Genomic DNA, 57,157 nt, shown 5'->3' with positions numbered 1-57,157 from the left:
CGCGGGACGGCGGCGTGGTGCTCCCCGTCGACCCCGCCAACCGCGAAGTCGTCTACTACGAGCCGGGGTCGGTGCCGAAGGCCCTCGGCGAGGTCGACGTCGTCTTCCCGGTCCTGCACGGCCCGTACGGCGAGGACGGCACCCTCCAGGGCCTGCTGGAGCTCTCCGGCGTCCCGTACGTGGGCGCGGGTGTGCTCGCCTCGGCCGTCGGCCAGGACAAGGAGTACATGAAGCGGGTGTTCACCTCCTTCGGGCTCAAGGTCGGCCCGTACGTGGTGATCCGGCCGCGCGAGTGGGCGCAGGACGAGCCGGCCGCGCGCAAGAAGATCGTCGACTTCGCCGGCGAGCACGGCTGGCCGCTCTTCGTGAAGCCCGCGCGCGCGGGTTCCTCCATCGGCATCACCAAGGTCGACGACCTGTCCGGGCTCGACGAGGCGATCGCCGAGGCCCAGCGGCACGACCCGAAGATCCTGGTCGAGGCGGCGCTGCGGGGCCGCGAGATCGAGTGCGGCGTCCTGGAGTTCGAGGACGGCCCCCGCGCCTCCGTCCCGGCCGAGATCCCGCCGCCGGACGCGCACGCGTACTACGACTTCGACGCCAAGTACCTCGACTCGACCCCGGGGATCGTCCCGGCGCCGCTGACGGACGAGGAGACGGCGGAGGTCCGCAGGCTCGCGGTGGACGCCTTCGACGCGGCGTCCTGCGAGGGACTGGTCCGGGCGGACTTCTTCCTCACGGACGAGGGCGAGTTCGTCATCAACGAGATCAACACGATGCCCGGCTTCACCCCGATCTCGATGTACCCCCAGATGTGGCAGGCGACCGGCATCGGCTACGCCGAGCTGGTGGACCGCCTGGTCCAGGCGGCGCTGCGCAGGTCGACGGGCCTGCGTTGATCGGGTTCGACCCGGCCTCGGGCCGGGGTTGATCTAGTCGGCGATCCCTTCGGGGATCGCCTTCTTGATGGCCGGGGCCAGATCGATCAGCACCGAGGAGTTGTCCGCGCTCTCCGGCACCGTCACCTCGACGTACGCGCTCCGGCTGGCGGTGGTGAACCGGTTCCCCCCGCCGTCCCGCTTCTCCATCAGCCAGTCGACGCCGTTCACCCCGCCGGCCACCGCGTCCGGGTCGGCCCCGTCGGCGACCTCGGGGTCGATCATCTTCGGCGGCCGCGTGACACCGCAGCGCAGTATGATCTCCGGGCCTCCCCAGCCCGCGGTCAGCGCGGAGGCGGGCTCGGGATCGTGGCGGCTCTCACCGTCCACCTTCGACGGCAGTACCTTGTCCAGACTTCGGCACAGTTGCGCGGCTTTCGCGCCGGGGCTGGGAACCGCCGCCGACGCGCTGTCGTCTGCCGAGGAGCAGCCCCCGGCCGTGATCAGCAGGACGAGGGCGGATACACCGAGCGGCCGGTGACGGAAAAGGTTCACCGGCCAAGGTTAGACGGGGGCTACAGATGCACGACCGGGCAGGTCAGGGTGCGGGTGATCCCGTCCACCTGCTGGACTTTGGCGACCACCATGCGGCCGAGGTCGTCCACGGTGTCGGCCTGGGCCCGCACGATCACGTCATAGGGTCCTGTCACGTCCTCGGCCTGGACGACGCCAGGGATTTTGCCGATCTCCTCGGCGACGGTCGACGCTTTGCCGACCTCCGTCTGGATCAGGATGTACGCCTGTACCACGGAACCTCCAGGGCGGCCACGAGGATCATGTGGGGAAAAGGAACGCCACGGTATCGCGTCGCCGCTCGTCACGGGGAGACCTGCGGGAAGCACGGCTCGCGCGCCGGGGTGGCGGCAGGACAGAAGTTGACGGCTGACTCGACCGTATCGAGGACACTGGTTACGCGCGACCGGGCACGGACAGGTATAGAAGGGGCGAAAGGGCAATGAAGGGCACTGTTGGTGAGCTCGGGGAGTTCGGGCTCATCAGGGAGCTCACCTCCCGTCTCACCACCACCCCCGCGGTCCGGGTCGGCCCCGGCGACGACGCCGCGGTGGTCGCCGCGCCCGACCGCCGGGTCGTGGCCAGCACCGACATCCTGCTGGAGGGCCGGCACTTCCGCCGCGACTGGTCCACGGCCTACGACGTCGGCCGCAAGGCCGCCGCGCAGAACCTCGCCGACATCGCCGCCATGGGCGCGGTGCCGACGGCCCTGCTGCTCGGCCTCGTCGTGCCCGCCGAACTGCCGGTCACCTGGCCGTCCGAGATGATGGACGGCCTGCGCGACGAGTGCCAGGTCGCCGGCGCCTCCGTGGTCGGCGGCGACGTCGTACGGGGCGACACGATCATGGTGTCGATCACCGCGCTCGGCGACCTGCGCAACCAGGAACCGGTCACCCGGGGCGGCGCCCAGCCCGGCGACCTCGTCGCGGTGACGGGCTGGCTGGGCTGGTCCGCCGCCGGGTACGCCGTCCTCTCCCGGGGCTTCCGCTCGCCGCGCGCCTTCGTCGAGGCCCACCGCCGCCCCGAGCCGCCGTACCACGCGGGTCCGGCCGCGGCCGGGCTCGGCGCGACGGCGATGTGCGACGTCAGCGACGGGCTCATCGCCGACCTCGGGCACATCGCCGAGGCCAGCAAGGTCCGGATCGACATCCGCTCCGGCGCCATCGACATCCCCACCCAGATGCACGACATCGGGCAGGCCGTCGGCGTCGACCCGATCCAGTGGGTGCTGACCGGGGGAGAGGACCACGCGATCGTGGCGACCTTCCCGCCGGACGTGAAGCTGCCCGCCCGCTGGAAGGTGATCGGAGAGGTGCTCAACCCGTCCGCCCTGCCCCAGGTGACGGTGGACGGGGCGCCCTGGACCAGCAAGGGCGGCTGGGACCACTTCGGGGACGGGGACATGGAGTCGTGAGCGCGCTCGGGACCCCTCCCCGGGTGCTGACCGTCGCCGGTTCCGACTCCGGCGGCGGGGCCGGGATCCAGGCCGACCTGAAGACGATGCTCGCGCTCGGCGTACACGGCATGAGCGTGATCACGGCGGTCACCGCGCAGAACTCCCTCGGCGTACAGGGGGCTTGGGAGCTGCCGGTGGAGGCCGTGCGGGCCCAGTTCCGCAGCGTCGTCGACGACATCGGCGTCCAGGCGGTGAAGACGGGCATGCTCGCCTCCGCCGAACTCGTCGAGACCGTCGCCGAGTTGCTCGCCGGCACCGGAGCTCCCGTCGTCGTCGACCCGGTCGGGGTCTCCAAGCACGGGGATCCGCTGCTGGCCGCCTCCGCGCTGGACTCCGTACGCGCGAAACTGCTGCCGGTCGCCACCGTCGCCACGCCGAACCTCGACGAGGTGGCCCAACTGACGGGCGTGCGGGTCGAGTCGGAGAAGCAGCTGAGGGACGCGGCGGCCGCCGTGCTGGCGTACGGGCCGCGCTGGGCGCTCATCAAGGGCGGCCATCTCCCCGGTGCCGCCGTCGACCTGCTCACCGACGGGCACGAGGAGCACTGGCTGCGGGCGCCGAGGTACGACAACCGGCACACGCACGGCACGGGCTGCACCCTCGCGTCCGCGATCGCGGCGCAGCTGGCGAAGGGCGTTCCCGTACCGGAGGCGGTGGCGGCGGCCAAGCGGTACGTCACCGGGGCGATCGCCGCCGGGTTCGCACTCGGCGCCGGCATCGGTCCCGTGGACCACGGATGGGATCTCACCCGGGGTACGGCCGGAGCCTGATGTCGGTCGCGGCCTTCTCGGTGAGCCGCTTGAAGACACCGGCCATCGGACGCGAGCCGAGCAGCCGGTACATCCGGTCCCGGTTGCGGATGCGCCGCTCGGTCGGCGGGGCGAAGAACGGGCCCGCGTTGCCGGAGATCTTCTGGCAGCCCCTGGCGAAGGACCGGACGCGGCTCTCGTACTCGGCGAACGCGGTCCGGTGGTCGCCGCCCGCGAGAGCCAGTTCACCGGCGAGGACGTACGCGCCGACGATGGCCGCGCCGGTCCCCATGCCGCCCATGGTCGCGCCGTACCCGGCGTCCCCCAGCAGGGCCACCCGGCCCTCGGCGAGGCGGTCGACGTGGATCTGCGCGATCGCGTCGAAGTACAGCCGGTCGGCGTCTCGCAGCGCCCCGAGCACCCTCGGCGCCTCCCAGCCCATCCCCGCGAACCGCTCGGCGAGGATCCGCTTCTGCGCGGCCGTGTCCCCGCGGTCGTAGGAGAGTTGCTCCGAGCGGAAGACCAGCAGCGCGCCGGCGCGGTCGGGATCACCGTCGTAGTTGCCCAGGGCGATCGCGCGGCCCGGCTCGCTGTACAGCCTGCCGGTGCGGTCCAGGCCCAGGTCGTTGGGGACGTCGAAGGCGGCCACGTAGTGATCGAAGAAGCGCAGGTAGCGGGACTCGTCGCCGAAGACCAGCCGGCGGGTGTTCGAGTGCAGGCCGTCGGCGCCGATCACGAGGTCGAAGCGGCGGGGGGCGTGCTCCTCGAAGGTCACGTCGACACCGGCACCGGTGTCGGTGAGGGTGGCGATCGAGTCGCCGAAGACGTAGTCGACGTGATCCCGGGTGCGCTCGTACATGATCCGAGCGAGGTCGCCGCGGAGGATCTCGACGTCACCGCTCATCATCTCGGCCGGCAGGTCCACGCGGGGCGAGCCGTCCTCGGCTACGACGATCTGGCGGCCCATGTGGGTCTGGCGGGCGTGGATCTCGTCCCAGATGCCCATGGCGGTGAGGACCTCGCGGTGGACATGCCCCCGGAAGTCGACGGCGAAGCCGCCCGCACGCAGATCCGGGGACCGTTCGACGACGGTGACGCGGGCGCCGTACCGGGCGAGGTGGAGCGCGAGTGCCGGACCGGCGACGCTCGCGCCGGAGATGAGGACGTCCAGGTGGCCGAGGGTGCTGTGGGTCTTCGTCATGCGCAGGAGCCTCGCGGCGGCCGCTGACCGTCCTCCTACCGTCTCCCTACCGACCGCCTACCGCCCACCCTCAGTCCCCTACGGCTGCGGGTCGCCTACCGCCCCCTGCGGGTCGGCGACCGCGGCCGATCTTCGCTCGTGGCCGTGCTCGAACGCCGTGGCGTACGCCTGCGGGGACAGCCGGGCGCGGACCTCGGTCACCGTGCGGACGACATCGGGGTCGCCGAGGAGGGCCGTGCCCCGCAGGCCCGCGGCGGCGCCCAGGAGCTCGGCCGCGCGTTCGGGCCGCGGCGCGACGGAGGCCAGGGCGTCGGCCAGATCGGCCAGCGCCAGGACGTCGAACGACTCCAGCGCCGGGGCACGGGCCTGCTCGAACCACTCGCGGGCCGCCTCGACCTGCGCCTCCGCCGCGGCCGTGCGTCCCAGCCCGACGAGGAGCCGTACCGTCTCGCTGGTGCTGAACCAGGTGGCGGTGCACAGCTCCAGGCCGCTCTCGTAGTGCACGCGCGCGCGTGCGGTGTCGCCGGACAGCCGGGCCACGTCCCCGAGGCCCCGCCGCGCGCCGGCCACCTTGTCGGGCACACCCGCCGTGCGGGCCAGCGCCGCGGAGCGGGTGAAGTGCGCGGCCGCCTCCTCGGTGTCACCCGCGTGCAGCAGCACGACCGCGCGGGAGCGCAGCAGGTCCGCGATCTCCTCAGGGGCTTCCAGTTCCCGTACGTACGCCAGCCCCTCGTCGAGCAGTTCCAGCGCGCGCGGGTACGCGCCACGCCCGTCGGCGGACCGGGCCAGCGGGTCGAGGCAGTTCGCCATGCCCCAGCGGTCGCCGGTGATCCGGAAGCCCTCCAGCGAACGGGCGAAGGAGGCCTCCGCGGCGGCCGCGCGGCCCGAGAAGAGCTCCTGGTAGGCCAGGCCGAGGTCGAACAGCGCGTGCCCCCACGGCTCCTCACCGACCTGGACGCGGACGTGTTCGTCCGTGGCGAGCAGGGGGCCGCCGGTGAGCGACCACACGATGACGGTGAACGGCAGCCGCAGCGGCCGGTCGAGGGACCGCATCACGGCCACCGCGCGCGCGACGCGTGCCGCCTCGCCGGGATCGTCGCCGCGCCCGGCGACGGTGTTCATCAGGCAGAGGGCGTACTCCTCGGCGAGCTCGCCGGGCGGCTCGTCGCCGATGGCCGTCAGCAGCGCGCGGGCCTGCGGCAACTGCTCGCCGTACAGCCCACGCAGCCGCCGGAACCAGGTGAGCGACGCCATGAGCCGCAGGGCGGCGGGGGGATCGGTGGCGGTCAGGAAGCCCATGGCCGCGTCCAGGTTGTCGTGCTCGGCGTCCAGCCGGGCCAGCCAGGGGAGCTGGTCCCGGCCACGCAGATACGGTTCCGCGCGCTCGGCCAGCCGCAGGAAGTACCGGGCGTGCGCGTCCCGCAGGGCCTGCTCACCGGTGCGGCCCTCCGCGGCGAACACCCGGATCGTCTCCAGCATGCGGTACCGGCCCTCGGCCGCCGTCGGGCTCTCGGTCACCTCCAGGAAGGACTTCTCCACCAGCGAGGCCAGCAGGTCCTCCGGATACGGCAGCCCGCACACCGTCTCCACCGCGTCCAGCGTGGCACCCCCGGAGAACACCGTGAAGCGGTGGGCCAGTTCCTGCTCCTCCTCGTCCAGCAGATCCCAGCTCCACTCGACGACGGCGCGCAGGGTGCGGTGCCGGGGCACCTTGGAACGGTCACCGCGGGACAGCAGCCGGAACTGGTCGTCCAGGCGGTCGGCCAGCTCGTCCGGGGTGAGCGTGCGCAGCCGTGCGGCCGCCAGCTCGATCGCCAGCGGCAGCCCGTCGAGGGCCGCGCAGACGCCGGGCACACGCGCGTGGCCCTCGAAACCGGGCCGCACGGCACGCGCGCGGTCCAGGAACAGCCGCACCGCGGGGTCCGGTGGCAGCGGCGGCACCGGGACGAGCGTCTCGCCGGTGATCCCGAGCGACTCCCGGCTGGTCGCCAGCACCCGCACCCCGCGGCAGGACGCGAGCAGCAGGGCCGTCAGCCGGGCCGCGTCCTCGACCAGGTGCTCGCAGTTGTCCAGCACCAGGAGCAGCTCCCGGTCCTCCAGCACCGCCGAAAGACGGTCCGCGCCGTCCCCCGCGGGCGTACGGAACCCTTCACGCACCCCGAGGGCCGTGAGCACGGCGTACGGGATCCGCGTCCCGTCGGCGAGCGGCGCGAGCTCGACGAAACACACGTCCTCGCGGGTCCCGGAGGGGGAGGGGCGGGGCCGCGCCTCGGTACGCGCGCGTGCCGCCTCGATCGCCAGCCGGGTCTTGCCGGCGCCGCCCGGCCCGGTGAGCGTGACGAGCCGCGCCTCGGACAGCGCCTCGGCGATACGGGCCAGTTCGCGCTCGCGGCCGATGAAGCGGGTGAGCTGCACGGGTACGGCGGGCCGCCCGGAGCCGCCGCCACGCAGGAGCTCCAGGTGGAGCGCGGTCAGCTCGGGCGACGGGTCGGCGCCCAGCTCGTCGGCGAGGGCACGCCGGGCCTCCTCGAACACCGTGAGCGCCTCGGCGGGCCGCCCACTCGCGTGCAGGGCTCTCATCAGCTGCCCGTACAGCCGTTCGCTCAGCGGGTGCGCGGTCAGCAGGCCCCGCAGCTCGGGCACCAGGTCGGGCCCGCCGCCGAGCCGCAGATCCGCTTCGACGCGGTCCTGCGCGACGCTCAGCCGCAGTTCGTCGAGCCGGGCCCGTTCGGCGTGCGCGTCGGGGAGGTCGGACAGGGCCGGGCCGCGCCAGAGGGCGAGGGCCTCGCGCAGCAGGGTGGCCGCCCGGGGATCGTCTCCGGCGGCGAGGGCGGCCCGCCCCTGCTCGGTCAGCCGCTCGAAGCGGTGCAGGTCGACGGCGTCGGGCGGGGCGGCCAGCCGGTAACCGACGGGAGTGGCCTCGATCTCCGCGTGCGGGGCCAGCCGGCGGCGCAGTCGGGAGACCTGGGACTGGAGCGCGTTGCCCGCCCCGGCGGGCGGCTCGGCGCCGTACAGGCCGTCGGTCAGGCGCTGCACGGAGACGCTACGGCCGGCCTCCAGCGCCAGCAGGCTGAGCAGGGCGCGGGGGCGGGGGCCGCCGGGTTCCACGGGAACGCCGTCGTCGGTGCGGAGATCGAGGGGGCCCAGGATGCCGAAGCGCATTCACCGGAGTCTGGCAGGCGCCGGGACCCCGGACACGGCGATCTTGGACATCACGCTCCCGAATTCCGCGACGTCGGGTGCGCGGTTCGTGGGTACCGGGACCTCTGGGAGCAGGGGTCCCGGATACCGGGTCGTGGGGACAGCAGAAAGCCGGTCCACCCAGGTGGACCGGCTCTATGCAGCGAACCAGCAGTGGCCGCGCGCGTTGGGGGTCCCCCCGGCTCGAGCGAAGTCGAGAGTGGGGGGATATGCGTCAGCGCGAGACCTTGCCGGCCTTGATGCACGAGGTGCAAGCGTTCACGCGCTTCGGCGTCCCGCTCACCACGGTACGGACGCGCTGGATGTTCGGGTTCCAGCGACGGGACGTACGGCGGTGCGAGTGCGAGATGTTGTTGCCGAAGCTCGGCCCCTTGCCACAGACGTCGCAGTTGGCAGCCACGGGTCACTCCAAGACTTCAGATGCACTTACGGATGATCCCGGCATGCCGGGATCAGGATCTAGGATCTGAGTGGCGCTGCCAGGGGGATGGCCCGATGCGGATCGGGCAACCGGAGCAGCATACAACGACTGCGCCGGTGCAACGAAACTACCATGGCTGCTCAGGGCCCTGCCCCCGGCCCCGGTCGGCCCCCCGCTCCCGCCCGGCCCGCTTTCCTGCGGACACCGGCCCGGGGTCTACGCTGCGTGCAGTCCAGCAGCTCAAGGAGGCGCAGGTGGCGCAGGTGCCGCAGACATTCTTCGATGCTCTCGCGGTGCGCACCTGGTGCGGCCTGGCGCTCACCGCGCTGGGCCGGGCCCGCGAGGAGATCGACGCGATCAACGTCTACCCGGTCGCGGACGGGGACACCGGCACCAACCTCTACCTGACCGTCGAGTCCGCGGCGACCGCCGTCGAGGCGGTCTTCGCCGGGTACGAGGCCGGTTCCGGCGCCGGCTCCGCGCCCGCCGGGAAGCCCTCCCTCGCCGACGCCGCGCGCGCGATGGCGCACGGCGCGCTCATCGGGGCCCGCGGGAATTCGGGGACGATCCTCGCGCAGCTGCTGCGCGGCATGGCCCAGGTGCTCACCGCCGAGGGCGAGACCCCGCACACCGACGGCAATGGGCTGCGGCTGGCCCTCCGGCACGCGGCCGACTCCGCCCGCCAGGCCGTCGCCCACCCCGTCGAGGGCACCGTGCTGTCGGTCGCCTCGGCCGCCGCCGACGCGGCGGAGGGAGCCGAGGGGGACTGCGGGACGGTCGCCCGGGCCGCCTACCGGGGGGCCTGCGTGGCGCTCGCCGCGACCCCGGGGCAGCTGGCCGTCCTGGAGCACGCCGGAGTGGTGGACGCGGGCGGGCGGGGGCTGGTCGCGGTCCTCGCCGCGCTGGTGGAGACGTTCACGGGGGAGGTGCCGGGGCTCTCCGGTGCCGTGTCCGCGGCGGCCGCCGCCGCAGCCGCGGCCCACGGGCGCGTGGAAGCCGTGCGGGTGGCGGACCGGGCCGACGCCGGCGCCGGAGCGGACGGCGCAGGCGGCCCCGCTTTCGAGGTGATCTATCTGCTGGAGGCCGAGGACACGGCCGTGGCGCGGCTGCGGGCGCGGCTGGACGCCCTGGGCGACTCGCTGGTCGTGGTCGGCGGCGACGGTCTGTGGAACGTGCACGTGCACGTGGACGACGCGGGCGCCGCCGTGGAGGCGGGCGTCGAGGCGGGCCGGCCCCACCGGATCCGCATCACCCACTTCGGCGCCGACGACGCGCACACGCGCGGGGGCGAGCGCCCGCCGCGTGAGCGCGTCCAGCGGGCGATCGTCGCCGTGGTGCCCGGCGAGGGCCTGGCCGGGCTGTACACCGAGGCGGGCGCGACCACCGTGCTGGCACGCTCCGGGGAGCCGCCCGCAAGCGGAGAGCTCGTCGAGGCCGTACGACGGGCACACGCGCGTGAGGTCGTGCTGCTGCCCAATGACGCCGATCTGCGGCACACCGCCGCCGCGGCCGCCGAGCAGGCCCGCACCGAGGGCATCCGGGTGGCGCTGATCCCCACCCGGTCCGCGGTCCAGGGGATCGCGGCGTTGGCCGTGCACGAGCCGGACCGCCGCTTCGACGAGGACGTCGTCTCCATGACCTCGGCGGCGGGCGCCACCCGCTACGCCGAGGTCACCGTCGCCGAGCGCCAGTCGTGGACCATGGCCGGCATCTGCCAGGCCGGTGACGTCCTCGGGCTGATCGACGGCGACGTGGCCGTCATCGCCTCCGATGTCACGGCCGCCGCCGAGACCGTCCTGAACCGCATGCTGGCGGCGGGCGGCGAACTCGTCACCCTGGTGCTCGGCGACGAGGCCCCCGAGGGTGTCGCCGAGCACCTGGAGGCACGGGTGCGGGAGACGTATCTCGCCGTGGACACGGTGGTGTATCGCGGGGGCCGGCAGGAGGCGTTGGTACTGATCGGGGTGGAGTAGGGGCGAGGGGGCGGAGGGCGAGGGGTCCAGGAGCGGGGGCGAGGGGCGAGCGGTCGGGGAGCCGGGGGCCGAGGGGTCGTTCAACGATCCTCTCGGTCCGGACCCGGACCCGGGTCAGGGGCCGGGTTCTTCGTCCCCGAGGACCGTCAACGGTCCTTCTGTTCCTCCGCCGCCTGCAACAACTGCTCCGCCTCGGCCCGCCGCGCCCGCGCGGTCTCGTCCTCGCCCTCCTCGCCGCCGCCGGTATCGGCGGCCGACGCGTCGTCCCCGGCATCGGCGTAAGCCCGCAGGACCGCACGCGCGCGTGTCGCCGCCGCCGCGGGGCGTCCCAGGTCGGTCTCCAGCCAGCCCGCGGCCAGTTCCGCGCCGGTCCGGGCGTGCACGGCGCCCTCGCCCAGGGCGGCGAACACCGTGACGGCCTCGGCCATCTGGGAGAGCGCCTCGTCCAGGGCGGCCCGGATCGAGTCGTCGTCCGCGTCCTCGGCGGCGGACCGGGCCAGCAGGTCCCCGAACTGGCGGTGGGTGTGACCGAGTTCGGAGACGAGCCGCAGCCGGGCCTCGTCGTCGTCCGCCGAGCCGAACGCGTCCGCGCACTCCGCCACGGCACTCGCCATCAGCTCGCGTGCCGCGTCGGTCCCGTCCTCGGTGCGCAGGGCCAGCCACGCGCGGGCGCGCAGCGAACGGACGAGCCCGTGGACGTTGCCGAGGTCCCGCCACAGTTCGCCCGCGCGCGTGTAGGCCTGGTCCGCCTCGGTGCGCAGACCGGCCTGGCCGAGCGACTCGGCGGCCAGGTGGGCGAGGGTCGCGTGGTCGTGCTGCTCGGGCCAGTGCCGGGCGGTCTCGGCCGCCTGGAGCCGGCGTTCGGCGGCGTCCCGGTGTTCCCCGAGCTCGCTCAGACAGTCACCCAGCCACCACTGCGTCTGGACGACCGCGCCGTCCCCGTGCGTCTCGACGGTCAGCTCCGCCAGCGCGGACTCCAGCACCTCCGCCGCCTCGGCCCAACGGCCCTGCCGCACCAGGAACCCGCCGAGCTGGTGCCGCGCCCACGCGCCCAGCGTGGGGCCCGCGCCCGCCTCGTCCGCCCAGTGCGCCGCCTCCAGGGCGTGCTCCGCGGCCTCCTCGGCCTCCCCCCGGCCCCCGACGACCTCGGCGAGCTGGAGGTACAGCTGGGCCCGTCCGACGGCCTCCAGATACGGTCCGCCGTGCTCCAGGGCCGCCCGCAGGGCCCGCTCCGCCTCCCCCATGTCGCCCAGCTGATGGGCGAGACCGGCCAGCCGGGCCTCGTACTCCACGGCGAACCACGGCAGGCCCGTCTCCAGGAACTCCGCCGCGGCCCGCGCGAACAGCTCGGCGCCGGCCTCCGGGTTCCCGGAGTGCGTCGCCAGCTCCGCGAGCATCGCGTGCCCCTCGGCGACCCGGGCGGCGAGCCGTACGTCGTTCCCCGTCCGCCCGTCGACGAGCGCCAGCAGCTCCCGTACCGCCGCTTCCGCCGCCGCCAGGATCGCCTCGTCGACCACCTCCCCCTCGGCCTCGTGGACGCGCCGCATCAGGATCCGCGCCCGACCCATCAGCACGCCCGCCGCCTGCGGCACCCCCGTGCCGCCCTCGGCGTACAGCGCGAGCACCCGGTCGTACGGGTCGGCGACCGCCGCCAGGGCCTCGTCGATCTCGCCACCCAGGGCACGGACGTACGCCGCACGCGCGCGTGCGGCCAGGGCCTCGCCGGGGTCGCCCGCCCGCGCGTACAGCTCGGCGGCGCGCTCGAACGTGTCGGCGCCCGCCGGGCCGAGACCTATCGCCTCGTGGTCGGCGATCTCCGCGCGGTCACGCGCCTCCAGCTCGACGCCCTCCGCCTCCTCGGCCAGCCGTGCCACCCGTGCCCACGCCTCGACGGCAAGCGGCTGGAGCGTGTCGGACAGGCGCCGGGCCTCGGCGACCAGGACCGTCAGGTCCGGCTCGACGGCCTCCTGAGCCGCAGCCCGGTCCGTGACCCCGGGCGCCGGCGCGGCGGAGGCGGGGCGAGCCGCCCGCACTCCCAGCGGCAGCCGCTCCACCAGGGGCTGTTGTGCCATACGCGCGCGTGCCCGCTCGCCGACGTAGGACGTGCCGTTGCGCTCGTCGAAACGCGCGGCCAGCGCGAGGGCCTGCGCGCGCGCGTGCTCCGCCAGTTCCCCGGCCGTCCACTCCCGCCCGGGCGGCCCGGGCACCCGCTGACCGGCGAGACCCAGCTCGGACAGACGCTCCATGAGCAGCACCACCACGCTCAGGAACTCCAGCCTGCTGTGCGGATGCCCCTCGTCCGTGAAGTACGCCGGCCGCTCCGCGAGCAGCTCCAGGCCCCGCGCCTCGTTGCCGGTCAGCGCGCAGAACTCGACATGGTCGGCGTAGGCGCCCCGCATGCTCTCCATGGACCGCACCAGCCGGAAACCCCGCAGATGGTGGGCGCGGGCCTCCTCCAGGCGGTCGAGCCGCAGCAGCGGCACCAGGGACGAGGCGAGCACGGTGTGCGGTTCGTGCGCGCACGTGTACTCGCCCTCCAGGACCGGCGCCCACAGGGCGAGCGCCTCCGCGTCCCGGCCCCGCTCCGCCCGCCACCAGCCCTGCCCGTGCAGCTCGCACGCGTGACAGTCGGCCATGGTGTCCCGGTCCGCGGCCAACCACGCGCCGAACGCCCGCTCCGCCCGCTCCAGGTCGCCCACGTGCGCGGCCACGCTGAACTCGGCGCTGCGCACCGCCCGCGCGGAGTGCCCGGCGAGCCGGTAGCGGTGTTCCATCTCGCCGAGCCACTTCTCCACCGACGCCAGCGGCACGTGCGGCTGGTCGAGCATGCCGGCCGACACCCACTTGAAGACCCAGTGCAGCGAGTGCGTCTCGTACTCGTCGAAGTCCTCGGGCCGCTCGTCCCACATGCGCAGCAGCCGCGCGAAGGGGACGAACATCTTCGCCTTCTCGGAGCTGTAGTTGTAGACCTTCAGCTGGTGCCCGAGCGCCTCGATCACGGCGAGCGGGATATCGAGCCTCTCGGCCTCCAGCAACAGCTGCTCCGCGCGCGCGTTGCGGGCCGGGCCCTCCGGCTGCTCGCCGTTCTCCGCCATCGCCCGGCGGAGGGAGTCGAAGTCCGTGATCTCACCCATCAGTGACCGCCCTGTTCCTCTGTCGGCTCCCCGGGTGCCGACTCCCCGTGCGTGGCCCATTCCAGGAGGCCTATGAACGCCCGGTTCAGCAGCGCCGAGTCCGCGGGCCGCAGCGGGCGCTGCGCCATCAGCAGCGCCTGCCCGTACAGCGATTCCGTGGCGGTGCTGATCAGCTCGGGATCGTTCAACGAACTGATCCGCCGTATCAGCGGGTTGAGATGATTGAGCACCAGCCGCGCGCGCGGGGCGCTCCCGCGCAGCGAGCCCAGAATGCCCGCCCACAGGTCGTCGGCCTGCGCCTCGGCCTGCGCGCGGGCCTGCTCGTGCCGGACCCCCCGGTCGTCGAGGTGGAGCGCGGGCACCGACAACGGATGGAAGGACCGCAGGACGACGTCACAGCCCAGCGGGTCGAGCGTCGCGCGCGCGGTCGTCAGGAAGCCCGCGAGCGCCGCCTCGTCGGCCGGGGCGACGGCGTCCAGATGGGCGGTCACCGTGTCCGCGTCCAGCTCGGCGACCACCGTCCCCGGCCGCACCGACGGCAGCGCCTCGACCAGCTCGCTGTCGTACGTGTAACCGCCGTTGATCACCCCGATGCCCTGCGCGGACGCGATCGGCGCGACCTGCCGGAACTCCTCCACGGTCCGCGTGAAGTGCACCACCGGGTGCCGCTGCGCGAACTCCTCCAGCGACAGCCGCCCGTCGGTCGTCTCGAAGGGCAGCCACGGCAGCATCGTGCGCAGCATCTCCTCGTCGTGCCGCGCCAGCGACTTCACGCCCAGGTGATGTACCTCCAGGAAGGCCGCCAGCCGCTTCGGATCACCGGCGGCCAGCCCCGTCAGCCACGACCGGATCCGTTCCCCCAGCGCCTCGCGCACCGCGGCCAGCGTCTCGTCCTCGTACAGCGCCTCCCGCGAGGCCGTCGGCCGCAGACTGTCGGTGTCCAGGACACAGCGCACGAAGAACGCCCAGTCGGGCAGCAGCTGTTCGCCCCGCTCGGTCAGCAGCATCCCCTTGAGGTGCACCCGGTGACCGGCGCGCTGCGCCGGACTGACCGCCGACGGCAGCACGTACGCCACCCCCCGCACCCCCGCCACCGGCAGGTCCAGCTCGACCGCGTCCAGCGGCGTGAACCCGAACAGCTCGTGACAGTGCCGGGCCAGCGCCACCCGCCGGTTGGCGGGGGAGGCGTAGGACCGGTCCCAGGGCGCCGGCAGATCGGTGACCGCCTCGTCGCCCACGCGGACGTCGTACGGCAGCAGGGACCCGAAGTCCCGCGCCAGCGCCAGCACCCGCGGTGCGGTGAGCCACTCGCCCGCGCCGGCCCGCGCCACCAGATGCACGGTGGTGCCCGGCTCGGGGCGCTCCTCGTGGGGCAGCGTCCGCACGGTGTAGGAGCCGTCGTCGCGCGCCGTCCACTCCACCGGTGGCGCGTCCGGCGTACGGGCGCTGCGGCTCACCACGCGGATCCGCTCGGCCACCACGAAACAGGCCAGCAGCCCGATGCCGAACTGCCCGAGGAAGTCCGAACGGACGTCCTGGAGCCCCTCGGCACGCTTGGAACTGCGCCCGATCGTCGCCAGCAGGCTGTGCACGTCGGCCTCGGTGAGCCCGACGCCGGAGTCCTCCACCCGCAACCGGCCGTCCGCGGCGAACAGCCGCACCCGCGCCGGGGCGTCGGGCTGCTCGGCCCGCCGGGCGGTGATCGCGTCCACGGCGTTCTGGAGCAGCTCGCGCAGGTAGACCTTGGGACTGGAGTAGAGGTGATGGGAGAGCAGGTCCACCAGACCACGCAGGTCGACCTGAAACGTGTGAGGGGGCTCGGATGCCTGGGATGACGGTGAGGTCTGGGAGTCCATCGCTGCAGCGCCGCGGGCTGGGGGAGGAGCACGGCGCGGGGTCGGGCGGTCCCGGTGGGGCGGTGACCGCGGATGATGGCCGGAGCGCGCCATCCTAGGGCCCGAACGAGCCGCCTGACCAGGGGTTTCGGGACACCTCTACGGCAATGTCAGTGGCGTGGTGTGCAATGGATCTCGTGCCCGCACTGAAAGAACCACTGGAACAGCCACTGAAGTCAGTGCTCGGCCCCGCCACCGCGAAGGTGATGGCCGAGCACCTCGGCCTGCACACCGTCGGCGACCTCCTGCACCACTACCCCCGCAGATACGAGGAGCGCGGCCAGCTCACCCACCTCGCTGACCTCCCCATGGACGAGCACGTCACCGTGGTCGCCCAGGTCGCCGACGCCCGTCTGCACAGCTTCGCCTCGGCCAAGGCCCCCCGGGGCAAGGGCCAGCGCCTCGAAGTGACGATCACCGACGGCAGCGGGCGGCTCCAGCTGGTCTTCTTCGGAAGCGGCGTCCACAAGCCCCACAAGGACCTGCTGCCGGGCACGCGCGCGATGTTCTCCGGCAAGGTCTCGGTCTTCAACCGCCGTCTCCAGCTGAACCATCCGGCCTACGAACTGCTGCGGGCCGACACCGACGAATCGGTCGAGACCTGGGCCGGGGCCCTCATCCCGCTCTACCCCGCCACCGCGAAACTGGAGTCCTGGAAGATCGGCAAGGCGATCCAGACCGTCCTGCCCGCCGCGCAGGAGGCGCTCGACCCCCTCCCGGACGCGCTGCGGGACGGCCGTGGCCTGGTCTCCCTCCCCGAAGCCCTCCTGAAGATCCACCGCCCGCACACCAAGGCGGACATCGCCGACGCCCGCGCCCGCCTGAAGTGGGACGAGGCGTTCGTCCTCCAGGTCGCCCTCGCCCGCCGCCGCCACGCCGACGGCCAACTCCCGGCCGTACCCCGCGTGCCCGCCGCCGACGGCCTGCTGACCTCCTTCGACGCCCGTCTGCCCTTCACCCTCACCGAGGGCCAGCAGAAGGTCTCCAAGGAGATCTTCGACGACCTGGCGACGGACCATCCGATGCACCGGCTGCTCCAGGGCGAGGTCGGTTCGGGCAAGACCCTGGTCGCGCTGCGGGCCATGCTCGCCGTGGTCGACGCGGGCGGCCAGGCCGCCATGCTCGCCCCCACCGAGGTCCTCGCCCAGCAGCACCACCGCTCCGTCGTCGAGATGATGGGCGAGCTGGCCGAAGGCGGGATGCTGGGCGGGTCCGAGCGGGCCACCAAGGTCGTGGTGCTGACCGGGTCCATGGGCACGGCGGCCCGCAGGCAGGCGCTGCTGGACATCGTCACCGGAGAGGCCGGCATCGTGATCGGCACGCACGCGCTGATCGAGGACAAGGTCAAGTTTCACGACCTCGGCCTCGTGGTGGTCGACGAACAGCACCGCTTCGGCGTGGAGCAGCGCGACGCCCTGCGCGGCAAGGGCAGACAACCGCCGCACCTGCTCGTCATGACGGCCACACCCATCCCGCGCACGGTCGCCATGACCGTCTTCGGCGACCTGGAGACCTCCGTCCTCGACCAGCTCCCGGCGGGCCGCTCGCCCATCGCCAGCCATGTCGTCCCGGCCGCCGACAAACCGCACTTCCTGGCCCGCGCCTGGGAGCGGGTCCGCGAGGAGGTCGGCAACGGCCACCAGGCGTACGTCGTCTGTCCGCGCATCGGCGACGACGTGGAGGAGTCGGCCGACGCGAAGAAGGCCGGCAGGGCCAAGAAGAAGTCCCCCGAGGACGAGGCCGAGAAGCGGCCGCCGCTCGCCGTCCTGGACGTCGCCGACCGGCTTGCCAAGGGCCCTTTGCAGGGCCTCGGGGTGGAAGTCCTGCACGGCCGCATGCCCGCCGACGACAAGGACGCCGTCATGCGCCGCTTCGCCGCGGGCGACACCGACGTCCTGGTCGCCACGACCGTCATCGAGGTCGGGGTGAACGTCCCGAACGCCACCGCGATGGTGATCATGGACGCCGACCGTTTCGGCGTCTCCCAGCTGCACCAGCTGCGCGGTCGCGTCGGCCGGGGCTCGGCGCCCGGTCTGTGCCTCCTGGTCTCCGAGATGCCGGAGGCGAGCGCGGCCCGCCGCCGACTCGACTCCGTCGCCGCCACCCTCGACGGCTTCGAGCTCTCCCGGATCGACCTCGAACAGCGTCGTGAGGGCGATGTCCTGGGCCAGGCCCAGTCCGGCGCCCGCAGCAGTCTGCGCGTACTCGCCGTCATCGAGGACGAGCAGGTCATCGCGGAGGCACGCGAGGAGGCGACCCGGCTGGTCGCCGCCGACCCGGAACTGGAGACCCTGCCCGGCCTGCGCACCGCGCTGGACGCCCTCCTGGACGAAGAACGGGAGCAGTACCTGGACAAGGGCTGAGCACGGCCGCCCCGGACGCGGGCGGCCGGGGCGGCGAGAAGCCAAGAGGCCCCTTCGCGGGACGCCCCTTCCGTGAAGCCGCTTCCCGGGAAGCGCCTCCCGGCACGGAGCGCCCGCATCCCTTCGCCTGCCAGACTGGAGGGGTACCCGCCCCCGAACAAGGACCCCGAGATGACCCGCGTGATCGCCGGCGCAGCCGGTGGACGTCGCCTGGCGGTCCCGCCAGGGACCGGCACCCGCCCCACCTCCGACCGCGCACGCGAGGGACTCTTCTCCACCTGGGAGTCACTGCTGGGCGGCCCCCTCGGCGGCGAGCGCGTCCTCGACCTGTACGCGGGCTCCGGCGCAGTGGGCCTGGAGGCCCTGTCCCGGGGCGCGAGCCACACCCTCCTCGTCGAAGCCGACGCGCGGGCCGCCCGCACGATCCGGGAGAACGTGAAGTCCCTCGGCCTGCCCGGCGCCGAGGTCAGGGCCGGCAAGGCCCGGCAGATCGTCCAGACACCGGCGGCGGACCCGTACGACCTCGTCTTCCTCGACCCTCCGTACGCCGTCTCGAACGACGATCTTCGGGAGATTCTGCTCACACTCCGCTCAGGGGGCTGGCTCGCGGCCGATGCCCTCGTCACCGTGGAGCGCAGCACCAGAGGCGGGGAGTTCCCCTGGCCCGACGGCTTCGAGGCACTGAGGGCCCGTCGCTACGGCGAGGGAACGTTTTGGTACGGTCGCGCCGCCTCTACGTGCGAAGACGCACGATGACCGGACTGGAGAGCGAGGGCCCACAAGTGCGCCGTGCCGTCTGTCCCGGGTCGTTCGACCCGATCACCAACGGACACCTCGACATCATTTCCCGCGCGTCTCGTCTGTACGACGAGGTCTATGTCGCGGTCATGATCAACAAGGCCAAGAAGGGCCTGTTCGAGATCGACGAGCGGATCGACCTGATCCGCCGGGTCACCGCCGAGTACGGCAACGTCCGGGTCGAGGCCTTCCACGGCCTCCTCGTCGACTTCTGCAAGCAGCGCGAGATCCCGGCCATCGTCAAGGGCCTCCGCGCGGTCAGCGACTTCGACTACGAGCTGCAGATGGCCCAGATGAACAACGGCCTCTCGGGCGTCGAAACGCTGTTCGTACCCACCAACCCCACCTACAGCTTCCTCTCCTCCTCCCTGGTCAAGGAGGTCGCCACCTGGGGCGGCGACGTCTCCCACCTGGTGCCGCCGCTGGTCCTGGAAGCCCTGGGCGAGCGGCTCAGGAAGGACTGACCCCGGGACCGGTCTCCTGACGGCTCGTCACCCGCTGTCCGGCGGACACCTCATGGCCGTACAGTCGTCCCGTCCGTCTCCAACACAGCGCAGAGAGTGGCGAGCAACCGGTGGACGTGCAGAAGAAGCTCGACGAGATCGTCACGGCGGTCTCCAGTGCCCGGTCGATGCCGATGTCGGCCTCGTGCGTGGTCAACCGCGCGGACCTGCTCGCCCTGCTGGAAGAGGTGCGCGCGGCCCTTCCGGACTCCCTCGCGCAGGCCGAGGAGCTGATCGGCGGCCGTGAGCAGATGGTCGAACAGGCCCGCCAGGAGGCCGACCGGATCATCTCCACCGCGCACGCCGAGCGCGGCTCCCTGATCTCCGACACCGAGATCGCCCGCCGCTCCCAGGACGAGGCGGACCGCATCCTCGCCGAGGCCCGCAAGGAGGCCGAGGAGGTCCGCGCCGAGGCCGACGACTACGTCGACTCCAAGCTCGCGAACTTCGAGGTCGTCCTCACCAAGACGCTCGGCTCCGTCGGCCGCGGCCGCGAGAAGCTCCTCGGCACCGGACCCGGCACCGACGAGCACGGCTACGAGGACGAGGACGCCCCCGAGCGCAGCCACGACCCCGAGACCCTGCGCCGCGACGCCGACGCCTACGTCGACACCAAACTGGGCGCCTTCGAGGCGGTTCTCGCCAAGACCCTGGACGCGGTCGGTCGCGGCCGTCAGAAGCTGCACGGCCGCATCGCCACGGACGATCTCGGCGCCCTCGGCGACGACGCCACCACGTTCCAGCACTCCTCCGACGCCGACTACCTCGCCGACCTGACCGCCCTCGCGGAGCAGGACGCCGCGGCGGCCCAGCCCGTCCAGCAGCCTTACGAGCAGCAGGAACCGCAGCCGGCGTACGGCTACCAGCAGCAGGTGGACCCCTACGGGGGCTATCAGCAGCAGCAACAGCAGCAACAGCAGCAGGGGTACGGCCAGCAGGACGCGTACGGCTACCAGCAGCAGGCCGACCCCTACGCGTACCAGGGTTACGACACCCAGCAGGCCCCCTACGACCCGAACCAGGCCGGGCAACAGCCCCAGCAGCAGCACCAGCAGCAGGTCCAGCAGGGATACGCCCTCGACGAGACCAGCCTCTTCGACACCGGCATGATCAGTGCCGAGCAGCTGCGCGCCTTCGAGCAGGAACGCGGCCTGTAGAACGGCCTTGAACGAGGCCTGTAGGACGGCCCGGAACGGCCCGCGGCGCCGGGGCGGCCCGGCGAAGGGGCCCGGATTGGGCTGTGGGCGAATGCTCCAGTATCCTGGCTCTTCGGTCGCGTGTACGTCCGCGATCACAGCTGCCCGCAGCACCGTGGGACAGCATCCCCCGAGCTCAGAAGATCGAAAGCAGGAATGGCCCTGAACGCCCGCCTCGACCACCGCAAGCCTCTCGTGTTCGACACACACGAGCTGGGGCGGCGTCCTGGTGCGCTACAGCGCCTGACCCGCGAGTTCGAGGCTCCCCGGGATCTCGGGATCCAGGGAGTGATCGGAGTGCCCGAGGGCGCCCCGGTGGAGCTCGAGCTCCGACTCGAGTCGGTCATGGAAGGTGTGCTCGTCACAGGCACCGCCCGTGCACAGGCCGAGGGGGAGTGCGTAAGGTGTCTGGAGCCGCTGGAGCTGGAGCTCGAAGCGGACTTCCAGGAGATGTTCTCGTACCCTGACGCCGACGACCGGGGCCGCCCCAAAGCGGAGCCGGTCGACGACGCCGAGGAAGACGAGGACAGGCTCTTCATCGAGGACGGCTTGTTCGACCTCGAACCCGTGCTGCGCGATGCGGTGGTGCTCGCACTGCCGATGCAGCCGGTGTGCCAGGACGACTGTCTGGGCCTGTGCTCCGAGTGTGGAGCGCGGCTCACGGACGACCCGGACCACCACCACGACGCCACCGACATCCGTTGGGCGGCATTGCAGGGACTCGCCGGTTCACTCGAAGACGGCGAGAAGGACGAGATGAGTGGCGAAGCGCCTCGATCGGCGCCCGCCAACGAGAAGCAGGAGAAGTAGCCGTGGCTGTTCCGAAGCGGAAGATGTCGCGCAGCAACACGCGCCACCGCCGGTCGCAGTGGAAGGCTGCGGTCCCCACCCTGGTTGCGTGCGAGCGCTGCCACGAGCCCAAGCTGCAGCACATCGCGTGCCCGTCTTGCGGCACCTACAACAAGCGCCAGGTCCTCGAGGTCTGAGCGGCTGGTGAGAGGCTTCATGTCTGACGCCAAGGCGGACACGACCGCCAAGAACAAGGCGGACACGGCCTCGTCCCACACGCTTCTGGAAGGGCGGCTCGGCTATCGGCTCGAGTCCGCCCTTCTGGTGCGTGCGCTGACCCACCGTTCCTTCGCATACGAGAACGGCGGTCTGCCGACGAACGAGCGGCTGGAGTTCCTCGGGGACTCCGTGCTCGGCCTCGTCGTCACGGACACGCTGTACCGCACCCACCCCGACCTGCCCGAAGGCCAGCTGGCCAAGTTGCGGGCCGCGGTGGTCAACTCGCGTGCGCTGGCGGAGGTCGGTCGTGGCCTCGACCTGGGTTCCTTCATCCGGCTCGGCCGGGGTGAAGAGGGCACGGGCGGCCGGGACAAGGCATCCATCCTCGCCGACACCCTCGAAGCGGTGATCGGCGCGGTCTATCTCGATCAGGGCCTCGACGCGGCCTCCGAACTGGTGCACCGCCTGTTCGACCCGCTGATCGAGAAGTCCTCGAACCTCGGTGCCGGCCTGGACTGGAAGACCAGTCTCCAGGAGCTCACCGCGACCGAAGGCCTCGGCGTCCCCGAGTACCTGGTCACGGAGACCGGCCCCGACCACGAGAAGACCTTCACTGCTGCTGCCCGCGTCGGAGGCGTCTCGTACGGCACCGGCACCGGCCGCAGCAAGAAGGAGGCGGAGCAGCAGGCCGCCGAGTCCGCGTGGCGATCCATCCGGGCCGCGGCGGACGAGCGTGCCGAAGCGGCGAAGGCCGTGGTGGCCGCCGACGGCAGCCCGGACCCCGAGTCCGCCTCCGCCTGACCGACAGCGCAACAGCAGAGAACCGGAAAAAGCAGAACAGCGGTACGAGACGAGCGCCCGCCCCCCTGTCGGGAGGCGGGCGTTCCGTACGGGGGATCCCATGCCCGAGTTGCCCGAGGTCGAAGTCGTCCGGCGCGGTCTGGAGCGGTGGGTCGCCCATCGCACGGTCGCCGAGGCCGAGGTGCTGCACCCGCGCGCCGTACGCCGTCACACGGCCGGCTCCGACGACTTCGCGCACCGGCTCGAGGGTCACCGCATCGGCACCCCCAGCCGCCGGGGCAAGTATCTGTGGCTGCCGCTGGCCGACACGCACCAGGCGATCCTCGCCCACCTGGGGATGAGCGGTCAGCTCCTGGTCCAGCCGCACGAGGCGCCCGACGAGAAACATCTGCGGGTCCGGGTGCGCTTCGCGGACGAGGTGAACACCGAACTGCGCTTCGTCGACCAGCGCACCTTCGGCGGCCTTTCGCTGCACGACACCACCCCCGAGGGCCTTCCGGACGTCATCGCGCACATCGCCCGTGACCCCCTCGACCCGCTGTTCGTCGACGAGGCGTTCCATCAGGCCCTGCGGCGCAAGCGCACCACCATCAAGCGCGCCCTGCTCGACCAGTCGCTGATCAGCGGGGTCGGCAACATCTACGCGGACGAGGCGCTGTGGCGCGCCCGGCTGCACTACGACCGTCCGACCGCGAACTTCACCCGTCCCCGCACGCTCGAACTCCTGGGCCATGTCCGGGACGTGATGAACGCGGCGCTCGCCGTGGGCGGCACCAGTTTCGACAGCCTGTACGTCAACGTCAACGGCGAGTCGGGCTACTTCGACCGGTCGCTGGACGCGTACGGCCGCGAGGGCCTGCCGTGCAGGCGCTGTGCCACGCCGATGGTCCGGCGCGCGTGGATGAACCGGTCCAGCTACTTCTGCCCGAAGTGTCAGAGGGTGCCGCGCGTGCCGTCGTAGTGCTCGCGGGCGGCCAGGACGTCACCCATACGCCCCTCCAGGCAGTGGATGAGGGACAGCAGTCGCTCGGCGACCTCACGCCCCAGCGGCGTCAGTTCGTAGTCCACGCGGGGCGGGTTGGTCGGCTGTGCCTCGCGGTGCACCAGGCCGTCGCGCTCCAGCGCGTGCAGCGTCTGGGACAGCATTTTCTCGCTCACGCCGTCGACCCGCCGGCGCAACTCGTTGAAGCGCAGCGAACCCTCGTACAGCGCCCCGAGCGTCAGTCCGCCCCAGCGGCCCGTGACGTGCTCCAGCGTGCCGCGCGAGGGGCAGGCCTTGGCGAACACGTTGAACGGGAGGTTCCGGTCCTCCGCGCGCTCCTGGGTGATGTCCATACCGCAAGCGTACTCGAAGGCAGCGCTAGCCGACAGGTTGCACTAACCATAAGTTAGTGCTTTCCTATGGTCACTGCTTTCGACCTGCCCTATTCGAGGAGCGCCCATGTCCACGCCTGTCATCGCTGTCGCCTACCACTCCGGCTACGGCCACACCGCCGTGCTCGCCGAGGCGGTCCGCGCCGGGGCCGCCGACGCCGGGGCGGAGGTGCGTCTGATCAAGGTCGACGAGATCACCGAGGAGCAGTGGGCGCTGCTGGACGGCTCGGACGCGATCGTGTTCGGCTCGCCGACCTACATGGGGACCGCGTCCGGTGCCTTCCACGCCTTCGCCGAGGCGACCTCCGCGCGCTGGGCCACCCAGACCTGGAAGGACAAGCTCGCCGCCGGGTTCACCAACTCCGGCTCCAAGAGCGGCGACAAGCTGCACACCCTCCAGTACTTCCAGATCCTCGCCGCGCAGCTCGGCATGCACTGGGTCAACCTCGGCCTGCTGCCCGGCTGGAACAGCAGCACCGCGTCCGAACACGACCTCAACCGCCTGGGCGTCTTCCTCGGCGCGGCCGCGCAGACCAACGTCGACGAGGGCCCGGACGCCGTCCACAAGGCCGACGTGGCGACGGCGGAGCACCTGGGGCGGCGGATCGCCGAGACCGCGGCCATCTTCCTGGCCGGCAGCGCCCAGGCCGCTTGATCGTTCTATGCGGGGCCAGGCCCCGCCGGTCGGTCCGTCTTCGGGGCTGGTAGCCGAAGAAACGAAGGGCCGGTCCCCGACCTGCGGCCGTGCGATCGATCAACGCTGCGACCTGCGACTCGGCTGTCGGTGGTGGTCAGCGTTGGTCGTCGTTGAGCGCCCTCCGACGGCCCGGGGACGGCCCGGAGGGTGGGGACCCGCCCTCCCGCGTCAGGAGCACGGCTTTTCCGTCCTCCGCGAGCAACGAGCGGCTGTACCCGGCTAGGGCGTGGAAGGGCTTGGGGTACCCGTACGCCGGATCATCACCACGACGTGCCGGGCATATTCCCGGCGTGTCCAGAGTCGTACAGGCCCCGCGGACGAGTCACATTCGATCACCAGCGCACCGGTCGGGAGCCGCCACACTTCGCGCGAGGTCGCCTCGCGTGCACGGACGTAGTCCAGATCCGTCGGGAGTTCACGCAGCCGTGTCCACGGCCGCCGAGGTAAAGCAGGCGGCCGACTGACCACCAAGGGGTCAGGCGCGCTTCTGACCTGACGTCACCCACCACTCTCCCCAGCGCCCATCCCGTCTGCTGTCGACCCGCACGCCCGGGAGAGTTCCTGGCCTTCTGACCTGTGGTTGTCTCAGTAGCCGAAGTCCTGTGTCCACCAGGGGCCGCCCGAGCCCAGGTGGACGCCGACGCCCAGCGTCTTGAAGTCGCAGTTCAGGATGTTCGCCTTGTGGCCGGGGCTGTTCATCCAGGCCTCCATGACCGCGGCCGCGTCGGCCTGGCCGCGGGCTATGTTCTCGCCGCCGAGGTCGGCTATGCCGGCCTTCGCCGCGCGGTCCCACGGGGTCGCCCCGTCAGGATCGGTGTGGTCGAAGAAGCCGCGCGCGGCCATGTCGTCGCTGAACTTCGCGGCGAGCTCCGAGAGCGAGCTATTGGCGGAGACCGCGCTGCACCCGACCTTGGCCCGCTCCTCGTTGACCAGCTTCAGCACCTCGGCCGCGGCCTGCGCCTCGGCGGAGACCGTCACCGGGGACTCGGACTTCTCCGGTGCCTTGGTGGCCGTCTTCGACTTGGACGGAGTGGTCTTCGGCTCCTTCGAGGGCGTGGCCTGCGGCTTCTCGGTGGCCGTCTCGGCCGGCGTCGCCGACGGGGCGGAGGTGGAGGGGGAGGCGGAAGGTGCCGTGGAGGTGGAGGGCGTGGTCGACCGGCCGGCGTCGCGGCTGGTCGACGTGCCACCGCGTTCGGCGTCGGCGGAGCCGGACGTGCCGCCCTGCTCCGAGGCCGAGTTGCTCGGGGAGCCGGCGGCCTGCACCTTGTCGCCCGCGCCGCTGCCGCCGCCGAGCTGGTAGTTGTCGAGACCGGGCACCACGCCCGTGGCCACCGCGACGGTGCCGATCGCGACCGCGGCGGAGACGCCCAGCAGACCCGTCTTGACCGGCGTGGCGACCTTCCGCTTGCGGCGGCGGCCCGCCCCGGCCCGGTTCGCGCCCGGAAGGGCGCCGTCGTCGGGCCGGAAGCCGTCAACCGCGAAGACCGCGGTGTCGGCGTGGGCGTACTCGTCGGCGTGGGCGTACGCGTCGCCGGTGGCGTACAGGTACTCCCGGCTCCTGGCGACGGAGTCGGCGTACGCCTCCGGGTTCAGGTACGGCGCGATGCCCATCGTGGGGCGGTCGTCGGCGTACGAGTCCTGCGGGGTGTGGCTGTCCGCGTGCGAGCCGTGCGTCTGTGTGACCCCTGTGGCGCGGCCCGGGGCGGCGCGGCCGGCGGCGGAGCGTCGGTGGCGTCCCATGTCCTTGCCTTCCTCGTCCAAGCGGTGTTCCCAGCGGTTCCCATACGGTCGGCCGGGGTTGCCGGGGCGCCGGGGTGACGTGCGACCCCTGGGCCTTCTGCTCAACCTGACTCACTCGATCGAGTGAGTTTCATATGAGAATCATTGGGTGGGGACGGTACCGCATGGGCCTGAGGGAGGAAGTGCTCCGAGCGAGTTTGCCCGGTTAGGTTGCACCCATGAACGAGGATGTACGGCTGGTCGCCTGGGTGCGCGGACACGTCCAGGGTGTGGGTTTCCGCTGGTTCACCCGGGCCAAGGCGCTGGAGATCGGCGGCCTGAGTGGTTTTGCTCTCAATCTGGCCGACGGACGGGTCCAGGTCGTCGCGGAAGGGGCCCGAGAGGGCTGTGAGGGGCTGCTCGGATGGCTCCTGGGTGACGACACGCCCGGACGGGTGGAGGGCGTCACCGAGATATGGGACACACCGCGCGGCGGCTACGACGGCTTCGCGATCCGCTGAGCGATCCGCGCGGAGCGGCCCGGAACGGGCGGCGGTACATGCCGGTGGCACCTGCCCGCAGGGAAAGGGGCAGGTGGTTGCCAAGAAACGCTTGCAGTGGGAGGCTCCGCACGTCAGGATGATCGCCACGCACCGAGGGCCCCGCAGGAGTCGCAGCGCCGCCGTTCAGGCCGCGCGCCACCGGGATGCCCGCCAATACGGGGCGTGATCGTGTTGACCGTCAAACTTTTTGGTGAGACGCTGAAAGCACCCCGCGCACCTCAGCTGTTTGGCATGGATGAACGGCAGCACAACAAGATCCTGGCAAGCACCGCGGGTGCGAATCCCTCACGACCCACACCGCTTCGGTCGGTCACTCATTGTGGAGGACCATCCATCATGGCAAAGGCGCTTCTCGGTTACGTCGGCGGCTCCGACCCGCGACTCCTCGCCGAGATGCGACGGCTCCAGCAGCGTGTACAAGACCTGGAATCCGAGCTCGGACGGATCCAGGCCGAAAACGACGCGCTGACGGCTGCCGCTTCTCACGAATCGCTTCTGGAGAGCATCGACGCACGCCAGGCGGAGCCTGCGCTCACCTGATCGCTGCACCGCTGCACAACGGCATACGCAGAGGTCGGGCGGCTCATCTCACCGCGTCGGACCGCTAAGTTGTCAGAGTTTGCAAGGGACGCTTCGGCGTCCCTTCTTTCTTTCCCCCGCCCGTCTTTCCCGCCGTCTTTCTGCCGCCCCTTTGTTCCCCCGCGCATCCTTTCAGTCTCTTAACGTCTGGTGTGCCCTGCGCGTTCACAGGTGAAACCGCGGGTTCATGGAGTGAGACACCCCCGGAAGGTAGAGTCCAGCGCCGTGCACCTCAAGGCCCTGACCCTCCGGGGGTTCAAGTCGTTCGCCTCGGCGACCACGCTCCGGTTCGAACCGGGGATCACCTGCGTGGTCGGACCCAACGGTTCGGGCAAGTCCAACGTCGTGGACGCGCTCAGCTGGGTCATGGGCGAGCAGGGCGCGAAGTCGCTGCGCGGCGGCAAGATGGAGGACGTCATCTTCGCCGGCACCACCGGCCGCCCCCCGCTGGGCCGCGCCGAGGTGTCCCTGACCATCGACAACTCCGACGGGGCGCTCCCCATCGAGTACGCCGAGGTCACCATCACGCGGATCATGTTCCGCAACGGCGGCAGCGAGTACCAGATCAACGGCGACACCTGCCGGCTGCTCGACATCCAGGACCTGCTGTCCGACTCCGGCATCGGCCGCGAGATGCACGTCATCGTCGGCCAGGGCCGGCTGGACTCCGTCCTGCACGCCGATCCCATGGGCCGCCGCGCCTTCATCGAGGAGGCCGCGGGCGTCCTCAAGCACCGCAAGCGCAAGGAGAAGGCGCTCAGGAAACTGGACGCCATGCAGGCCAACCTCGCGCGCGTGCAGGACCTGACCGACGAACTGCGGCGACAGCTCAAGCCCCTCGGCCGCCAGGCCGCCGTCGCCCGTCGCGCCGCCGTCATCCAGGCCGACCTGCGCGACGCCCGGCTGCGTCTGCTCGCCGACGATCTCGTACGGCTGCGGGAGGCCCTGCGGACCGAGGTCGCCGACGAGGCCGCGCTCAAGGAGCGCAAGGAGGCCGCCGAGCAGGAACTGCGCAAGGCACTCCAGCGGGAGACCCTCCTGGAGGACGAGGTCCGCCGGCTCGCACCGCGCCTGCAGCGCGCCCAGCAGACCTGGTACGAGCTGTCGCAGCTCGCCGAACGGGTCCGGGGCACGATCTCGCTCGCCGACGCGCGCGTGAAGAGCGCCACCTCCGCGCCGCCGGACGAGCGCCGCGGCCGTGAACCCGAGGACATGGAGCGCGAGGCCGCCCGCGTCCGCGAGCAGGAGGCCGAGCTGGAGGCCGCCCTCGAAGCGGCCCAGCACGCGCTGGACGACACCGTCGCCCACCGCGCCGACCTGGAGCGGGAGCTCGCGGTCGAGGAACGGCGGCTGAAGGACGTCGCCCGGGCCATCGCCGACCGCCGCGAGGGCCTGGCCCGGCTGAACGGCCAGGTCAACGCGGCCCGTTCGCGTGCCGCCTCCGCCCAGGCCGAGATCGACCGGCTCGCCGCCGCCCGCGACGAGGCCCAGGAGCGGGCCGTCACCGCGCAGGAGGAGTACGAGGAGCTCAAGGCGGAGGTCGACGGCCTCGACGCGGGCGACCAGGAGCTCGCGGAACGGCACGAGACGGCCAAGCGGCGGCTCGTCGAGGCGGAGGCCGCCCTCACCGCGGCCCGCGAGGCGGTCACCGGGACCGAACGCAGACGTGCCGCGACCCAGGCACGCCACGAGACCCTGGCGATGGGCCTGCGCCGCAAGGACGGCACGGGCGCGCTGATCGGCGCGCGGGACCGGCTGAGCGGACTGCTGGGCCCGGCCGCCGAACTGCTGACGGTGACGCAGGGGTACGAGGTCCCGCTCGCGGCGGCCTTCGGCGCGGCGGCGGACGCCCTCGCCGTGACCTCCCCGTCCGCGGCCGCCGAGGCGATCCGCCTGCTGCGCAAGGAGGACGGGGGCCGGGCCGCGCTGTTGCTGAGCGGCGCCCCCGACGACGTGCCCGAGGAGCCGCGGGAGGCCGAGGGACCGCGGTACGCCGCCGACCTCGTGCGCGGCCCCGACGATCTCCTGCCCGCCGTACGGCGTCTGCTGCGGGGGATCGTCGTCGTCGGCACACTCGAGGACGCCGAGGAGGTCGTCTACGCCACGCCCGGTCTCACCGCCGTCACCGCCGAGGGCGACCTGCTGGGGGCGCACTTCGCGCACGGCGGCTCCGCCGGGGCGCCGAGCCTGCTGGAGGTGCAGGCGTCCGTCGACGAAGCGGCCGCCCAGCTCGAGGAGCTGGCCGTGCGGTGCGAGGAGTTGACGGAGGCGCAGCACACGGCGGCGGAGCGCCGCGGGGAGTGTGCCGCGCTCGTCGAGGAGTTGGGGGAGCGGCGGCGGGCCGCCGACCGGGAGAAGTCGGCCGTGGCCCAGCAGCTCGGGCGGCTCGCGGGACAGGCGCGGGGCGCCGCCGGTGAGGCCGAGCGGTCCGCGGCGGCCGCGGCGCGGGCGCAGGAAGCGCTGGACCGGGCCGTGGAGGAGGCCGAGGAGCTGGCCGAACGGCTGGCCGTCGCCGAGGAGATGCCGGTCGAGGAGGAGCCCGACACCTCCGCGCGCGACCGGCTCGCCGCGGACGGGGCCAACGCCCGGCAGACCGAGATGGAGGCGCGGCTCCAGGTCCGTACGCACGAGGAGCGGGTGAAGGGGCTGGCCGGACGGGCCGACTCGCTGGACCGGGCCGCGCGGACGGAACGCGAGGCACGCGCGCGTGCGGAGCAGCGGCGGGCGCGGCTGCGGCACGAGGCCGCCGTCGCGGAGGCCGTCGCCCGCGGTGCGCGGCAGCTGCTCAGGCATGTCGAGGTGTCCCTCGGGCGGGCCGAGGCGGAGCGCGTCGCCGCCGACGCCGCGAAGGCGCGGCGCGAGCAGGAACTGGCCGCCGCCCGCACCGCCGGTCGCGACCTCAAGGCCGAGCTGGACAAGCTGACGGACTCGGTGCACCGGGGCGAGGTGCTCGGCGCCGAGAAGCGGATGCGGATCGAGCAGCTGGAGACCAAGGCGCTCGAGGAGCTGGGGGTGGAGCCCGCGGGGCTCGTCTCCGAGTACGGGCCCCACCAGCAGGTGCCGCCCTCGCCGCCCGCCGAGGGCGAGGTGCTGCCGGAGGACCCCGAGGACCCGCGCAACCAGCCGAGGCCCTTCCTGCGGGCCGAGCAGGAGAAGCGGCTGAGGGCGGCCGAGCGCGCCTATCAGCAGCTCGGCAAGGTCAACCCGCTCGCCCTGGAGGAGTTCTCCGCGCTGGAGGAGCGCCACAAGTTCCTCAGCGAGCAGCTGGAGGACCTCAAGAAGACCCGGGCCGACCTCCTTCAGGTCGTGAAGGAGGTCGACGAGCGGGTCGAGCAGGTCTTCACCGAGGCGTTCCGGGACACCGCACGACAGTTCGAGGGCGTGTTCGGCCGGCTCTTCCCGGGCGGCGAGGGGCGGCTGATCCTGACCGACCCCGACAACATGCTCACCACGGGCGTCGACGTCGAGGCCCGGCCGCCCGGCAAGAAGGTCAAGCGGCTCAGCCTGCTGTCCGGTGGCGAGCGGTCGCTGACCGCCGTCGCCATCCTGGTGTCGATCTTCAAGGCCCGGCCCAGCCCGTTCTACGTCATGGACGAGGTCGAGGCGGCCCTCGACGACACCAACCTCCAGCGGCTGATCCGCATCATGCAGGAGCTCCAGGAGTCCTCGCAGCTGATCGTGATCACGCACCAGAAGCGCACGATGGAGGTCGCCGACGCGCTGTACGGCGTGTCCATGCAGGGCGACGGTGTGTCGAAGGTCATCAGCCAGCGCCTGCGGTGATTCGCCCGTAGCGGGGTATCCGAAAGCAAGCTCCGAGCGCTGCTTCAAGAGTTGAACACATTGTCTCCACCTGTGCGCTGAAAAGTCACAGTCCTCCCCGCTTGACTTCGACACTTGAAGGCATAGTCTCGGCACCGTTGCTTTTACCTTCAGGTACCACCTATCTGGAGGTGTTGATCCCGTCGGCGGCGTTGCCGGCGGCCCGAGGAGTTGAACGTGACCAGCACAGAGCAGGCACAAAAGTCAGGAGCCGGGACGGCTCACCCCGATCATCTCGGGCACGTCATCTTCATCGCGGCGGCGGCCGCGATGGGCGGCTTCCTCTTCGGCTACGACAGCTCCGTCATCAACGGCGCCGTCGAGGCCATCCGGGACCGCTACGACGTCGGCTCCGCGGCCCTGGCACAGGTCATCGCCATCGCCCTGATCGGCTGCGCCATCGGCGCCGCGACCGCCGGCCGCATCGCCGACCGCATCGGCCGCATCCGGGTCATGCAGATCGCGGCCCTGCTGTTCACCGTCAGCGCCGTCGGCTCGGCCCTGCCCTTCGCCCTGTGGGACTTCGCCGCCTGGCGGGTCGTCGGCGGCTTCGCCATCGGCATGGCCTCCGTCATCGGCCCCGCCTACATCGCGGAGGTCGCCCCGCCCGCCTACCGAGGCCGCCTCGGTTCCTTCCAGCAGGCCGCGATCGTCATCGGCATCGCGATCTCGCAGCTGGTCAACTGGGGTCTGCTGAACGCCTCCGGCGGCGACCAGCGCGGCAAGCTCATGGGCCTGGAGGCCTGGCAGGTCATGCTGGGCGTCATGGTGGTCCCGGCCGTCCTCTACGGGCTGCTCTCCTTCGCCATCCCCGAGTCCCCGCGCTTCCTCATCTCCGTCGGCAAGCGCGAGCGGGCCCGTGCCATCCTCGAAGAGGTCGAGGGCGGGAAGATCGACCTGGACGCCCGCGTCGCCGAGATCGAGCACGCGATGAAGAGCGAGCACAAGTCCACCTTCAAGGACCTGCTCGGCGGCTCCTTCTTCTTCAAGCCGATCGTCTGGGTCGGTATCGGCCTGTCGGTCTTCCAGCAGTTCGTCGGCATCAACGTCGCGTTCTACTACTCCTCGACGCTGTGGCAGTCGGTCGGCGTCGACCCGACGGACTCGTTCTTCTACTCCTTCACGACGTCGATCATCAACATCGTCGGCACCGTGATCGCGATGATCTTCGTGGACCGCGTCGGCCGTAAGCCGCTGGCCCTCATCGGCTCCGTCGGCATGGTCGTCGGTCTCGGGCTGGAGGCCTGGGCGTTCTCCTTCGACCTGGTCGACGGCAAGCTGCCGGCCACCCAGGGCTGGATCGCCCTGATCGCCGCCCACGTGTTCGTCCTCTTCTTCGCCCTGTCCTGGGGTGTGGTCGTCTGGGTCTTCCTCGGCGAGATGTTCCCCAACCGGATCCGTGCCGCCGCCCTGGGCGTTGCCGCGTCCGCGCAGTGGATCGCCAACTGGGCCATCACCGCGAGCTTCCCGTCGCTGGCCGACTGGAACCTCTCCGCGACCTACGTGATCTACACGCTCTTCGCCGCGCTCTCCATCCCGTTCGTCCTGAAGTACGTCAAGGAGACGAAGGGCAAGGCGCTGGAGGAGATGGGCTGAGCCTCGCGCAGAGGCCTCCGGGCCCCCTGAGCTCGAGGAGCCGGGCCAAGTCCCCGCTGCCCGCTCCTCGACACCCGTAGAACGTGCTGCCCCGGCTCATCCGTCGAGCCGGGGCAGCACGTTCTCGCAGAACAGCCGCAGCCCGCGCCATCCCTCCGCCGTAGGCATCCCGCCGGCCAGCGGATGCAGGACGAGGTTGTCGAGCCCCTGCGCCACGCACTCGTCCGGCGTGAGGATCCGGTAGACCCCCTCGTCCCGCAGCTCCTCGACACTGCCCGCCGCCGACCGCACGGCCGAGCGGATGTCGCCGGACTGCCAGGAGGCGTACGTCCGTGCCTCGTGCAGGAAGTGTTCGCCGTACTCGGCCCACGCCCGGTCCGGATCCTCGGCGATGTGCAGGAGCGGGGTGTCGGCGCCCGGCATCATCGTCCACCCCTCCGTCCCGTACTCCACGAGCCGCTCCTTGTAGTACGCCTCCAGGTCGGGAAGGTGCGCGCTGGGGAAGAAGGGCAGGCCGAGCCGGGCGGCGCGGCGGGCGGCAGCCTGCGACGAGCCGCCCACCAGCAGCAGCGGGTGCGGCTCGGAGGACGGACGCGGGGTGACCCGTACGGTACGGCCCCGGTACGTGAACTCCTCGCCGGTCCAGGCCTTGAGCAGGGTGTCGAGCAGCTCGTCCTGGAGCCGCCCGCGCCGCTTCCAGTCCACCCCCGCCCGGGCGTACTCCTCGGGCCGGTAGCCGATCCCGGCGACCGTGACCAGCCGCCCGCCGCTCAGCAGGTCGAGCACCGCGATGTCCTCGGCCAGCCGCAGCGGGTCGTGCAGCGGGCCGATCGCCGCCGAGACGGTGACCGCGAGCCGCCGGGTGGCGCCGAGCACGGCCCCCGCGAAGGCGAACGGCGACGGCAGCCAGTTGTTCTCGACGCCGTGATGCTCCTCGGTCTGCACGGTCGTGACCCCGCACTCGTCGGCGTACGCGGCCATCTCGAGTGCGGCCCGGTAGCGCACACCGAGCTCGGCGGGGGTCGCGCCGGGAGCGACGAGGTTGAAACGGACGACGGTGACGGGCATGGGAGGCCCCCTTCGGCGAATGTGGGGGGACCGTAGCTGACGGCCAGTCAGATGGCCATGGGTCCCGCAGGCCGGACCGGGGACCGCTGCCGGCGTCCGCGGTCCCGGGCGCGGGCAGCGCCGCACCGGGTCGGCGCGGCCGACCAGCCGTGGGGGCCGGGGAGCGGGGCTCCGGGCGGGGAGGGATGGATACTGGACGCGTTATGGAAACCGTCATCCTTGCTGTAGTCATCGCCGTGGTCGTGCTCGGTGTGCTCGGCGGGCTCGTGGTCGGCAGCCGACGGAAGAAGTCGCTGCCCCCGCCGCCCCCCACCGCGCCCGACATCACCGCCCCTCCGGCCGAGCCGCACGTCGGCGACGAGGCCGAGACGCCGCGCGACGAACCGCGCCGCACGATAGAGGAGGTGGATCTTCCCGACGGCGGCTCGACCGGCACCGCCGTCGAGGAACCGCCCATTCTCGAGGCTCCCGAGCTCGAGATCCCGGAGCCCACCGAGGGGCGGCTGGTCCGCCTCCGCGCCCGCCTGTCCCGCTCGCAGAACGCTCTCGGCAAGGGCCTGCTCACGCTGCTCTCCCGCGAGCACCTCGACGAGGACACCTGGGAGGAGATCGAGGACACGCTGCTCACCGCCGACGTCGGCGTGCTGCCCACCCAGGAGCTGGTCGAGCGGCTGCGCGAGCGCGTCAGGGTGCTCGGCACCCGCACCCCCGAGGAGCTGCGCGCGCTGCTGCGCGAGGAGCTGCTCACGCTGGTCGGCACCGAGGTCGACCGCACCGTGAAGACCGAACCCGAGGACCGCAAGCCGGGCATCGTGATGGTCGTCGGGGTCAACGGCACCGGCAAGACCACCACCACCGGCAAGCTGGCGCGCGTGCTCGTGGCCGACGGGCGCACCGTCGTCCTCGGCGCCGCCGACACCTTCCGCGCCGCCGCCGCCGACCAGCTCCAGACCTGGGGCGAGCGCGTCGGCGCGCACACCGTGCGCGGCCCCGAGGCGGGCGATCCCGCCTCCGTCGCGTTCGACGCGGTGAAGGAGGGCAAGGAGATGGGGGTGGACGTCGTCCTCATCGACACCGCGGGGCGGCTGCACACCAAGACCGGGCTCATGGACGAGCTCGGCAAGGTCAAGCGGGTCGTCGAGAAGCACGCGCCGCTCGACGAGGTGCTGCTCGTCCTCGACGCCACCACCGGGCAGAACGGACTCGTCCAGGCCCGGGTCTTCGCCGAGGTCGTGAACATCACCGGCATCGTCCTGACCAAGCTGGACGGTACGGCGAAAGGCGGCATCGTGGTCGCGGTCCAGCGCGAGCTGGGTGTCCCGGTCAAGCTGATCGGACTCGGCGAGGGCGCGGACGACCTGGCGCCGTTCGAGCCGGAGGCGTTCGTGGATGCTCTTATCGGCGACTGAGAGAAGCCCTCGCGTACCGCACGCGCACAGGCCGAAGCGCCCGCCCCCAGGTGCAGTGGGAGCGGGCGCTTCGGCCTGTGCGCGCCGTACGGCTCAGGCGCGCGACCGGTGGGCCAGGTAGGCCAGCGTGCCCAGCAGCAGGCGGGCCTGCGGCGGACGGGTCGCCGAGTCGAGCGCGGGTGGGCGCAGCCAGCGCACCGGGCCGAGCCCGCCGCGGTCGGAGGGCGGGGCCGTGATGTGGGTACCGGGGCCGAGCCCGCGCAGGTCCAGGGCGGTCGGGTCGTCCCAGCCCATGCGGTAGAGCAGGCCGGTCAGTTCGGCGGCGGCGCCGGGGGCGACGAAGAACTGGGTGCGGCCGTCGGGGGTGGCGGTGACCGGGCCGAGGGGGAGACCCATGCGTTCCAGCCGGACCAGGGCGCGACGGCCGGCGGGCTCGGCGACGTCGATCACGTCGAACGCGCGCCCGACGGGCAGCATGACCGCGGCGCCCGGGAACTCCGACCAGGTCCTGCTCACCTCGTCGAGCGTGGCCCCGGCGGGGACCCGGGGGGCGAACGCCAGGGGATGCGCGCCGGGTTCACGGCAGTCGGGGCGTCCGCACGAGCAGGCGCCCGCGGCGGCGCGCGCGCCGGGCACCGCGTCCCAGCCCCACAGTCCGGTGAACTCGGCGACGGCGGTGCACTCGTACGAGCGACCGCGCCTGCGCGCGCCGGAGCGGATCTCGCGAATGCCGCCGATCGTGAAGCCCATGCCCCCTCCAACGGGTTCGACGCACCGATGGTTACGCAGCGATCGGTCGTCGTGACTCTGTGTGCTTCTGCTTCCCGTCGACCGCTCGGTCCAGGCAGCGCCTGGAGGTGCTCCGGGTGGTGTGCTGGGCCGTGTGCGCCCCTGAGTGCTTCGCTCCGCCCACTCCCGGCCGTCCTATGTCAAGTGAATCGCGTACGAGCCACCGGGAGTTCATTCGAAGGGGTGGCGAATGGTGGCGTTTCCGGGATCCTCGTGGCCGGAGCCGTGATCGTAGGATTACTTTGAGTGTGCGGGTCCTGGAGGCACATGCGCTTGTGGGTATGCCGGAGGCAAGTCGCCTTTCCGTTCGAAGGGTGACAAGTACCGTACGGCGGGCCGTATTTACCGGCATTCTGATAAGGCTTGGCGCACTCAGTGACAAGTGGTCTCAGGGATGGGGGCGTTCCAGTGAGCGGCAACGGCGGAAGTGGAAACAACGCTGCGGGTGCGGACAAGCGCCCGAACGAGCTGCTCTCCTCGTGGTTCGTTCGCAGCGGCTGGTCGAAGGGCGAACTCGCCCGCCAAGTCAACCGTCGTGCGCGCCAGTTGGGCGCCAACCACATCTCCACGGACACCTCGCGCGTGCGCCGCTGGCTGGACGGCGAGAACCCCCGCGAGCCCATCCCCAGGATCCTGTCCGAGCTGTTCTCCGAGCGGTTCGGCTGTGTCGTCTCCGTCGAGGACCTCGGGCTGCGCGCCGCGCGCCAGCTGCCCTCCGTGACCGGCGTCGACCTGCCCTGGACGGCCCCGCAGACGGTGGCCCAGCTCAGCGAGTTCTCGCGCAGCGACCTGATGCTGGCCCGGCGCGGCTTCCTCGGCACCTCGCTGGCCCTGTGCGCGGGTCCGTCCCTCATCGAGCCCATGCAGCGCTGGCTCGTCCCCTCGCCGCCCGCCCCGCTCGAGGAACCGGACTCCATGCCGACCAGCCGGGCCCGCGGCCGGCTCTCCCGGCCCGAGCTGGACCTGCTGGAGTCCACCACCGTGATGTTCCGGCAGTGGGACGCCCAGTGCGGCGGCGGGCTGCGTCGCAAGGCGGTCGTCGGGCAGCTCCACGAGGTGACGGACCTCCTCCAGGAGCCCCAGCCGGAGTCCACCGCGCGCAGGCTCTTCAAGGTCGCCGCCGAACTGGCCGAGCTCGCGGGCTGGATGAGCTACGACGTCGGTCTCCAGCCCACCGCGCAGAAGTACTTCGTCCTCGCGCTGCACGCGGCCAAGGAGGCGGGCGACCGGCCGCTCGGCTCGTACGTGCTGTCCAGCATGAGCCGCCAGATGATCCACCTCGGCCGGCCCGAGGACGCCCTGGAACTGATCCACCTCGCGCAGTACGGCAGCCGGGACTGCGCGAGCCCGCGCACCCAGTCCATGCTGTATGCGATGGAGGCCCGCGCCTACGCCAACATGGGGCAGCCGGGCCGGTGCAAGCGGGCGGTGCGGATGGCCGAGGACACCTTCGCCGAGTCCGACGAGTGGGACGAGCCGGACCCCGACTGGATCCGCTTCTTCTCCGAGGCCGAGCTCTACGGCGAGAACAGCCACTCGTTCCGCGACCTGGCCTACGTCGCCGGCCGCAGTCCCACCTACGCCTCGCTGGCCGAGCCCCTGATGCGCAAGGCCGTGGAGCGGTTCGCGGGCGACCACGACCACCAGCGGTCGTACGTGCTGAACCTGATCGGCATGGCCACGGTGCACCTCCTGCAGCGCGAGCCCGAGCAGAGCGCCACCCTCGCCACCCAGGCCATGAAGGAGGCCAAGAAGGTGCGCTCCGAACGCGTCAACACTCGTATCCGAAAGACCGTGGACAGCGCCGTACGCGATTTCGGTGATCTCTCCGAGGTCGTGGACCTCACCGAGCGGCTCACCATCGAGCTGCCGGAGACGGCCGAAGCGGTCTGATCCGGCCGGTCCGCAGAGCGAGACCCAGGAACTCCGGCCGCGGCCGGCCCTCCCGAACTGCCCGACTCGGCTCCCCCATGCCAGGTCATTCGGAAGGCCGTCCGCGGCCGGTTTATCGCGTTCTCCGAAGGTTGCGCCACGATAACGATCCACTCGACGAACATCAGGCAGTTCATCGAGGCGTAACGCACGAGGTGCCTTCGTCACAGCGGCGAAACAACGAGGGGTGTCGACCGAAACCGCGCTGCGCGAATCTCATGGCGCATAACCGGCCCACCCCTCACGACCCGCTCTGGCTTCGCCCGCACGGGGCCGTACCTACGACGAGGAGACGCCGATGGCAGCAGCCATCACGCTTGCGGCGGACGCACCCACGCTGTCGTCCGCGAACACAGGCTTCATGCTCATCTGTTCCGCCCTGGTGCTGATCATGACCCCGGGCCTCGCCTTCTTCTACGGAGGCATGGTCCGGGTCAAGAGCACGCTCAACATGCTGATGATGAGCTTCATCAGCATCGGGATCGTCACCATCCTGTGGGTGTTGTACGGCTTCTCCCTCGCTTTCGGCACCGACTCCGGCAGCCTCATCGGCTGGAACTCCGACTGGGTCGGTCTCAGCAACATCGGCCTGACGGAGCTGTGGGACGGCTACACCATCCCGATCTTCGTGTTCATGGTCTTCCAGATGATGTTCGCGATCATCACGCCCGCCCTGATCAGCGGTGCGCTCGCCGACCGCGTCAAGTTCTCCGCGTGGGCGCTGTTCGTCGCCCTGTGGGCCACGGTCGTCTACTTCCCGGTCGCGCACTGGGTCTGGGGCGCCGGAGGCTGGGCCTTCGAGCTCGGTGTCATCGACTTCGCCGGTGGTACCGCGGTCCACATCAACGCCGGTGCCGCGGCCCTCGGCGTGATCCTCGTGATCGGCAAGCGGGTCGGGTTCAAGAAGGACCCGATGCGCCCGCACAGCCTGCCGCTGGTCATGCTCGGCGCCGGTCTGCTGTGGTTCGGCTGGTTCGGCTTCAACGCCGGCTCGTGGCTCGGCAACGACGACGGCGTCGGCGCGCTGATGTTCGTCAACACGCAGGTCGCCACCGCCGCCGCCATGCTCGCCTGGCTCGTCTACGAGAAGATCCGCCACGGCGCGTTCACCACGCTGGGCGCCGCCTCCGGCGCGGTCGCCGGTCTGGTCGCCATCACCCCCTCGGGTGGTGCGATCTCCCCGCTCGGCGCGATCGCCGTCGGCGCCATCGCCGGCGTGCTCTGCGCCATGGCCGTCGGCCTGAAGTACAAGTTCGGCTACGACGACTCGCTCGACGTCGTCGGCGTCCACCTCGTCGGCGGTGTCGCCGGCTCCCTGCTGATCGGCTTCTTCGCCACCGGCAAGGGCCAGTCCACCGCGACCGGCGTCTTCTACGGCGACCACTCGTTCGACCAGCTGTGGAAGCAGTGCGCCGGGGTCTTCGCGGTCCTCGCCTACTCCCTGGTGGTCTCCGCGATCCTCGCCTTCCTCCTCGACAAGACCATCGGCATGCGGGTCTCCGAGGACGACGAGGTGGCCGGCATCGACCAGGCCGAGCACGCCGAGACCGCATACGACTTCAGCGGGGCCGGCGGCGGCGCCGCCCGCACGACCGCCCTCCCGACCGCGGTCACCGACGCGAGCAAGAAGGTGGACGCATGAAGCTCATCACCGCCGTCGTGAAGCCCCACCGGCTCGACGAGATCAAGGAAGCCCTGCAGGCCTTCGGCGTCCACGGTCTGACGGTCACCGAGGCCAGCGGCTACGGTCGTCAGCGGGGACACACCGAGGTCTACCGTGGCGCCGAGTACACGGTCGACCTGGTTCCCAAGATCCGCATCGAGGTGCTGGCCGAGGACGACGACGCCGAGCAGCTGATCGACGTCATCGTCAAGGCCGCCCGCACCGGCAAGATCGGTGACGGCAAGGTCTGGTCCCTCCCGGTCGAGACGGCCGTACGGGTCCGCACCGGCGAGCGCGGTCCGGACGCGCTCTGACGGCAGAACAGAACAGGAGTCGCTGGGTGACGAGTACGGACGTGCGCAAGGATGCAGAGGACTCGGGACCCAGCGGCTACGCGGCGGCCCGGCTGCGCCTCCTCACCGAGGGGGCGCGGTCCGGGCCGCCGCGCCGTTCCGCCCTCGCGGAACTGACCGACGACTGGCTGTCGGGGCTGTTCGCGGCCGGCACCGAGGACCTCAAGGGCGTGTCCCTGGTCGCCGTCGGCGGCTACGGCCGGGGCGAGCTGTCCCCGCGCAGCGACCTCGACCTCCTCCTGCTGCACGACGGCGCCGACCCCAAGGCGGTCGCCGCCCTCGCCGACCGGCTCTGGTACCCCGTGTGGGACCTGGGCCTCGCCCTGGACCACTCCGTCCGCACCCCGGCGGAGGCCCGCAAGACCGCCGGCGAGGACCTCAAGGTCCAGCTCGGCCTCCTCGACGCCCGCCACCTCGTCGGCGACCCCGCCCTGACGGCGGGACTGCGGACGGCCGTCCTCGCCGACTGGCGCAACCAGGCGCCCAAGCGCCTCCCCGAGCTCCAGGAACTCTGCGCCGAACGCGCCGAACGCCAGGGCGAGCTCCAGTACCTGCTGGAGCCGGACCTGAAGGAGGCGCGGGGCGGGCTGAGGGACGCCACCGCGCTGCGGGCCGTCGCCGCCTCGTGGCTGGCCGACGCGCCCCGCGAGGGCCTCGACGACGCCCGGCGCCGGCTCCTCGACGTACGGGACGCCCTGCACCTGGCCACCGGCCGCGCCACCGACCGGCTCGCCCTCCAGGAACAGGACCAGGTGGCCGCCGAGCTGGGCCTGCTGGACGCCGACACACTGCTGCGGCAGGTGTACGAGGCGGCCCGCGTCATCTCGTACGCGAGCGACGTCACCTGGCGCGAAGTGGGACGGGTGCTGCGGTCGCGCGCCGTGCGGCCGAGGCTGCGCGCCATGCTCGGCGGCGGCAAGCCCGTCACCGAGCGCTCGCCGCTGGCCGAAGGGGTGGTCGAGCAGGACGGCGAGGTGGTGCTCGCCCGCGCCGCACGCCCCGAACGCGACCCCGTGCTCCCGCTGCGTGCCGCGGCCGCCGCCGCGCAGGCCGGCCTCCCGCTCTCGCTGCACGCCGTACGGCGCCTCGCCGCCACCGTGCGCCCGCTGCCCACGCCCTGGCCCGCCGAGGCCCGCGAACAGCTCGTGACCCTGCTCGGCTCGGGCCCGCCCACCATCGAGGTCTGGGAGGCGCTGGAGGCCGAGGGCCTGATCACGCGGCTGCTGCCGGACTGGGAGCGGGTGCGCTGCCGCCCGCAGCGCAACGCCGTGCACATCTGGACCGTCGACCGGCACCTCATCGAGACCGCCGTGCGCGCCTCCGAGTTCACCCGCCGCGTCAGCCGCCCCGACCTCCTCCTGGTCTCCGCGCTGCTGCACGACATCGGCAAGGGCTGGCCCGGCGACCACTCGGTCGCGGGCGAGATCATCGCCAAGGACGTCGCCGCCCGGATCGGCTTCGACCGCGCCGACGTCGCCGTCCTCTCCGCGCTCGTACGGCATCACCTGCTGCTGATCGAGACGGCCACCCGGCGCGACCTGGAGGACCCGGCCACGGTCCGCTCGGTCGCCGAGGCCGTCGGCTCGCAGAGCACCCTGGAGCTGCTGCACGCCCTCACCGAGGCGGACGCGCAGGCCACCGGTCCCGCCGCCTGGTCGTCCTGGCGGGGTTCGCTCGTGGCGGACCTGGTCAAGCGCGTGGCGGCGGTGCTCGCCGGGGACGAGCCGGACGAGCCCGACGCCGCCGCGCCCACCGCGGAGCAGGAACGGCTCGCCATCGAGGCCGTCGCCACCAGCAGCCCGGTGCTGGCCCTGCGCGCCCAGACCGAGCCTCCCGCGGAGGACCGGCCGGCGGACGACCCCGAGCCGCTCGGTGTGGAGCTGCTCATCGCCGTACCCGACCAGGCGGGCGTGCTGCCCGCGGTGGCCGGCGTCCTCGCCATGCACCGCCTGACCGTCCGCACCGCCGAGCTGCGCGCCCTGGACCTGCCGAGCGGCGTCGAGGGCTCCGTGCTGCTGCTGAACTGGCGGGTCGCCGCCGAGTACGGCTCGCTGCCCCAGGCGGCCCGGCTGCGCGCCGACCTCGTACGCGCCCTGGACGGCTCGCTGGACATCGCCGGACGGCTCGCGGAACGCGACGCCGCCTACCCCCGCCGCCGGGGCGTGGTCGCGCCGCCGCCGCGGGTGACGGTGGCCCCGGCGGCCTCCCGGCACGCCACGGTCATCGAGGTACGCGCGCAGGACGCGCCGGGCCTGCTGTTCCGGATCGGGCAGGCCCTGGAGGACGAGGGCCTGCGGGTCCGCAGCATGCACGTGTCGACCCTCGGCGCGAACGCCGTGGACGCCTTCTACGTCACCGGAACCGAGGGCACGCCGCTGCCCGGCGACGAGGCCGCCTCGGTGACCCGCAAGCTGGAGGAGACGCTGCGGGCGTGACCGTGGGCCGCGTGGCACGCGTCCCCGCCCGCTGAATACAGCAGGCGGGGACGAATGTCTTGCGCGGCCGGATACCCTGGAAGACGCTCAGACTGCCCCCGACTCCGAGGACCGACGCCGCCGTGTTCGATACTCTCTCCGATCGCCTCTCAGCGACCTTCAAGAACTTGCGCGGCAAGGGGCGCTTGAGCGAAGCGGACATCGACGCCACGGCGCGCGAGATCCGCATCGCCCTCCTCGAAGCGGACGTGGCCCTGCCGGTCGTCCGCACGTTCATCAAGAACGTCAAGGAACGCGCTCTCGGCGCCGACGTCTCCCGGGCGCTGAACCCCGCCCAGCAGGTCCTGAAGATCGTCAACGAGGAACTCGTCACGATCCTCGGCGGCGAGACCCGGCGACTGCGCTTCTCCAAGCAGCCGCCGACCGTGATCATGCTGGCCGGTCTCCAGGGTGCCGGTAAGACCACCCTGGCGGGCAAGCTCGGCCGCTGGCTGAAGGAGCAGGGCCACTCGCCGCTGCTCGTCGCCTGCGACCTCCAGCGCCCCAACGCCGTCAACCAGCTCAGCGTCGTCGCCGAGCGCGCCGGCGTGGCCGTCTACGCCCCGCAGCCCGGTAACGGGGTGGGTGACCCGGTCCAGGTCGCCAAGGACTCCATCGAGTTCGCCAAGACCAAGGTCCACGACATCGTGATCGTGGACACCGCCGGCCGACTCGGTATCGACGCCGAGCTGATGCGGCAGGCCGCGGACATCCGCGACGCCGTGTCGCCCGACGAGATCCTCTTCGTCGTCGACGCGATGATCGGCCAGGACGCCGTCAACACCGCCGAGTCCTTCCGCGACGGCGTCGGTTTCGACGGTGTCGTGCTGTCGAAGCTCGACGGCGACGCCCGCGGTGGCGCGGCCCTGTCGATCGCCTCGGTGACCGGCAAGCCGATCATGTTCGCCTCGAACGGCGAGAAGCTCGACGAGTTCGACGCCTTCCACCCCGACCGGATGGCCTCCCGCATCCTCGACATGGGTGACCTGCTCACCCTGATCGAGCAGGCGGAGAAGACGTTCAGTCAGGAAGAGGCCGAGAAAATGGCCTCCAAGCTGGCGTCCAAGAAGGGCCAGGACTTCACCCTGGATGACTTCCTGGCCCAGATGGAGCAGGTCAGGAAGATGGGCAGCATCAGCAAGCTGCTCGGCATGCTGCCCGGCATGGGCCAGATCAAGGACCAGATCGCCAACCTCGACGAGCGTGACGTCGACCGCACGGCCGCGATCATCAAGTCGATGACCCCGGCCGAGCGCCAGGACGCGACGATCATCAACGGCTCGCGCCGCGCCCGTATCGCCAAGGGTTCCGGCGTCGAGGTCAGCGCGGTGAAGGGCCTGGTCGAGCGGTTCTTCGAGGCCCGCAAGATGATGTCCCGGATGGCCCAGGGCGGCGGCATGCCCGGGATGCCGGGGATGCCGGGCATGGGCGGCGGCGCCGGCAGGCAGAAGAAGCAGCCGAAGCAGGCCAAGGGCAAGCAGCGCTCCGGCAACCCGATGAAGCGCAAGCAGCAGGAGCTGGAGGAGGCCCAGCGCCGCGAGGCCCAGGCCCAGGGCGGCAACGCGCTCGGGCTGCCGCAGCAGGGCGCCCAGGACTTCGAGCTGCCGGACGAGTTCAAGAAGTTCATGGGCTGACGGCCCGACACACGCGGGTCGGCGCGAGCCGCGCCCGTCCGCACGCGAGGTGGGGCGCTCTTCCGATCACGGAGGGGCGCCCCACACGGCGTGACGCCGGGAACGGTCGCGCGGAGGCGGCCGGACGGGCGCCGGGAGCCTCACCCGGCCGGCACGGGCCTGCGGCGAGGCGCGCAGGCGCGCGGGCGTGGTCCTCGGGGACGCGGGAACCTCAGGGGGTCCGCGCGATCAGGTACCGGAACACGTTCGGCATCCACACCGTCCCGTCCGGGCGCCGGTACGGGTGCAGCGCCTCGGTCAGTTCCTTGTCGACCTGCGCCTGGTCCGTCGCCGCGACCGCCGCGTCGAACAGCCCGGTGGACAGCAGGCCCCGCAGAGCGCTCTCCACGTCGGCGTACCCGAAGGGGCAGGCCACCCGCCCCGACCCGTCCGGCTTCAGGCCGGCCCGTCCGGCGACCTCCTCCAGGTCGTCACGCAGCGTCGGACGCAGCCGGACCGTGCCGCCGCGCAGCGGATCGGCCAGCTTGGCCGCGACCCGCAGCACCGCCGCCGTGGCGCAGCGTTCCGGTGGGCCCCAGCCGACGAGCACCACGGCCGCCCCGCGCACGGCGAGCGGCGTCGTGGCCGAGAGCAGGCCGCCGAGCCCGTCCGCGTCGCCCGCGAGACATCCGATCGGCTCGAACGCGGTCACCAGGTCGTACGCGCGCGTGCCCGGCCCGGCCGTGTTCGTCGGTAACCGGTCGGTGAGGCGGGTGCCGCCGCCGTCCCGCCGCGCGTCCGCGGCCCGCTCCCCGGTCTCCCTCGGCAGCAGGCGTTCGCGCGCGAGGGCCAGCCGTTCCGGGGAGGCGGGTTCGACACCGGTGAGTGCCGCCGCGCCTCTGGCGGCCGCCATCACCAGGGCGAGCCCGGATCCGCAGCCCAGCGCGAGGAGCCTGGTGCCGGGCCCCACGTCCAGTCGCTCGTAGACGGCCTCGTAGAGCGGGACCAGCATCCGCTCCTGGATCTCCGACCAGTCACGCGCGCGTGCACCCGGGTCCGCGTGGGGCGTGGGCCCCGCGAGTGGCAGGTGCTGCCGCACGAGCGTAGGTGTCATGGATAAGCGCCCCAATCCGCCGAGAGTTGCCGCAGTAACCGATCAAGTGGCCCCCGTGCAGTGCGCCCGCACTTCCCCCGTATGCCAGGTAACTCCCCGTACGCGGCGGCGTCCAGGGGTCTCGGGCCCCTGCTTGTACGCCGGCTGTGCCTGTGGCGAGAATTCACATTCCGGCAACTCGGGGCCGTACCATCTCGCCATGGCACAGGCTCCCGTTCTCACCCCGCGGGCGGACGACTTCCCGCGCTGGTACCAGGATCTGATCGGCAAGGCTGAACTGGCCGACAACGGACCGGTGCGGGGCACCATGGTCATCCGACCGTACGGTTACGGACTGTGGGAGCGGATGCAGGCGGAGATGGACGCCCGCATCAAGGAGACGGGCACCGAGAACGCGTACTTCCCGCTGCTGATCCCGCAGTCCTACCTCACCCGCGAGGCGGACCATGTCGAGGGATTCGCCCCCGAGTTGGCCGTCGTGACGCACGGCGGGGGCAAGGAGCTGGAGGAGCCGGCGGTCGTCCGGCCCACCTCCGAGACCATCGTCAACGAGTACTTCTCCAAGTGGGTGCAGAGCTACCGCGACCTGCCGCTGCTGATCAACCAGTGGGCCAACGTGGTCCGTTGGGAGCTGCGGCCCCGCCTCTTCCTGCGGACGTCCGAGTTCCTCTGGCAGGAGGGGCACACCGCGCACGCCACCTACGAGGAGGCCCGCGACTTCGCCGCGCGCATCCAGCGCGAGGTCTACGGCGACTTCCTGGAGAACGTCCTCGCGATCGACTTCGTCTCCGGCCGCAAGACGGTCAAGGAGCGCTTCGCGGGCGCCGTCAACACCCTCACCCTCGAGAGCATGATGGGCGACGGCAAGGCCCTCCAGATGGTCACCAGCCATGAGCTGGGCCAGAACTTCGCCAAGGCCTTCGACACCCGCTACCTCTCGAAGGAGGGCACCCGGGAGCTGGTCTGGCAGACCTCCTGGGGTTCGACGACCCGCATGATCGGCGCCCTGGTGATGACCCACGGCGACGACGACGGGCTGCGGGTGCCGCCCCGGCTGGCACACGTCCAGGTCGTCGTCCTCGCGGTCAAGGGCGACGAGGCGGTTCTGGCCAAGGTCCGCGAGCTGGGCGACCGGCTGAAGGCGGCGGGACTCCGCGTCCGGGTCGACGACCGCACCGACGTCCCCTTCGGGCGGCGCGCGGTCGACTGGGAGCTCAAGGGCGTGCCCGTCCGCGTCGAGATCGGACCCCGTGACCTGGAGAACGGCACCGCGATGCTGGCCCGGCGCATTCCGGGAGGCAAGGAGCCGGTGGCGGTCGACGCGCTCGTCGGCCTGCTGCCCGCCGTCCTCGAGGAGGACCAGGCGCTGTTGCTGCGGCAGTCCCGCGAGCGCCGAGAGTCCCGCACCACGGACGTCTCGACGATCGAGGAGGCGGCCGAGGCGGCCGTCGCCGGCGGCTGGGCGCGCATCCCGTGGGCGACCCTCGGCGAAGAGGGCGAGGCCGAGCTGGCCGAGCGGTCGCTGACCGTACGGTGTCTGCTCGCGGAGGACGGGTCGGTGCCGGACGACGGGGACGCCCCCGGTAACGTCGCGATCGTCGCGCGCGCTTACTGAGGCAACGCCCTCCGCTCGCGAGAGCGACCGAAACGCCTCTTGCGCCCCTGCGGAACATCCCCACCCCGGCGCGCGGACGTCGTCTACGCGCCGGGTCGTACGTGGGCCTACGCACCAGCTTGGTAGGAGCTGTGAGGCTTCTCCGCAGATCAGCGCACCCGCCCTCGTCAGGACGCATCAGCGGCAACTGACGGGTACGTGCAAATTATTTGGGATGGCCCGGAATAGGAACACAGGGGCACCCCCGCTCGTTGTCATTACGTGAGCACGACACAGACACCACCTGTTCTCGCCGCAGAACTGGCAGAGGCGTGGGCCGACATTCAGCGGTACCACCCCGAACTGCCGGATCTTGCCGCGCCAGAGTCCCTGATCGGGGAGTCGTCGTCCGCCTGCGGTCACGAGCTCTCCTTCGAGCGACTGCTTCACGAGGCAGTCCATGGCATCGCCGCCGCCCGCGGCGTGCGCGACACCTCCCGTGCCGGCCGCTACCACAACCGCAGATTCCTTGCGATCGCCGAGGAACTCGGACTGGACCACCCCGAGGAACCGCACCCGAGCAGCGGTTTCTCCCTGGTCACGCTCAACCCGGAGGCCAAGCGGCGCTACCGCCCGACGATCGAGCGGCTCCAGCGGGCCCTCAAAGCCCACCTGGTGGCCACCTCCGCCGACACCACCCGTACCTTCCGCGGGCCGGCGGCCCGGCACGGCTCCTCCGGCGGCGGCGTCCGCGTCAAGGCCGTCTGCGACTGCGGCCGCAACGTGCGCGTCGTGCCGTCGGTCCTGGCCCAGGCGCCGATCGTGTGCGGGGGCTGCGGCAAGCCGTTCCGCATCCCGGAGATCGCGGGCGCGGCCTAGGCACTTGCCGTCGTGCACCGGCATCTCGTGGCTGCCGGTTCAGCGTGGTGCGGGGCGCCGTCGAAGGCGGCGCCCCGCGAGCGCCGGGCGTTTCCGCCGCATGCCCGGAACCCACCCGCGGCCGAAAGGGGCCCGCGTGGTGTGGCACAATGGCTAGCTGTACTCGACAGTCGCATAGGACCCCTCTCTCCTCCGGCTGACGCGTCCATCGGGCACTCGGGTACCGCAACCCCACGCGGCAATCTCGCCGTGCCCAACCACGTCAAGACCAGGAGACACCACTTCCGTGGCAGTCAAGATCAAGCTGAAGCGTCTGGGCAAGATCCGCGCGCCTCACTACCGCATCGTCGTCGCCGACTCCCGTACCCGTCGTGACGGTCGTGCGATCGAGGAGATCGGCAAGTACCAGCCGACGTACAACCCGTCGGTCATGGAGGTCGACGCCGACCGCGTGGCCTACTGGCTGGGTGTCGGCGCGCAGCCGACCGAGCCCGTGCTCGCCATTCTGAAGAAGACCGGCGACTGGCAGAAGTTCAAGGGCGAGCCCGCCCCGGCGCCGCTGCTCGTCGCCGAGCCGAAGAAGGCCCGCCCGCTGTTCGAGGCCCTCGGTGGCGACGACTCGGGCAAGGGTGAGGCCATCACCCAGAAGAAGAAGGCTGAGAAGAAGGACGAGGCTGCCGCCGAGTCCTCTGAGCCGACCGAGGCCTGAGCAGCATGCTCGAAGAGGCGCTTGAGCACCTCGTGAAGGGCATCGTCGACAACCCCGACGATGTGCAGGTCGCCTCGCGCAACCTGCGCCGCGGGCGCGTGCTCGAGGTCCGGGTCCACCCGGACGACCTCGGCAAGGTGATCGGTCGCAACGGCCGCACCGCACGCGCACTGCGCACCGTCGTGGGCGCCATCGGCGGCCGTGGCGTCCGCGTCGACCTCGTCGACGTGGATCACGTCCGCTGACGCGTTTCGCAGCACCGGCTCGGGCCGGGGAGGGCCACTGGGCCGTCCCCGGCCCGTAGTCGTTACGGCAGTCGTGACGACAGGTACGACAGGAGATCTTCAGAAGTGCAGCTCGTAGTCGCGCGGATCGGCCGCGCCCACGGCATCAAGGGCGAGGTCACCGTCGAGGTACGCACGGACGAGCCCGAGCAGCGGCTCGCGCCCGGCGCCGTCCTGACCACGGACCCGGCCTCGACCGGCCCGCTGACCATCGAGACCGGCCGCGTCCACAGCGGCCGTCTCCTCCTGCGCTTCGAGGGGGTGCGTGACCGCACCGCGGCCGAGGCCCTGCGCAACACCCTCCTGATCGCCGACGTCGATCCCGAGGAGCTGCCCGAGGAGGAGGACGAGTACTACGACCACCAGCTGATGGACCTGGACGTGGTCACCAAGGACGGCGAGGAGGTCGGCCGGATCACCGAGATCTCGCACCTGCCCTCCCAGGACCTCTTCATCGTCGAGCGGCCCGACGGCAGCGAGGTGATGATCCCGTTCGTCGAGTCGATCGTCACCGAGATCGACCTCGAGGAGCAGCGGGCCGTCATCGACCCGCCGCCCGGTCTGATCGACGACCGTGCCGAGATCGCGTCCTCGCGCGACGACGACGGCGAGGGTGACGACGGCGACGCCGGTGACGACGGCGAGGCCGGGGACCAGGGCGAGGCCGGGGACGCGGACGGGGACCGGCCGTAATGCGCCTCGACGTTCTCACGATCTTCCCCGAGTACCTCGACCCGCTGAACGTCTCCCTCGTCGGCAAGGCACGCGCGCGTGGGCGGCTCGACGTGCAGGTACACGACCTGCGGGAGTGGACGTACGACCGGCACAACACGGTCGACGACACCCCCTACGGCGGCGGACCCGGCATGGTCATGAAGACCGGCCCCTGGGGCGACGCCCTCGACACCGTCCTGGCCGACGGCTACGAGCGGGGCTCGCACGCGCCCGCGATCGTCGTCCCGACCCCCAGCGGCCGGCCCTTCACGCAGGAGCTCGCGGTCGAGCTCTCCGAGCGCCCCTGGCTGATCTTCACCCCGGCCCGCTACGAAGGCATCGACCGGCGGGTCGTCGACGAGTACGCCACCCGGATCCCGGTCTACGAGGTCTCCATCGGCGACTACGTCCTGGCCGGCGGGGAGGCCGCCGTCCTGGTCGTCACCGAGGCCGTGGCGCGGCTCCTGCCCGGCGTGCTGGGCAACGCCGAGTCCCACCGCGACGACTCCTTCGCCCCCGGCGCCATGGCCAGCCTCCTGGAGGGGCCCGTCTACACCAAGCCGCCCGCCTGGCGCGGCCGGGAGATCCCCGAGGTGCTGCTCAGCGGCCACCACGGCAGGATCGCCCGCTGGCGCCGCGACGAGGCCCTGCGGCGCACGACGGCCAACCGGCCCGACCTGATCGAGCGCTGCGAGCCGAAGACCTTCGACAAGAAGGACCGGGAGATGCTCTCCATCCTGGGCTGGGCGCCCGACCCGGAGGGTGCGCCGTACGGTCGATTTTGGCGCAGGACCGACGGCGTGGAAGAATAGGTCGCTGTTGTGCGCCGTCCGGTGTGCGCCCCTGCCGCAGGGGGACACGACGCCCGCCTCGACGGGCACACGGCACTCAATCCTCGAACATCTAGTTCCGTTGATGACCTGTGGCATCAGCGAAGAAAGCAGACGAAATGTCTCACCTTCTCGACTCCGTCGACGCCGCGTCGCTGCGTACCGACGTCCCGGCCTTCCGCCCGGGTGACACCGTCAACGTCCACGTCCGCGTCATCGAGGGCAACCGCTCCCGTGTGCAGCAGTTCAAGGGCGTAGTCATCCGCCGCCAGGGCGCCGGCGTCCGCGAGACCTTCACGGTCCGCAAGGTCTCCTTCTCCGTCGGCGTCGAGCGCACCTTCCCCGTGCACACCCCGATCGTCGAGAAGATCGAGCTCGTCACCCGCGGTGACGTGCGTCGCGCGAAGCTCTACTACCTGCGCGAGCTGCGCGGCAAGGCCGCGAAGATCAAGGAGAAGCGCGACAACTGACTGCACCGAGGGGTTCATAGAGCGGCCGGATAGCATCTGGCCCCGATGGACACCGAAGGTCAGCCGACGACGGAGCGCGACCGCTCCTCCCACCCTCCCGTTCCCGCGGACGTCTCCCAGGAGACCCCGAAGGGGGAGGCGCCGGAGGGACGGTCGCGTTTCGCGTTGGCGGGGCGGATCACGGAGTGGCTCCCGGGCGGCCGGATCAGTCTGACGTTGCTGATCTGCCTGCTGTTTTTGCTGGTTCTCAACGCGTTCGTTGCGCAACCATTCCAGATTCCGAGCGGATCCATGGAAAACGGATTGAGGATCGGTGACCGCGTTCTCGTAAATAAGTTGGCGTACCGTTTCGATGCCGAGCCGCGGCGCGGCGATGTCGTCGTGTTCGACGGCACCGGGTACTTCGGGAACTTCGACTACATCAAGCGCGTCGTGGGTGTAGGGGGAGACCACGTGGTCTGCTGCGACAAGGAGGGGAGGATCAAGGTGAACGGCCGGTCGGTCGACGAGTCGACGTTCCTGTATCCCGGCGACGGTGCGTCCACGGTGGACTTCGACGTGGTCGTGCCGGAGGGCACCCTGTTCGTCCTCGGCGACCACCGCAGTCACTCCCGCGACTCCCGGGACCACCTCGGTTCACCGGGCGGCGGCATGATCCCCGTCGACCGCGTCATCGGCCGTGCCGACTGGATCCTGTGGCCGTACGCGCACCTCACCCGCCTGTCCCGCCCGAGCGCCTACGCGCGCGTGCCCGGCGCTGAGGGTGCCCATGGGTAACCGCGGCAGGCCGCGCTCCATCCCCACCAGCGCCGCGGAGAACCTGCTGCCCACCGGCGCCCGGCGCACCACCTCCGGCTCGGCCGGCGGCCGCACGCGCGCGGAGCGGCGCAAGCTCCAGCGCAAGGTCAAGCGCAAGCGCAGGCGCTCGGCCGTCCGCGAGATACCGCTGCTGGTCGGTGTCGCCGTCCTGATAGCCCTGGTGCTGAAGACCTTCCTCGTGCAGGCCTTCGTGATCCCGTCCGGCTCCATGGAGCAGACGATCCGGATCGGCGACCGGGTCCTGGTCGACAAGTTCACCCCGTGGTTCGGCTCCAAGCCCGAGCGCGGGGACGTCGTCGTCTTCAAGGACCCCGGCGGCTGGCTCGACGACGAGCAGACGACCACGAAGAAGGAAGACCCCGTCGTCGTCAAGCAGCTCAAGGAGGGGCTCACCTTCATCGGCCTGCTGCCGTCCGACGACGAGAAGGATCTCATCAAGCGGGTGGTCGGGGTGGGCGGCGACCGCGTCGTGTGCTGTGACACGCAGGGGCGGGTCACCGTCAACGGCGTGCCCCTGGAGGAGGGGGCGTATCTGTACCCCGGCAACGACCCCTCCAGCACGTCGTTCGACATCACCGTCCCCCAGGGGCGGTTGTGGGTCATGGGCGACCACCGGGCCAACTCCGCCGACTCCCGGGCCCACCAGAACACCGACTACGGCGGCACCGTCTCGGAGGACGAGGTGGTGGGGCGGGCCATGGTCATCGCCTGGCCGCTGGGGCACTGGGTCCGTCTCAAGGAACCGCAAACTTTCGCGTCCGTCACCGGCTCGGCAGCCACGGCGACCGCGTCCGCCCAGCTGTCGCATAGGGTTGCCCCCGGCGATCCGAACGGATCGGTCGGTCAACTCCCGAGCCCTGCGGAACTCCCGCTCGTTATGGGAGTGGTGGGCCTGCGCCGTACGTGGGGCAGGCAGCGGCACAGAGTGAGGAGTTGGCGTGGGGGATGTGGCGGTTGGCGCACGGTCCGGGCACGACGGCGAGGAGCACCGCGGTCATCCGGTGGAAGCCGCCGACCCGGCTTCCGACAGCGCCGTGACTCCCGGGAATGACCCGGCCGCGGGCGGCGAAGGCCCGCCTGCGGACGAGCCGCCCCGGACCGGCGGCGAAGGGTCCGGCGGCCGGGCCCCGAAGCAGAAGAAGCCCCGCTCCTTCTGGAAGGAGCTGCCGATCCTGATCGGTATCGCGCTCGTCCTCGCGCTGCTGATCAAGACGTTCCTGGTGCAGGCGTTCTCCATCCCGTCCGCCTCGATGGAGAACACCCTCAAGGAGGGTGACCGGGTCCTCGTCGACAAGCTGACCCCGTGGTTCGGTTCCGAGCCGGAGCGCGGCGAGGTCGTCGTCTTCCACGACCCCGACAACTGGCTGGCGGGCGAGGCCACCGTCGACCCGAACGCCTTCCAGACCGTCCTCAGCTGGATCGGCCTGATGCCGTCCGCCGAGGAGAAGGACCTGATCAAGCGGGTCATCGGCGTCGGCGGCGACACCGTCTCCTGCAAGGGCACGGGTCCGCTCACGGTCAACGGCAAGGCGCTCAACGAGTCGGACTACGTCTACGCCGGCAACACCCCGTGCAGCCAGGACGACCAGGGCGGCCAGTTCACCGTGAAGGTCCCCAAGGGCTTCATCTGGGTCATGGGCGACCACCGCCAGAACTCCCGCGACTCGCGGTACAACCAGTCGGACAAGAACCACGGCATGGTGCCCGTCGACCAGGTCGTCGGCCGTGCCGTCGTCAAGGCCTGGCCGATCACCCGCTGGGGCACGCTGCCGGTGCCGGACACCTTCGGCCAGGACGGTCTGAACACCCAGGCCGCGGGATCCGCGGCCCTCACGGTCGCCCCGCAGGGCCTCGCCCTCGTCGGCGCCGTCCCGGTGGTCCTGTGGCGTCGTCGGCGCACGGAGGACTCCGCGCTCCGCTGACCTTCCGGCTTCCGCGCGGCCGCCCCTCGGCAAACCCTTTCCCAAGCTTGCGACCACGGCTCGGGAAGACCGGGGAAGAGGGGCTGACCCGGTTCGGTACCGCCGGGTAGGGTGCGGATCCATGGGTGGCGAGAGCACTACGCGTACGGCCCCGCACAGCGGCGGTGGCACCAGCAGTGGCCCGGTGGGCAGCCGGACCGGACAGCGTCTGTCCGGCCTGGCCGTCGCGCTGGGCCTCGTGCTGTTCCTCGTGGGATTCGGATGGGGAGCGCTGATCTACCGGCCGTACACCGTGCCCACCAGTTCCATGAGCCCGACGATCACCGCCGGCGACCGTGTGCTGGCCCAGCGCGTCGACGGCGACGAGGTGCGGCGCGGGGACGTCGTCGTCTTCACCGACAAGACCTGGGCGAGCAACGCGCCCGTGGTCAAGCGGGTCGTCGCGGTCGGTGGCGACACGGTCTCCTGCTGCACCGACGGCAAGCTGACCGTCAACGGCAAGCAGATCGAGGAACCGTATCTGCCCGCGGGCAGCCTGGCCGAGAACAAGAACATCCCGACCGTGAAGGTGCCGGACGGCCGGCTGTTCCTGCTCGGCGACGAGCGGGAGGGCTCCCTGGACTCCACCGCCCACCTCACCGACGCGGCCCAGGGCACGGTCGCCCGCAGCGCCGTCAAGGCCCGGGTCGACGCCGTCGTCTGGCCCATGAACGGCATGCTGGAGCGCCCCACGGGCTTCAAGACGCTCGGCGCCCTCTCCCAGCCGGGTCCGCTGGGCACGCTCGGCTGGATGATCGTCGCCGGTGGTGTGCTGGTCCTCGGCGGCGCGGCGTACGGCCCGATCGCCAAGCGGACGTCCGGCCGCCGCGCCCGGCCGGAGGCGGCCGGTGCCCGCTGAGACCACGGACGACCCGACGGGCGCCGGCCTCGGCTCGTACGAGGGCGGACTGCGCAAGGTCGCCCGGGTGATCCTCCTCGACCCCCGGGACCGCATCCTGCTGCTGCACGGTCATGAGCCGGACGACCCGTCCGACAGCTGGTGGTTCACCCCCGGTGGCGGCGTGGAGGGCGACGAGACCCTTGAGGAGGCGGCTCTGCGGGAACTCGTCGAGGAGACCGGCATCAGCGAGGTCGAGCTCGGCCCGGTGCTGTGGCGGCGGAGGTGTTCCTTCCCGTTCGCGGGCCGGCGCTGGGACCAGGACGAGTGGTACTTCCTGGCCCGTACCACGGTGACGGCGACCCGGGCCACGGCCCTGACCGAGCTGGAGCGGCGCAGCGTCGCCGGAGCGCGTTGGTGGACGTGTCAGGAACTGACCCGGGCCCATGAGACGGTGTATCCGACCAGACTCGCCGAGCTGCTGCGCAGGCTGCTCGACGAAGGTCCTCCGGCCGGACCCGTGACCCTGGAGACGGAAATCGTCTAGAGGCGCACGGGACTGGCGCACAATGGGGAGATCGCACGGCTGAAGGGGAACATGCCATGAGCGCCGAGGACCTCGAGAAGTACGAGACCGAGATGGAGCTGAAGCTCTACCGGGAGTACCGCGATGTCGTCGGTCTGTTCAAATACGTGATCGAGACCGAGCGACGTTTCTACCTCACCAACGACTACGAGATGCAGGTGCACTCGGTTCAGGGTGAGGTGTTCTTCGAGGTGTCGATGGCGGACGCCTGGGTGTGGGACATGTACCGGCCGGCCCGGTTCGTGAAGCAGGTGCGCGTGCTCACGTTCAAGGACGTGAACATCGAGGAGCTCAACAAGAGCGATCTGGAGCTCCCGGGGAGCTGACCCCCCGCAGGGAAGCGCTCGTGCGGGTGACGGGGTTTTCCACAGTCGCCGGGATGTCCACCGAGATCCTTTTCGTGGCGGCGGATGCGTGAGCGTGGGTGCCGGAGGTGGTGCCCACATGAACACGAACGTGGATCTGGCCCGAGGCGCACTCGGCAGGTACGGCGAGGAACTGGCCGCACGACGGCTGGTCGAGGCCGGGATGACGGTCCTGGAGCGCAACTGGCGCTGCGGCAGGACCGGTGAGATCGACATCGTCGCGAGGGACGGCGACGTCCTGGTCGTCTGCGAGGTGAAGACCCGCAGCGGCGGTGGCTTCCAGCACCCGATGGCGTCGGTGACACCGGAGAAGGCCGAGCGCCTGCGCGGCCTGGCCGAGCGGTGGATCCAGGCGCACGGGGGAGCCCCGCCGGGCGGCGTGCGCGTCGATCTGGTCGGCGTCGTCCTGCCCCGCCGCGGGGCGGCCGTCGTCGAGCACGCGCGGGGGGTGGCCTGAGATGGGCTTCGCGCGTACGTGCTCGGTGGCGCTGGTGGGCGTCGAAGGGGTCGTCGTCGAGGTGCAGGCCGACCTCGAACCGGGAGTGGCTGCGTTCACGCTGGTCGGGCTGCCGGACAAGAGCCTGACCGAGAGCCGGGACCGGGTGCGGGCGGCGGTGGTGAACTCGGGCGGGGACTGGCCGCAGAAGAAACTCACCGTCGGACTCAGCCCCGCCTCGGTGCCCAAGGGCGGCAGCGGCTTCGACCTGGCCATCGCCAGCGCCGTGCTCGGCGCGGCCGAACGCATCGATCCGCGGGTGCTCGCCGACATCGTCATGATCGGAGAGCTCGGCCTGGACGGACGGGTGCGCCCGGTCCGGGGCATCCTGCCCGCCGTGCTGGCCGCGGCCGAGGCCGGATACGAGCAGGTGGTCGTGCCGGAGTGCGCCGCCGCCGAGGCGGCACTGGTCCCCGGCGTGTCCGTGCTCGGGGTGCGCAGCCTCCGTCAGCTGATCGCGATCCTCGCCGACGAGCCGGTTCCCGACGAGGAACCGGACGAGGCGGGCCGCCCGGATCCGCTTCTGGCCGGCCTGCGGATGCCGGGCACGGGCGCGGCCACCGGGATGCACGGCATCGGCGCCGCCCATCCGGACCAGGAGCACGACCTCGCGGACGTGATCGGACAGAGCTCGGCGCGGACCGCGGTGGAGGTGGCCGCGGCCGGCGGACACCATCTCTTCCTGGAAGGGCCGCCCGGGACCGGCAAGACCATGCTCGCGGAGCGGCTGCCGGCCGTGCTGCCCCGGCTGAGCAGGCAGGAATCGCTGGAGGTCACCGCGGTCCACTCGGTGGCCGGGCTGCTGCCGCCGGGCAAGCCCCTCATCGACGTGGCCCCCTACTGCGCCCCGCACCACTCGGCCACGATGCAGTCGCTGGTCGGGGGCGGGGCCGGGTTCGCCCGGCCCGGCGCCGTCTCGCTGGCCCATCGGGGAGTGCTCTTCCTCGACGAGACCCCGGAGTTCGGCAGCCACGCCCTCGACGCCCTGCGCCAGCCCCTGGAGGCCGGGCATGTGGTGATCGCCCGCAGCGCCGGAGTGGTGCGGTTCCCGGCGCGGTTCCTGATGGTCCTCGCGGCGAACCCCTGCCCGTGCGGCCGCTTCTCGCAGCGCGACACCCAGTGCGAATGCCCGCCCTCGGCGATCCGCCGCTACCAGGCGCGGCTCTCCGGTCCGCTGCTCGACCGGGTCGACCTGCGCGTCGAGGTCGATCCGGTCAGCCGGGCCCAGCTCGCGCACCGCGGTCCCGGGGGTGAGTCGACGTCGGTAGTCGCCGACCGGGTCCGGGCCGCGAGGGAACGTGCGGCGGCCCGGCTGGCGGGCACTCCGTGGCGGACCAACAGCGAGGTGCCGGGGCGGGAACTGCGTAACCGCTGGCATGCCGCGATCGGTGCCATGGACGAGGCGGAGCGCAGCCTGGAGCGGGGAGTGCTGACCGCCCGGGGGCTCGACCGGGTCCTGCGCGTCGCCTGGACCGTCGCCGACCTGGTCGGCCACGACCGGCCCGACACGATGGACGTGAACCTGGCCCTCCAGTTGCGCACGGGGGTACCGCGCGGTGTGCCGATGGCCCTCGGGGCGCTGACGTGAACGGCGGCGGCGAACCCGCCGGGGACCGGCTCGCCCGGGTCTTCCTCGGGCGGGTCCTCGAACCCGGCGACGAGGTGGGCGGCCAGTGGGTGCGGGAGCGGGGCATCCCGGA

General features: G+C 71.8%; 51 protein-coding genes (2 of these 51 cut by a window edge). 39 read left to right on the top strand and 12 right to left on the bottom strand.

Translation table 11 applies throughout. From position 1 onward, the window contains the following. Positions 1 to 896, top strand: the 3' portion of a protein-coding gene (locus tag OG440_RS10435) for a D-alanine--D-alanine ligase family protein (protein ID WP_406006570.1). 262 nt of this gene lie to the left of the window's left edge; the window shows 896 of its 1,158 coding nt (coding positions 263–1,158); its start codon lies off the left edge, out of view; it ends in the stop codon at positions 894 to 896. Between the two features lie 33 nt (positions 897 to 929). Here OG440_RS10435 and OG440_RS10430 read toward each other — a convergent pair whose 3' ends face one another. Further along, the gene (locus tag OG440_RS10430; protein ID WP_406006569.1) at positions 930 to 1,430 is read right to left on the bottom strand and encodes a DUF3515 domain-containing protein; all 501 of its coding nucleotides are present in this window, start codon (positions 1,428 to 1,430) and stop codon (positions 930 to 932) included. A 20-nt stretch (positions 1,431 to 1,450) separates the two neighbouring features. Beyond that, positions 1,451 to 1,684 (bottom strand): Lrp/AsnC family transcriptional regulator, encoded by a 234-nt coding sequence (locus OG440_RS10425; RefSeq protein WP_020128743.1) that lies wholly within the window; start codon positions 1,682 to 1,684, stop codon positions 1,451 to 1,453. Between the two features lie 206 nt (positions 1,685 to 1,890). On the opposite strand from OG440_RS10425, the gene OG440_RS10420 reads away from it, so the two are divergent. After that, a complete protein-coding gene (locus tag OG440_RS10420) occupies positions 1,891 to 2,862 on the top strand; it encodes a thiamine-phosphate kinase (protein ID WP_406006568.1) in 972 nt (323 codons plus the stop codon). Then, positions 2,859 to 3,674 (top strand): bifunctional hydroxymethylpyrimidine kinase/phosphomethylpyrimidine kinase, encoded by an 816-nt coding sequence (thiD, locus tag OG440_RS10415; RefSeq protein ID WP_406006567.1) that lies wholly within the window; start codon positions 2,859 to 2,861, stop codon positions 3,672 to 3,674. The genes OG440_RS10420 and thiD overlap by 4 nt, the downstream gene beginning before the upstream one ends. Here thiD and OG440_RS10410 read toward each other — a convergent pair. From OG440_RS10410 to rpmB, 3 genes are all read right to left on the bottom strand, one after another. Continuing rightward, positions 3,649 to 4,854: an FAD-dependent monooxygenase gene (locus OG440_RS10410; RefSeq protein ID WP_406006566.1), complete on the bottom strand. Its 1,206-nt coding sequence runs from the start codon at positions 4,852 to 4,854 to the stop codon at positions 3,649 to 3,651. The genes thiD and OG440_RS10410 overlap by 26 nt on opposite strands. Positions 4,855 to 4,932: 78 nt before the next feature. Beyond that, a complete protein-coding gene (locus OG440_RS10405) occupies positions 4,933 to 8,016 on the bottom strand; it encodes an ATP-binding protein (protein WP_406006565.1) in 3,084 nt (1,027 codons plus the stop codon). Positions 8,017 to 8,269: 253 nt separating this feature from the next. Next, positions 8,270 to 8,455: a 50S ribosomal protein L28 gene (gene rpmB, locus OG440_RS10400; protein ID WP_328678677.1), complete on the bottom strand. Its 186-nt coding sequence runs from the start codon at positions 8,453 to 8,455 to the stop codon at positions 8,270 to 8,272. A gap of 275 nt (positions 8,456 to 8,730) precedes the next feature. Here rpmB and OG440_RS10395 point away from each other — a divergent pair, with 275 nt between their 5' ends. Then, a complete protein-coding gene (locus OG440_RS10395) occupies positions 8,731 to 10,449 on the top strand; it encodes a DAK2 domain-containing protein (RefSeq protein ID WP_406006564.1) in 1,719 nt (572 codons plus the stop codon). A gap of 146 nt (positions 10,450 to 10,595) precedes the next feature. Here OG440_RS10395 and OG440_RS10390 read toward each other — a convergent pair whose 3' ends face one another. Then, positions 10,596 to 13,583 carry a tetratricopeptide repeat protein gene (locus OG440_RS10390; protein WP_406006563.1) on the bottom strand — a complete coding sequence of 996 codons (2,988 nt, stop codon included), beginning with the start codon at positions 13,581 to 13,583 and terminating at the stop codon, positions 10,596 to 10,598. After that, positions 13,583 to 15,439 carry an HSP90 family protein gene (locus OG440_RS10385; RefSeq protein ID WP_406006562.1) on the bottom strand — a complete coding sequence of 619 codons (1,857 nt, stop codon included), beginning with the start codon at positions 15,437 to 15,439 and terminating at the stop codon, positions 13,583 to 13,585. Before OG440_RS10385 ends, OG440_RS10390 begins: the two co-directional genes overlap by 1 nt. 167 nt (positions 15,440 to 15,606) lie before the next feature. Between OG440_RS10385 and recG the strand changes: the two genes are divergently transcribed. The 8 genes from recG to mutM all read left to right on the top strand — a co-directional run bounded on the left by recG (position 15,607) and on the right by mutM (position 23,108). After that, complete coding sequence (recG, locus tag OG440_RS10380; protein WP_406006561.1) at positions 15,607 to 17,841, top strand: ATP-dependent DNA helicase RecG; 2,235 nt, start codon at positions 15,607 to 15,609, stop codon at positions 17,839 to 17,841. Positions 17,842 to 18,012: 171 nt separating this feature from the next. Continuing rightward, entirely contained in the window at positions 18,013 to 18,597 is a 585-nt protein-coding gene (gene rsmD / locus OG440_RS10375; protein WP_406006560.1) for a 16S rRNA (guanine(966)-N(2))-methyltransferase RsmD, read from the top strand. A gap of 26 nt (positions 18,598 to 18,623) precedes the next feature. Further along, positions 18,624 to 19,103, top strand: coding sequence for a pantetheine-phosphate adenylyltransferase (gene coaD / locus OG440_RS10370; protein ID WP_406011309.1), 480 nt, complete (start codon positions 18,624 to 18,626; stop codon positions 19,101 to 19,103). 110 nt (positions 19,104 to 19,213) lie between these two features. Then, entirely contained in the window at positions 19,214 to 20,299 is a 1,086-nt protein-coding gene (locus tag OG440_RS10365; protein WP_406006559.1) for an ATP synthase F0 subunit B, read from the top strand. A 195-nt stretch (positions 20,300 to 20,494) separates the two neighbouring features. Further along, a complete protein-coding gene (locus OG440_RS10360; protein ID WP_406006558.1) occupies positions 20,495 to 21,148 on the top strand; it encodes a YceD family protein in 654 nt (217 codons plus the stop codon). A gap of 2 nt (positions 21,149 to 21,150) precedes the next feature. After that, the gene (gene rpmF, locus OG440_RS10355; RefSeq protein ID WP_007493396.1) at positions 21,151 to 21,324 is read left to right on the top strand and encodes a 50S ribosomal protein L32; all 174 of its coding nucleotides are present in this window, start codon (positions 21,151 to 21,153) and stop codon (positions 21,322 to 21,324) included. Positions 21,325 to 21,343: 19 nt separating this feature from the next. After that, positions 21,344 to 22,147, top strand: a complete 804-nt coding sequence (gene rnc / locus OG440_RS10350) for a ribonuclease III (protein ID WP_406006557.1) — start codon at positions 21,344 to 21,346, stop codon at positions 22,145 to 22,147. A 100-nt stretch (positions 22,148 to 22,247) separates the two neighbouring features. After that, complete coding sequence (gene mutM, locus OG440_RS10345) at positions 22,248 to 23,108, top strand: bifunctional DNA-formamidopyrimidine glycosylase/DNA-(apurinic or apyrimidinic site) lyase (protein ID WP_406006556.1); 861 nt, start codon at positions 22,248 to 22,250, stop codon at positions 23,106 to 23,108. Here mutM and OG440_RS10340 read toward each other — a convergent pair. Further along, the gene (locus OG440_RS10340) at positions 23,081 to 23,482 is read right to left on the bottom strand and encodes a winged helix-turn-helix transcriptional regulator (protein ID WP_406006555.1); all 402 of its coding nucleotides are present in this window, start codon (positions 23,480 to 23,482) and stop codon (positions 23,081 to 23,083) included. The two genes, mutM and OG440_RS10340, sit on opposite strands and share 28 nt — an antisense overlap. A gap of 106 nt (positions 23,483 to 23,588) precedes the next feature. On the opposite strand from OG440_RS10340, the gene OG440_RS10335 reads away from it, so the two are divergent. Beyond that, on the top strand, positions 23,589 to 24,176 hold the full coding sequence (locus OG440_RS10335) for a flavodoxin family protein (RefSeq protein WP_406006554.1): 588 nt from the start codon (positions 23,589 to 23,591) through the stop codon (positions 24,174 to 24,176). Between the two features lie 627 nt (positions 24,177 to 24,803). On the opposite strand, the gene OG440_RS10330 is transcribed toward OG440_RS10335, so the two are convergent. Next, positions 24,804 to 25,958 (bottom strand): CAP domain-containing protein, encoded by a 1,155-nt coding sequence (locus tag OG440_RS10330; protein ID WP_406006553.1) that lies wholly within the window; start codon positions 25,956 to 25,958, stop codon positions 24,804 to 24,806. A gap of 218 nt (positions 25,959 to 26,176) precedes the next feature. Between OG440_RS10330 and OG440_RS10325 the strand changes: the two genes are divergently transcribed. The 4 genes from OG440_RS10325 to OG440_RS10310 all read left to right on the top strand — a co-directional run bounded on the left by OG440_RS10325 (position 26,177) and on the right by OG440_RS10310 (position 32,497). Further along, positions 26,177 to 26,458: an acylphosphatase gene (locus tag OG440_RS10325; RefSeq protein WP_406006552.1), complete on the top strand. Its 282-nt coding sequence runs from the start codon at positions 26,177 to 26,179 to the stop codon at positions 26,456 to 26,458. 378 nt (positions 26,459 to 26,836) lie between these two features. After that, the gene (locus tag OG440_RS10320; protein WP_020128723.1) at positions 26,837 to 27,040 is read left to right on the top strand and encodes a hypothetical protein; all 204 of its coding nucleotides are present in this window, start codon (positions 26,837 to 26,839) and stop codon (positions 27,038 to 27,040) included. 264 nt (positions 27,041 to 27,304) lie between these two features. Further along, the gene (gene smc, locus OG440_RS10315) at positions 27,305 to 30,862 is read left to right on the top strand and encodes a chromosome segregation protein SMC (protein ID WP_406006551.1); all 3,558 of its coding nucleotides are present in this window, start codon (positions 27,305 to 27,307) and stop codon (positions 30,860 to 30,862) included. Between the two features lie 216 nt (positions 30,863 to 31,078). Then, a complete protein-coding gene (locus tag OG440_RS10310; protein WP_406006550.1) occupies positions 31,079 to 32,497 on the top strand; it encodes a sugar porter family MFS transporter in 1,419 nt (472 codons plus the stop codon). A gap of 96 nt (positions 32,498 to 32,593) precedes the next feature. On the opposite strand, the gene OG440_RS10305 is transcribed toward OG440_RS10310, so the two are convergent. Next, positions 32,594 to 33,565: an LLM class flavin-dependent oxidoreductase gene (locus tag OG440_RS10305; RefSeq protein ID WP_406006549.1), complete on the bottom strand. Its 972-nt coding sequence runs from the start codon at positions 33,563 to 33,565 to the stop codon at positions 32,594 to 32,596. Positions 33,566 to 33,768: 203 nt separating this feature from the next. Here OG440_RS10305 and ftsY point away from each other — a divergent pair, with 203 nt between their 5' ends. Then, positions 33,769 to 34,974: a signal recognition particle-docking protein FtsY gene (gene ftsY, locus OG440_RS10300; RefSeq protein WP_406006548.1), complete on the top strand. Its 1,206-nt coding sequence runs from the start codon at positions 33,769 to 33,771 to the stop codon at positions 34,972 to 34,974. A 93-nt stretch (positions 34,975 to 35,067) separates the two neighbouring features. Here ftsY and OG440_RS10295 read toward each other — a convergent pair whose 3' ends face one another. Continuing rightward, a complete protein-coding gene (locus tag OG440_RS10295) occupies positions 35,068 to 35,724 on the bottom strand; it encodes a bifunctional DNA primase/polymerase (protein WP_406006547.1) in 657 nt (218 codons plus the stop codon). A 447-nt stretch (positions 35,725 to 36,171) separates the two neighbouring features. Here OG440_RS10295 and OG440_RS10290 point away from each other — a divergent pair, with 447 nt between their 5' ends. The 5 genes from OG440_RS10290 (at position 36,172) to ffh (ending at position 43,819) form a co-directional block, all read left to right on the top strand. Beyond that, positions 36,172 to 37,656: a hypothetical protein gene (locus OG440_RS10290; protein ID WP_406006546.1), complete on the top strand. Its 1,485-nt coding sequence runs from the start codon at positions 36,172 to 36,174 to the stop codon at positions 37,654 to 37,656. A 337-nt stretch (positions 37,657 to 37,993) separates the two neighbouring features. Further along, complete coding sequence (locus OG440_RS10285) at positions 37,994 to 39,337, top strand: ammonium transporter (protein ID WP_406006545.1); 1,344 nt, start codon at positions 37,994 to 37,996, stop codon at positions 39,335 to 39,337. Further along, positions 39,334 to 39,672: a P-II family nitrogen regulator gene (locus OG440_RS10280; protein ID WP_003997576.1), complete on the top strand. Its 339-nt coding sequence runs from the start codon at positions 39,334 to 39,336 to the stop codon at positions 39,670 to 39,672. The genes OG440_RS10285 and OG440_RS10280 overlap by 4 nt, the downstream gene beginning before the upstream one ends. A gap of 26 nt (positions 39,673 to 39,698) precedes the next feature. Further along, positions 39,699 to 42,146, top strand: a complete 2,448-nt coding sequence (locus tag OG440_RS10275; protein ID WP_406006544.1) for a [protein-PII] uridylyltransferase — start codon at positions 39,699 to 39,701, stop codon at positions 42,144 to 42,146. A gap of 122 nt (positions 42,147 to 42,268) precedes the next feature. Continuing rightward, complete coding sequence (gene ffh / locus OG440_RS10270; protein ID WP_406006543.1) at positions 42,269 to 43,819, top strand: signal recognition particle protein; 1,551 nt, start codon at positions 42,269 to 42,271, stop codon at positions 43,817 to 43,819. Between the two features lie 211 nt (positions 43,820 to 44,030). Here ffh and OG440_RS10265 read toward each other — a convergent pair whose 3' ends face one another. Next, complete coding sequence (locus OG440_RS10265; protein ID WP_406006542.1) at positions 44,031 to 44,912, bottom strand: SAM-dependent methyltransferase; 882 nt, start codon at positions 44,910 to 44,912, stop codon at positions 44,031 to 44,033. A gap of 199 nt (positions 44,913 to 45,111) precedes the next feature. On the opposite strand from OG440_RS10265, the gene proS reads away from it, so the two are divergent. The 16 genes from proS to dprA all read left to right on the top strand — a co-directional run. Continuing rightward, positions 45,112 to 46,527, top strand: a complete 1,416-nt coding sequence (gene proS / locus OG440_RS10260) for a proline--tRNA ligase (RefSeq protein WP_406006541.1) — start codon at positions 45,112 to 45,114, stop codon at positions 46,525 to 46,527. 261 nt (positions 46,528 to 46,788) lie between these two features. Beyond that, positions 46,789 to 47,385 carry a hypothetical protein gene (locus OG440_RS10255; protein ID WP_406006540.1) on the top strand — a complete coding sequence of 199 codons (597 nt, stop codon included), beginning with the start codon at positions 46,789 to 46,791 and terminating at the stop codon, positions 47,383 to 47,385. Between the two features lie 286 nt (positions 47,386 to 47,671). Continuing rightward, a complete protein-coding gene (gene rpsP, locus OG440_RS10250; protein WP_406006539.1) occupies positions 47,672 to 48,094 on the top strand; it encodes a 30S ribosomal protein S16 in 423 nt (140 codons plus the stop codon). A 5-nt stretch (positions 48,095 to 48,099) separates the two neighbouring features. Continuing rightward, complete coding sequence (locus OG440_RS10245) at positions 48,100 to 48,339, top strand: RNA-binding protein (protein ID WP_003973401.1); 240 nt, start codon at positions 48,100 to 48,102, stop codon at positions 48,337 to 48,339. 105 nt (positions 48,340 to 48,444) lie between these two features. Continuing rightward, the gene (gene rimM, locus OG440_RS10240; RefSeq protein ID WP_406006538.1) at positions 48,445 to 49,071 is read left to right on the top strand and encodes a ribosome maturation factor RimM; all 627 of its coding nucleotides are present in this window, start codon (positions 48,445 to 48,447) and stop codon (positions 49,069 to 49,071) included. Further along, positions 49,071 to 49,904 carry a tRNA (guanosine(37)-N1)-methyltransferase TrmD gene (gene trmD / locus OG440_RS10235; protein ID WP_406006537.1) on the top strand — a complete coding sequence of 278 codons (834 nt, stop codon included), beginning with the start codon at positions 49,071 to 49,073 and terminating at the stop codon, positions 49,902 to 49,904. The genes rimM and trmD overlap by 1 nt, the downstream gene beginning before the upstream one ends. A 137-nt stretch (positions 49,905 to 50,041) precedes the next feature. Continuing rightward, on the top strand, positions 50,042 to 50,392 hold the full coding sequence (gene rplS, locus OG440_RS10230) for a 50S ribosomal protein L19 (RefSeq protein ID WP_023416775.1): 351 nt from the start codon (positions 50,042 to 50,044) through the stop codon (positions 50,390 to 50,392). Positions 50,393 to 50,437: 45 nt separating this feature from the next. Then, positions 50,438 to 51,169 carry a signal peptidase I gene (gene lepB, locus OG440_RS10225; protein ID WP_406006536.1) on the top strand — a complete coding sequence of 244 codons (732 nt, stop codon included), beginning with the start codon at positions 50,438 to 50,440 and terminating at the stop codon, positions 51,167 to 51,169. Then, positions 51,162 to 52,262 carry a signal peptidase I gene (gene lepB, locus OG440_RS10220; protein ID WP_406006535.1) on the top strand — a complete coding sequence of 367 codons (1,101 nt, stop codon included), beginning with the start codon at positions 51,162 to 51,164 and terminating at the stop codon, positions 52,260 to 52,262. The genes lepB (OG440_RS10225) and lepB (OG440_RS10220) overlap by 8 nt, the downstream gene beginning before the upstream one ends. Beyond that, positions 52,150 to 53,133, top strand: coding sequence for a signal peptidase I (gene lepB / locus OG440_RS10215; RefSeq protein ID WP_406006534.1), 984 nt, complete (start codon positions 52,150 to 52,152; stop codon positions 53,131 to 53,133). The genes lepB (OG440_RS10220) and lepB (OG440_RS10215) overlap by 113 nt, the downstream gene beginning before the upstream one ends. A gap of 121 nt (positions 53,134 to 53,254) precedes the next feature. Next, complete coding sequence (gene lepB / locus OG440_RS10210) at positions 53,255 to 54,031, top strand: signal peptidase I (protein ID WP_406006533.1); 777 nt, start codon at positions 53,255 to 53,257, stop codon at positions 54,029 to 54,031. Next, the gene (locus OG440_RS10205; protein WP_406006532.1) at positions 54,021 to 54,557 is read left to right on the top strand and encodes an NUDIX hydrolase; all 537 of its coding nucleotides are present in this window, start codon (positions 54,021 to 54,023) and stop codon (positions 54,555 to 54,557) included. Before lepB (OG440_RS10210) ends, OG440_RS10205 begins: the two co-directional genes overlap by 11 nt. Before the next feature lie 56 nt (positions 54,558 to 54,613). Further along, complete coding sequence (locus OG440_RS10200; protein WP_005311352.1) at positions 54,614 to 54,922, top strand: DUF2469 domain-containing protein; 309 nt, start codon at positions 54,614 to 54,616, stop codon at positions 54,920 to 54,922. A 118-nt stretch (positions 54,923 to 55,040) separates the two neighbouring features. Beyond that, positions 55,041 to 55,418, top strand: a complete 378-nt coding sequence (locus OG440_RS10195; RefSeq protein WP_406006531.1) for a YraN family protein — start codon at positions 55,041 to 55,043, stop codon at positions 55,416 to 55,418. A 1-nt stretch (position 55,419) separates the two neighbouring features. Beyond that, complete coding sequence (locus OG440_RS10190) at positions 55,420 to 57,045, top strand: YifB family Mg chelatase-like AAA ATPase (RefSeq protein ID WP_406006530.1); 1,626 nt, start codon at positions 55,420 to 55,422, stop codon at positions 57,043 to 57,045. After that, positions 57,042 to 57,157: the beginning of a DNA-processing protein DprA gene (dprA, locus tag OG440_RS10185; protein WP_406006529.1), read on the top strand. 1,045 nt of this gene lie beyond the right edge of the window; only the first 116 of its 1,161 coding nucleotides appear in the window; its start codon is at positions 57,042 to 57,044; its stop codon lies off the right edge, out of view. Before OG440_RS10190 ends, dprA begins: the two co-directional genes overlap by 4 nt.

This window comes from Streptomyces sp. NBC_00637 (genome assembly GCF_045161545.1).
Lineage (GTDB): Bacteria > Actinomycetota > Actinomycetes > Streptomycetales > Streptomycetaceae > Streptomyces.
This window is presented reverse-complemented; position numbering and strand designations above follow the sequence as displayed.

Bases quoted from the DNA above. Each gene is read 5' to 3' on its own strand.
- OG440_RS10335 (WP_406006554.1), top strand. From the start codon at position 23,589: ATGTCCACGCCTGTCATCGCTGTCGCCTACCACTCCGGCTACGGCCAC.
- OG440_RS10340 (WP_406006555.1), bottom strand. From the start codon at position 23,482: ATGGACATCACCCAGGAGCGCGCGGAGGACCGGAACCTCCCGTTCAAC.
- OG440_RS10385 (WP_406006562.1), bottom strand. From the start codon at position 15,439: ATGGACTCCCAGACCTCACCGTCATCCCAGGCATCCGAGCCCCCTCAC.
- ftsY (WP_406006548.1), top strand. From the start codon at position 33,769: ATGGAAACCGTCATCCTTGCTGTAGTCATCGCCGTGGTCGTGCTCGGT.
- OG440_RS10420 (WP_406006568.1), top strand. From the start codon at position 1,891: ATGAAGGGCACTGTTGGTGAGCTCGGGGAGTTCGGGCTCATCAGGGAG.
- lepB (WP_406006533.1), top strand. From the start codon at position 53,255: ATGGGTGGCGAGAGCACTACGCGTACGGCCCCGCACAGCGGCGGTGGC.
- OG440_RS10190 (WP_406006530.1), top strand. From the start codon at position 55,420: ATGGGCTTCGCGCGTACGTGCTCGGTGGCGCTGGTGGGCGTCGAAGGG.
- recG (WP_406006561.1), top strand. From the start codon at position 15,607: ATGGATCTCGTGCCCGCACTGAAAGAACCACTGGAACAGCCACTGAAG.
- OG440_RS10295 (WP_406006547.1), bottom strand. From the start codon at position 35,724: ATGGGCTTCACGATCGGCGGCATTCGCGAGATCCGCTCCGGCGCGCGC.
- OG440_RS10245 (WP_003973401.1), top strand. From the start codon at position 48,100: ATGCTCGAAGAGGCGCTTGAGCACCTCGTGAAGGGCATCGTCGACAAC.
- OG440_RS10320 (WP_020128723.1), top strand. From the start codon at position 26,837: ATGGCAAAGGCGCTTCTCGGTTACGTCGGCGGCTCCGACCCGCGACTC.
- OG440_RS10280 (WP_003997576.1), top strand. From the start codon at position 39,334: ATGAAGCTCATCACCGCCGTCGTGAAGCCCCACCGGCTCGACGAGATC.
- OG440_RS10410 (WP_406006566.1), bottom strand. From the start codon at position 4,854: ATGACGAAGACCCACAGCACCCTCGGCCACCTGGACGTCCTCATCTCC.
- mutM (WP_406006556.1), top strand. From the start codon at position 22,248: ATGCCCGAGTTGCCCGAGGTCGAAGTCGTCCGGCGCGGTCTGGAGCGG.
- OG440_RS10330 (WP_406006553.1), bottom strand. From the start codon at position 25,958: ATGGGACGCCACCGACGCTCCGCCGCCGGCCGCGCCGCCCCGGGCCGC.
- OG440_RS10390 (WP_406006563.1), bottom strand. From the start codon at position 13,583: ATGGGTGAGATCACGGACTTCGACTCCCTCCGCCGGGCGATGGCGGAG.
- OG440_RS10285 (WP_406006545.1), top strand. From the start codon at position 37,994: ATGGCAGCAGCCATCACGCTTGCGGCGGACGCACCCACGCTGTCGTCC.
- trmD (WP_406006537.1), top strand. From the start codon at position 49,071: ATGCGCCTCGACGTTCTCACGATCTTCCCCGAGTACCTCGACCCGCTG.
- OG440_RS10325 (WP_406006552.1), top strand. From the start codon at position 26,177: ATGAACGAGGATGTACGGCTGGTCGCCTGGGTGCGCGGACACGTCCAG.
- rnc (WP_406006557.1), top strand. From the start codon at position 21,344: ATGTCTGACGCCAAGGCGGACACGACCGCCAAGAACAAGGCGGACACG.
- OG440_RS10405 (WP_406006565.1), bottom strand. From the start codon at position 8,016: ATGCGCTTCGGCATCCTGGGCCCCCTCGATCTCCGCACCGACGACGGC.
- proS (WP_406006541.1), top strand. From the start codon at position 45,112: ATGGCACAGGCTCCCGTTCTCACCCCGCGGGCGGACGACTTCCCGCGC.
- lepB (WP_406006535.1), top strand. From the start codon at position 51,162: ATGGGTAACCGCGGCAGGCCGCGCTCCATCCCCACCAGCGCCGCGGAG.
- rplS (WP_023416775.1), top strand. From the start codon at position 50,042: ATGTCTCACCTTCTCGACTCCGTCGACGCCGCGTCGCTGCGTACCGAC.
- OG440_RS10360 (WP_406006558.1), top strand. From the start codon at position 20,495: ATGGCCCTGAACGCCCGCCTCGACCACCGCAAGCCTCTCGTGTTCGAC.
- OG440_RS10305 (WP_406006549.1), bottom strand. From the start codon at position 33,565: ATGCCCGTCACCGTCGTCCGTTTCAACCTCGTCGCTCCCGGCGCGACC.
- OG440_RS10195 (WP_406006531.1), top strand. From the start codon at position 55,041: ATGAACACGAACGTGGATCTGGCCCGAGGCGCACTCGGCAGGTACGGC.
- rsmD (WP_406006560.1), top strand. From the start codon at position 18,013: ATGACCCGCGTGATCGCCGGCGCAGCCGGTGGACGTCGCCTGGCGGTC.
- lepB (WP_406006536.1), top strand. From the start codon at position 50,438: ATGGACACCGAAGGTCAGCCGACGACGGAGCGCGACCGCTCCTCCCAC.
- OG440_RS10265 (WP_406006542.1), bottom strand. From the start codon at position 44,912: ATGACACCTACGCTCGTGCGGCAGCACCTGCCACTCGCGGGGCCCACG.
- OG440_RS10200 (WP_005311352.1), top strand. From the start codon at position 54,614: ATGAGCGCCGAGGACCTCGAGAAGTACGAGACCGAGATGGAGCTGAAG.